A 53,831-nucleotide genomic window follows, 5' to 3' on the forward strand; every position below is an offset into this window, starting at 1 on the left:
GTGTGTGTGATCGTGATGGGAGTGGGCGATGTCTTTACGCGAAGGCGCGAGCGCGGTGGCGCTGCCGGTGCCGGTCACTGAGGCGCTGGCGCGCCTCGCGCAGAAGCAGCGGGGGGCGCAGCGCCACCGCCAGCCGGTGGCCATCATCGGCCCCGGCGACGGCGGTGCGGCCGAATGCGAAGCCGCTTATGCGGTGGCGCACGCGCTGGCCGGCGCGGGCATGGCCGTGGTCTGCGGCGGCCGCGGCGGCGTGATGGCGGCGGCCTCGCGCGGCGCCGCGGAAGCCGGCGGCATCGCCGTGGGCATCCTGCCCGAGGACGACGACCGCAACGCCAACGAATGGCTCAGCGTGGCCATTCCCACCGGCATGGGCGAGATGCGCAACGGCATCGTCGCGCGCAGCGGCGTGTGCCTGGTCGCCATCGGCGGCAACATGGGAACGCTGTCCGAGATGGCACTGGGGCTCAAGTGGGGCAAGCCGGTGTTCGTGATGCATGGCGACGTGGCGCTGCCGGGGGCGGTGCAGGTCTCGGACGTGAGCGAGATGCTGGCGAAGGTGCTGGCCTGCCTCCTGGACGACTGACCCCCAACCCGATCACTGACTGACCGGGCAGCCGCATTGCACAATGCCGGCATGCCCTACATGCCCACATTCGTCGCCCCCGCCCGCTTCACCGACGCCGCCGCAGCGCTCGAACAGGTCAAGTCCATCTACAACGGCGGCCTGGCCCACTTGCGCGAATCGATGCTGCGCTTCGTCGGCGGCGAGGAACTGCCGGGGCGGGTGCGGGCCTGCTACCCCTTCGTGCGGGTCCACACCCACACCGTCTCGCGCCACACGCCGCCGGCCAACGCCGGGCTGAGCTACGGCTTCGTCGCCGGCCCCGGCCGCTACGAGACCACGCTCACGCGCCCCGACCTGTTCGCGCGCTACTACCTCGACCAGTTCCGCCTGCTGCTGGAAAACCACCAGGTCGAGCTCGAGGTGGGCACGAGCACGCAGCCGATCCCGATCCACTTCTCCTTCGCCGAGAACGACCACATCGAAGGCACCATGAGCGCCGAGCGCCGCGCCCTCATGCGCGACGTATTCGACCTGCCCGACCTGGGCGTGATGGACGACGGCATCGCCAACGGCACCTTCGAGGCGCGCGACGGCGAGGCTCAGCCGCTGTCGCTGTTCACCGCGGCGCGGGTGGACTACTCGCTGCACCGCCTGCGCCACTACTCGGGCACGGCGCCGGAGTGGTTCCAGAACTTCGTGCTGTTCACCAACTACCAGTTCTACATCGACGAGTTCGTGCGCCTGGGCCACGAGGCCATGGCCGACGAGAACAGCGAGTACGTCGCCTTCATCGAGCCCGGCAACGTGGTCACGCGCCGACGCGGCCTGCCCGCCGGCTCGAGCGCCACCTACGGCCACCTGCTCGACGGCAGCCAGGGCACCGCGCCGCCGCGCCTGCCGCAGATGCCGGCCTACCACCTGGTGCGCGAGGACTGCAGCGGCACCACCATGGTCAACATCGGCGTCGGCCCGGCCAACGCCAAGACCATCACCGACCACATCGCGGTGCTGCGCCCGCACGCCTGGATGATGCTCGGCCACTGCGCCGGCCTGCGCAACACGCAGCAGCTCGGCGACTACGTGCTGGCCCACGCCTACGTGCGCGAGGACCACGTGCTCGACGAGGAGCTGCCGCTGTGGGTGCCGATTCCGGCGCTGTCGGAGATCCAGCTCGCGCTGGAAAAAGCCGTGGCCGACGTCACGCGCTACGAGGGCCCCGACCTGAAGAAGATCATGCGCACCGGCACGGTGGCCAGCACCGACAACCGCAACTGGGAGCTGCTGCCGGGCAACCAGCCGCAGCGCCGCTTCAGCCAGAGCCGCGCGGTGGCACTCGACATGGAAAGCGCGACCATCGCGGCCAACGGCTTCCGCTTCCGCGTGCCCTACGGCACCCTGCTGTGCGTGAGCGACAAGCCGCTGCACGGCGAGATCAAGCTGCCCGGCATGGCCAACCACTTCTACCGCGAGCGGGTGGAGCAGCATCTGCGCATCGGCATGCGGGCCATCGACATCCTGCGCGAGGAAGGCTCGTCGCGGCTGCACAGCCGCAAGCTGCGCAGCTTCGCCGAAGTGGCGTTCCAGTAATGGCATTCCCCTAAGAAGAATGGCTCCAGCAGGGGCCGGCGAGGGCGCGGGCCTCAGGGTTTGTCCTGCCTGAAGCCGCGCGGGAATGGCGCTTTTCGCGGACATCATCCGGTCTATCCCACGACAACCGGAAAGAAGATGACCCAGTCGCGCTCCGTTTCCTCCATCTCCCGTCGCAGTTTCTCTGCATGGATCGCGGCCTCGGCCGCGGCAGTCGGCGGGGGGCAGGCCGCCCTGTGGCCGCGCGCGGCCCACGCGGCCGATGCGCCGCTGAGCAACAGGCTGCGCATCGTGATTCCCGCCAACGAGGGCGGAGGCTGGGACCAGACCGGCCGTGCGCTGGGTGCCGCCATGCTGGCATCGGGCGCGGTCGGCAGCGTGGTGTATGAAAACGTCGGCGGCAAGGGCGGCACGATCGGGCTTGCGAAGTACGTCGAGAAATACGACGCCGACCCCGACACGCTGCTGATGAGCGGCATGGTCATGGTCGGCGCGGTCGCGCTGCAGAAGCCCACGGTCACCATGGCCAACATGGCGCCGATCGCCCGCCTCACCAGCGACTACGAGGTGATCGCGGTGAAGGCCGATTCCCCCATCAAGACGCCGAAGGACCTGATCGCGCAACTGCACGCGGACGCGGCCAACACCGTCATCGCGGGCGGCTCGGCCGGCGGCGTCGACCACATGTACGCCGGCATGCTGGCGCGCGTGGCAGAGGCCTCGCAGTCGCTGGTCTACCAGGCGCACCCCGGCGGCGCGGAGGTGGTCGAGGCGCTGGAAAGCGGCAAGGCCGCCGCGGGCATCTCCGGCTACAGCGAGTTCGCGGAGAGCCTGGCCAGCGGCAAGCTGCGGGCCATCGGCGTGTCGTCGAAGCGGCCGTTCCAGGGCATCGCCTCGGTGCGCGAGCAGGGCGTGGAAGCCGACCTCGCGAACTGGCGCGGCGTGCTCACCGGCCGCAAGGTGCCGCCGTACCGCAAGGCGGCGCTGTTGACCGTGGTGAAGCGCGCCACCGCCACCGACACGTGGCAGAAAGCCATCAAGCAGAACAACTGGGACCCGTTCTGGCTGGAGGGCAAGGAGTTCGAGAGCTTCCTCGAGACCGACACGGCGATGGCCGGCCCGCTGATCTACCTGCTGAAGCTGAAAGCCTGAGCGTTCCGGGCCCTGGCAGGACCGGGCCGCCTGGTCGTTTGTTCGGGTTTTCCCCGATCAGGCGACACCGGCTTTTGACATGGTTTTCGTCCATCATCCCGTTACTTTTACGGGGAGATTGAAACAAAATGACGCATTCCATGCCAACCGACCTCTCTCGTCGCGGTTTTGCCGCACTCTTTGCATCGGCCGCCGCGGCAGGCGCGGTGCCCGCTTCGCTCTGGCCCGCTGTGTCCCGTGCGGCCGAGCCGCAGCTGATTCCGAAGCTGCGCATCTTCATTCCCGCCAATGAAGGCGGCGGCTGGGACCAGACCGGCCGCGCCCTCGGCGCCGCCATGGTCGCCTCCGGCGCGGTGGGCGACGTGGCCTACGAGAACCTCGGCGGCAAGGGCGGCACCATCGGCCTCGCGAAATACGTCGAGAAGTACGACGCCGACCCCGACACGCTGCTGATGAGCGGCATGGTCATGGTCGGCGCGGTCGCGCTGCAGAAGCCCGCCATCACCCTCGCGCAGGTCGCGCCGGTGGCGCGCCTCACGAGCGACTACGAGGTGGTGGCCGTGAAGGCCGACTCGCCGATCAAGACACCGAAGGACCTGATCGCGCAACTGCGCGCCGATGCCGCGAAGATAGTCATCGCGGGCGGCTCCGCAGGCGGCGTGGACCACATGTACGCCGGCATGCTGGCACGCGTGGCCGGCAACGCCGGCGCGCTGGTCTACCAGCCGCACCCGGGCGGCGCGCAGGTGGTGGAGGCGCTCGAATCGGGCAAGGCCGCCGCCGGCATCTCGGGCTACAGCGAATTCAGCGAACAGCTCGCCAGCGGCAAGCTGCGCGCCATCGGCGTGTCGGCCAAGCGCCCCTTCCAGGGCATTCCGTCGGTGCGCGAACAGGGCGTGGACGCCGACCTCGCCAACTGGCGCGGCGTGCTCACCGGCAAGAAGGTCACGGCCGAGCGCCGCGCCGTGCTGCTCGAGGCGGTGCGCCGTGCCACCACGGCCGAGGTCTGGCAGAAGACCATCAAGCGCAACAACTGGGACTCGTACTGGATGGCGGGGAAGGACTTCGAGAGTTTTCTCGATCTCGATACGGCGATGGCTGGGCCCCTCATTTATCTGCTCAAGCTCAAGGCTTGAACCCGGAGTCCTCATTCAGGAACGCCCCATGGACAGGCCCGAGCTTGATCAGCAAAGCCACCAGCGATTGCAGTTCGTGGCGATGCGGAATATCCGCTTCGGCGAGACCCCGCCATTGGCGACGTACTCATAGGAGGTCGCACCCTTGGCGCCTTCCGCATTGAGCAGGGCCAGGTACTTGTTTTCGTCGCCGCCTGTCGGCTCGTCGACGGCGTAGTAGTAATAGCTCGTCGATGCCCCGTTCACCTTGACGTAGTACGGCGTGGTGCCATAGAGAATCAAGGGTATGGAGCCCTTGAGCCCCATCCCATTGAGTTGATCCAGCCACTCCTGGAGCGAAGCCGAACGCGGCGCCGGAGACTCGTAGGTGCACACGTCGCTTGCGCCCTTCTGCCGCATCATGAGGGTGTCGAACGATCCACTCGCCAGCCGGCAATAGCCCTGGGCGCCCGCCGCGTTGAGGCGGCTCAGCGAGCTGGCAATGTTGCTATCGATATCGACCTTCATGTACTCGTAGGTCGCCGTTTCCGCTGCTGGCTTGCCGAAGAGCGATTTCAGCGTGCCGTCGGTAATAACCATGAACAAGGCCATCGTGACGAAACTGGCGGCAGAGTGCCCACTGGGAGGAGTGATCGTGTCCATCGACCAGATGTAGGCATCCTCGGATGAGGACTTGCCGAAGATGGCGTTGCCCGTCGCCATGTAGAACGAGCCGGTGTAGTAGTAGCCGGAGAATGCGGGACTGTTCAGCTGGTTCAGCACAAGTCCGCGAAAGCGCGGGTCGAAGGGGCTGATGCTGTCTTCGATCTTGCCGAGCTTGTAGGTGCGGGTGACGATCGTCCCGGATTGAGGCCCGGTGATTGGTGACGAATCTGTTCCTGGGGTCGTACCTGGACCGGCGACAGGCCCCGAACCTGGTTGCACGACAGGTTCGGCTTGGGGAGCCCGGCCCCGCGGCGGGATTTGTTCCAGGGTCGGCATTTGCGCCACCTGCCGGGGCCGTCGTGCCTGAGGGCATCGCAAATCCGGTGAGGCCACTGCCCCCTCCGCCGCCTCCCCCGCCACCGCATGCACCAAGAACCACGCAGCACAGCGCTGCCCAAATCTTTGTAGCCACAGACTCGTCCTCCCAATTTTGGAGAGGATCATAAGTGGCTCTCCTTCCTTCAAGATCGGGACATCCCCGGCCCTGGAAAGCGGCTTTTCTATGTACCGTCCCGGGCCTCGAATCAGCTGAAGAGCTCCGGCATCTCCCGCAGCGCCTTCGGCGTCAGCGTGAGCGCGCGCCCGTCCAGCTCCTGCCTCGCCCATCCGCGTTTCAGCGACAACTGCAGCCATGCCGCGCCCAGCGCGCCGCCCAGGTGCGGGCGGCGCTCGCTCCAGTCGAGGCAGGCGCAGGCGAAGCGGCGGCGCGAGCGGCGCACGGCGTCGATTTCCACGCCCAGGCTTTCCAGTGCGATCGCGCCTTCGGGCGTGAGCTCGTACGAGCCGCTGTGCAGCCCGCTGAGCCAGCCTTGCGCATGCAGCCGGTCGTGCAGCGCGACGCCGGCGGTGCCCGCCATGTGGTCGTAGCAGGTGCGCGCGCTGCGCAGGCGGCTGGGCGTGCTGGGCTTGAACTCGGGCGCCGGCGGCGTGCGGGGCGTGCCGGCCACCACCATCAGGCTTTCGAGCGCGGAGGCGACGTCGTCGTTGGCGAGGCGGAAGTAGCGGTGCTTGCCCTGCACCATCACGTCGACCAGCCGTTCCTCCTTCAGGCGCGCCAGATGCGCGCTGGCGGTGGATGCGGCCACCTCGGCGACGGTGGCGAGCTCGGTGGCGGTGCGTGCGTGGCCGTCCATCAGGCAGCTCAGCATGCGGGCGCGCGCCGGCTCGGCGATGGCACCGGCCAGGCGGGCGAGCTGGAAGTCGGCGGAGGAGGAAAGGGTGTCGTCCATGCGCCCATCCTAAGACGGCGGCGCAAGCCACACTTCGTTCGCGGGCGAAGTGTGGCGGCCGCATCGATCGCACACTGGCGCTCATGAACCCAAGCCCCACGCACTACGCCCTGCCTGCCGATCCGGTCGCGGCAGCCACCCACGCCGATCCGTATCCGTACTACGCGACCCTTCGCGACGGACCGCCGCTCGCGTGGAACGAGAAGCTGCGCCTTTGGGTTGCGAGCCGCGCCGACGTCGTCGAGCAGGTGCTGCAGGCCCACGGCGCGCTGCGCGTGAGGCCGGCCGCCGAGCCGGTGACGCGCGCCATCGCGGGGAGCCCCGCCGGCGAGGTGTTCGGCCACCTGGTGCGCATGAACGACGGCACCGCGCATCAGGCGCACCGGCCCGCGCTGCAGCGGGCGCTCGCCGGGCTCGACCTCGACGCTGTTCATGCGGCCGCCCTGCAGGTCGCGCAACGCGTGCCGCGGGAGCAGGCGCTGTCCGATACGCTGTTCTCGATGCCCGTGCAGACCGTCGCGCACCTGCTCGGCTTTGCCGACGAAGCGCTGCCGCAGGTGGACCGGTGGATGCGCAACTTCGTGGCCTGCCTGTCGCCGCTGTCCACGCCCGATCAGCTCCAGCGCGCGAGCACCGCCGCCGCGGAGCTGATGACACGCTTCGAGATCCTGGCAGCCGGCACGCCGCCCCGGCACGGCACGCTGCTCGCCGCCGTGCTGGCGCAGAGCGCGGGCGACGCGCCGCTTTCGCGCTCGCTGCTCGCGAACCTCGCCGGCCTGCTTTCGCAGACCTGCGACGCCACGGCGGGGCTGGTCGGCAACAGCCTGGTCGCGCTGATGCGCGAGCCTTCGCTGCTGCCCTCGACGGGCACGCGCGACGGCCTCCAGGCCATCGTCGAGGAAACCGCGCGGCACGATCCGTCGGTGCACAACACGCGGCGCTTCGCCGCCGAGGCCGTCACCATCGCCGGCACCGAACTGGCTGCGGGCGATGCGGTGCTGGTGCTGCTGGCCTCGGCCAACCGCGACCCGGCCTTCAATCCGGAGCCCGACCGATTCATGCCGGTGCGCGCACGGCGCCGCATGCTCGGCTTCGGCCACGGCATGCACGCATGTCCCGGACAGGCACTGGCCTGCACGCTGGCGGCAGCCAGCCTGCGCACGCTGCTGCATCGCGGCCTCGACCTCGATGCGCAGCGCCTGCGCGGCTGGAGCTACCGGCCGTCGGTCAACGGCCGCATCCCGGTGTTCCACTGACCGGTGCCCGCGAGGTGCGGCGACAGCTGCGCCTCGCCCCAGCGCAGCGGCAGCGCTCCCGGGCGGCGCAGCGCATGCTCGACGTGGAAACGCACCAGCCGCTCGGCCCCCTCGAACGCGTCCACCTCGGGCCCGTTCCAGATGATCTCGGCCGTGGCCGCCACATGCAGCAGGTCGCCGCTGTCGAAGTCGACGAACAGCAGCCCGGCGCGCGGATGCGCCGCCAGGTTGCCCAGCGTGTTGAAGAAGCGGTTGCCGTTGAAGTCCGGCAGCGTGAGCGTGTCGTCGCCATCGATGCGCACGAAGCCCGGCCGGCCGCCGCGATGCGACACGTCGACGCCATGCGAGCTCGCATCGGCCGCGTCGCCTGTCGCCGCCTCGTCGGGATAGGCGGTGGCGATGAACAGCGTGTCGGCGCTGCCGATGAGGCGGTGCGCCGCCAGGTCGAGCCGGTCGAGCCACTGCGCCTGCGGTGCCGCGCCGGCGCGCGGCGGCACGAACACCGGCTCGCGCGCCTGGATGTAGCGCGGGCAGTTGCCGAAGCTCTGCTGCACCGCGACCATGAAGCCCGCATCGTCGAGCGCCTCGACCGTGCCGTTCATGCGGTTGCGCCGCCGCGTGTGCGGCTGGATGCCGAGCAGGCCCAGCGTGGCGCCCTGCTTCAGCTGGCCAACAAGAGGATCATCCGCCGCCGGCAGCGCATCGACGCGCAGGTGCGTGGGGTCGGGCGAGTGCACGAAGCCGACGGGCGCGGCGAGCACGCTGGCCCAGGGCTGCAGGCTTTCGTCGATGCTGCCGGCCACGATGAACGGCAGCAGCTCGAAGAAATCGCGATGCTGGTCGGGCATGTAGTCGCGGATCACGCGGGGCCCGGCGACCTCCATCTGCTCGCGCGAGCCCGCCAGGGCCTGCAGCGCGCGCTCGCCCGCGTGGAAAGGCGCGGCGATCATGAGCCGGCCCCCACCGCGGGGCCGCGGGCGTGCGCACCATCGGCACGAAGCCCGGCAGCGCCTCCACGCGCCCGAGCCATTCGCGCACCTTCGGATAGCCGTCGAGCGAGACGCTGCCTTCGGGCGCGCGTGCCACGTACGCGTAGTTTGCGATGTCGGCCAGCGTGGCGGTCGGGCCCGCGAGGAAGGGCTGCTGCTCCAGGTGCATTTCCATCACCGACAGCAGCGCGTGCGAGCGCTTGACGATCTCCGTCGGGTCGGCCGGATGGCCGAACAGCGCGATGACCCGCGCCGCCGCCGGACCGTACGCCAACGGACCCGCCGCCACCGAGAACCAGCGCTGCACGCGCGCCGCGCCGACCGCATCGCGCGGCATCCAGCGCGAGGGATCGGTCGCATAACGTTCGTTGAGATAGACCAGGATGGCGTTGGAGTCGGCCAGCGTGACCTCGCCGTCCTCGATCACCGGCACCTGGCCGAAGGGATTGCGCGCCAGGAACTCCGGCGTGCGGTTCTCGCGCTTGCGCATGTCGATCTCGACGCTCTCGAAGGGCAGCCCGAGCATCGCGAGGAAGAGCCGCACGCGATGCACGTGGCCCGAGATGGCGGAGCCGTAGAGCTTGATGGGCTGCACAGGTTGAGAGAGGCGGGCGGCGGTCATGGACGATTCCTTTTCTGCGAAGAGTTGGGGCATGGGCTGGATTCTTCTCTCTTGCGTGGATCGAATGAATAGCCATTCCCGTATTTGACTGCTGCGTTTTCCGGTTTAATCGCTCCATGGATCGTTTCAAGGCCATGCAGACCTTCGTGCAGATTGCCGACCAGGGCAGCCTGACTCGCGCCGCCGAGGCGCTGGGCACATCGCTGCCCGCGGTGGTGCGCTCCCTCGCCGCGCTGGAGGCCCACCTGGGCGTGCGCCTCTTTCACCGCACCACGCGCCGCCTCTCGCTCACCGAGGAAGGCCGCAGCTACCTGCCCAGCGCGCGCGAGGTGCTGCTCGCGGCCGACGCAGCCGACCTCGCGCTGAAGGCCGAGGCGCGCGAACCGGCGGGCCAGCTCACCATCACCGCGCCGGTGCTCTTCGGCCACATGTATGTGGCGCCGGCCATCGTGCGCTTCATGAAGCGCTACGAGAAGGTGCGCTGCAGCGTGCGGCTGTACGACCGCACGGTGAACCTGCTCGACGAGGGCATCGACGTAGGCATCCGCATCAGCCCGCTTGAAGACTCCTCGCTCGTCGCCCAGACCATGGGCACCATCCGCCGCGTGCTGGTCGCGAGCCCCGACTACCTGGCGCGGCACGGCACGCCGACGCATCCGCGCGAGCTGAACGGCGCACCCTGCGTGCGCGGCCGCGTCGACGCGCCGGCGCATTGGCAGTTCTACGAGGGCGCAAAGGCGATCAGCGTGATGCCCGACAACTGGCTGGAGTTCAACCACCTCGCGCCGGCCATCGAGTCGTGTGCGGCAGGCATGGGCTTCGGCACCTTCTTCTCGTACCAGGTGATGCCGCACGTCGCGCAGGGGCGGCTGAAGCTGGTGCTCGAAGACTTCGAGCCGCCGCCGCGCCCGGTGAGCGTGATCTATCCGAACGCGCGGCTGCTGCCGGCGCGCACGCGGGCGTTCATCGACTGGATGAAGATGGAGTTTGGCGGGCTCAGGCTTTGAGGAAGATGCGCCGGCTTTGCGAAGCCTCGGGCAGCAGTGCTGCAACCAGACCGTGCAAAGCTTCGTGCACTTGCGCCAGAAACTCCTCGAGCTGGCCGGGCAGTGCATCAACGCGCGACACGCAGACGCTGGCCGGCTCGCCGATATGGACCGAGACCTGCCATTGCCCCATCTTGTTGGCCATGCGTCCGTGGCGCCAGTACTCCCAGGCCTGTGCCATCGTCTTCACGGCGCGCTGGCCGGGAAACTCGGGGGTGCCGCGGCATATCGCCGTTCAACAGGTAGCGCAGCCGCCCGATGTCAGCCTTGTCCTGAGCACACTCGGTACGCAGCGCGCGCCCGACGGCATCGGCATCGACGGCGTTGTGCGGCACCAGCCACATCAGGTCGAGCAGGTCCTTGAAGCGCGGCCGCACCAGGCACTGGTGCAGCTTCCAGGCGATCTGCAGGTCGAGCGCGCAAGTGCTCGGCAAGTGGAACGCCTCGCCGAGACACGGCCGGTAGTGCAACGGCACGGGCGGAGGGTCCAACTTCAGGTTGAAGCTCACGTCCAGCCGGAAGCGATGCAGCGGGGTTTGCGAATCGCCGTCGAGCACGCAGCCGTCAATGTCGGTGCTGACGGTGGGAAAGTCGTCGTCCATGGCGTAGTCGATCATTCGCCAGAACGCGTTGTCGATGAACGGACGGAAGTGCAGGCCGTCGTCGAGGTGCACCGTGGTCACGGACTGCGCCCATGTATTCAGCTGCCGGGCGCTGCGCTCGCGGTCGAAGGGCTCGGTGCACACCCAGTCGATGTCGCGCGACAAGCGTTCGTTGTCCTGCCCCGGCCCGCTCAGGTATTGGCGCGTGACGAGGCTGCCCTTGAGCATGAAAGGGCCACCCACCCATGCCGCGCGGCGCATGAAACCTTCCAGCAGAACGAGCTCGCGCGCCTGCTCGACCGTCGCCCCGGTCCGCCGGGCTTCGTTCTCGATGCCGGCCTGCGTCACCGGCAGGGTCATGCCGAGGCTTCCAGCCATCCCGCGTCCATCGACTCCCGGCTGTCGAGCAGGCAGATCTCCGTCTCCTGCTTGAGCAGCGGCCAGCCCTGGCGCTCCAGCTGCCCGGCCAGTGCCGCGACGCGTGCCCTGAACCCGTCCAGCGGTTCGCGGCTGCGCAGGGTGACGAAGCGCACGTCCGTCTCGCCCTTCAGGCTGTTGCGCGAGAGGCGCGCGCCGTGCGTCTCGCACAGGTGCTGCAACGCGGAGGCGTCGTGCACCCGCAGCTTGCCGTGCCATTCGAAATACTCGCCGGGCCGGCTCAGGCATTCGTGGCCCTGGATGGGAGCCTCCACCTTCACGCGCAGCACGGCCATGCCCGCGCGCGCCAGCCATTGCGCGAGCGCCATCGCCTCGGCCTTCGCCTCGGCCAGGTCGCCGCGCAGCCAGGTGGTGGCCATGGGCTGCTGCTTCTGCTCGCCGTGGGCGAGGTCGATCAGCAGCGGCTTGAGCCCCACCTGCTCGCACACCTCGACGAAGGAGGGAATCCGCGCGGCATCCATCGCACCGCAGGTCAGGTGGAGTTCGAGCCGGCCTTTCAGCAGCGGTGGAATCGTGTTCATGGCGCGGCCACCCGAGCGGGCAGGGGCTTGCCGTCGCACAGCGCGGCCGTGTCGCTGACCATGCCGCGCACCGCCTCTTCCATGCCGAGGTTCAGCACCGACATGAATTCACCGTTGCCGTTGGCCCAGTTGGTGCGCGTGCCCATGCCGTGGTACTGGCGCACGACGGCTTCGGTGCCGGGCATGCGGTAGGTGGCCTGCAGCACGACGTGCGAGACCAGGTTCAGGCCGGCCGACCACGAATGCGCCAGGCGCAACGCCACGTCGGCCGTCACCTGCCGCGCATTGCCGGACGCGGGCAGCGCGGCCGTCGCGACCCGCAGGCCGTAGCGGCTTGCCGACTGCAGCGCGCCGCGTGTCCAGGCACTCGCGTCGCCGCCGCCCTGGATGGACTGCACCGCCAAGGGCGTGGCGTGCAGCGTAGGCATCATGACGGTCAGGTTGCCGACGCTGGCCTTGTGAGGGCGCACGTCGTCGATCTTCGGCAGGTACAGGGTGCAGCCGCTCGCCACGCGCAGCGGTGCGACCGGTGTGCTGTTGGGCCGCTCCGCAGGTTCCGGCGCCGGCTCGTACACCATGGGAAGCGGCTCGGTCTCGGTCAGCGCATGCGACGCGACGGGTGCGGCAAGAAGCACGGAGAAGGCACCGAGCGCGGCGGCGGCCCTCGATGCGTGGCGTGGCGTCATGGGGCTGCGCTCCTGACCGAGTAGAGGGCACCGTCCTGGTCGCGGAACAGCACGCGTCCCGGCCGCTCGTCGAAGCTCGGGCCGGCTAGCGTCACCCAGGAGCCGTTGACGTTGAAGCGTGCGGTCTTCACCGCACCGGAACGCACGCCTGCGACATCGAGCGCCACCGCTTGCAAGGTCTGGGCCATCGACTCGCGCATCACGCCGCGCAGCACCTGCCCGTCGTCGGCGGTGAGGCGGCGTATGACGGCGGCACGCGCGACGCCGCCCACCGGCGTCTGGAAGATGACGGCCGCGCGGTACGAGGGCTCGCTCCTGCCGTCCTGCCAGAGAAGGGCCGAGGTGCGCGTGGTGAATGCGCCCAGCCCGGGCTCCAGCGCGTATTGCAGCAACAGCACCATGTAGGCGGGGCCGTTCTTCGTGGCGGCGATGCGGGCCTCGTGCTCTGCCTTGACCGGCATGGCGGGAAGCAGCTCCGAGGAGCGGATCTTCAGCGGAAACGAACTCGGCTCGGCCAGCTGCGCCTCGAGCGCCCGGGCGGCCTCGGTACGGTAGTCGTAGTCGAGCAGCGGGCCGACGATGGCCTGCACCTCGGCGCTCATCTCCTTCTGGCGCGACTGCTGCACCGAAGAGTCGATGAGCGCGCCGACGAGCCCGCCGCCGGTGGCGGCACTCACGCCCGGCGGCTGGGCAGAGAACATGAAGCTCTCCTGCGCGACGACGACGCGCAGGTCGACCTCCTGGACCTTGTTGCGGTCCGCGGCCGCCAGGGGCCTGTGAAACGGCGCGCAGGCGCCGAGCAGCAGCAACGCCGTCAGCGCCAGCCAGAAACGCAGCATCCTAGGCTCTCCCCCGTGTCAAATGCCATTGGCTCATTCATCCCTCTGTCGATGGGTGCGGCGATTTTGCCGCTGCCGGGAGCGTGGTCCGCCCCGGGTTATCGAGGGCCCATGGTGCCGGTCGTCTTCAGGCGGCTGTCGAGAATCCAACCCATAGTGTCCTCGCCCGTTTTCGGGTGGATGAACAGCACCTGAACCCACTCCTTGTATGGCGTGTAGACGGTGACGCGGTCCTTGGGGATCAGGAAGCGGCCGCTGTCGCAGGCGGCGTCGGGCGCCGTGTACAGGCGGGCCCGGCCGGTGCCGACGACGACAGCGCCGTAGCGCGGAACGAAGCCAGGGCTCGCATTCGCAACCGCATGAAGCTCCCCGCACTTGCGGCTGTCGGCCGGTGCCGCCGCCACGGCCTGGACTGCCAGCGCGGCAAGGCCCGCCACGCACCAGGATGAAATTGCTCTGGACATCGGCGGATTGTCCATCGATTGAAGCGATGGGACGCCCGCCGCGCGGCTGCGTCAGAATGGCCGCGTGCCGCCTACACATTTCTCCACACCGCCTCCCCTTTTCCACGCAAGCCACCTGCACAAGCGCTATGGAGACGCGACGGTCGTGGACGACCTCTCGTTCGAGATCGCACCCGGCGAATGCCTGGGCGTGATCGGCCCGAACGGCGCGGGCAAGACCACCACCATCCGCATGTGTCTGGGCCTCACCGCCCCCGACGGCGGCGAGATCTCCGCGCTCGGGCTGCAGATGCCGCGCGATGCGCTGGCGATCAAGGCGCAGCTCGGCGTGGTGTCGCAGTTCGACACGCTCGACCCCGACTTCAGCTGCGCCGAGAACCTCGTGGTGTACGGCCGTTACTTCGGCTTCGGCAAGGCGCAGGTCCGCGCGCGCGTACCGCAGCTTCTGGAATTCGCGGCGCTGTCGCACAAGGCAGATGCGAAGCCGGGCGAGCTCTCGGGCGGCATGCGGCGGCGGCTGTCGCTGGCGCGCGCATTGGTCAACGACCCGAAGCTGCTGCTGCTCGACGAGCCGACCACCGGCCTCGACCCGCAGGCGCGGCACCTGATGTGGGAGCGGCTGCAGGTGCTGCTGCAGCAGGGCAAGTCGATCCTGCTGACCACGCACTTCATGGACGAGGCCGAGCGCCTGTGCTCGCGCCTGCTGGTACTGGACCACGGCCGCAAGATCGCCGAGGGCCGCCCGCGCGACCTCATCGCCGAGCACCTGGAGCCCGACGTGGTCGAGGTGTACGGCAACGGCGCGCTGTCGCTGGCCGAATCGGCCGAGCTGAAGGCGATGGCGGCGCGCGTGGAGGTCAGCGGCGAGACGGTGTTCTTCTACACGCAGGACGCGCGGCGGCTTCTCGACGCGCTGACCCGCCACGGCGGATTGCGCACATTCCATCGGCCCGCGAATCTCGAAGACCTTTTCCTCAAGCTCACGGGTCGCCAGATCCGCGAGGACGGCTGAACAATGAACACGACGACAGCAACAACAAGCGCTCCCTCTTCGCCCTCACCATGGCGCCCGCCCGAGCTTTCGCCGCGCTGGTGGCCCGTGTTCCTGCGCAACCTGCTGGTGTGGCGCAAGCTCGCCATTCCGAGCCTGATCGGCAACATCGCCGAGCCGCTGATCTGGCTCGTGGCCTTCGGCTACGGTATGGGCGCGCTGGTGGGGCAGGTGTCGGTCGACGGCACGAAGGTGCCGTACATCCTGTTCCTCGCGAGCGGTTCGATCTGCATGAGCGCGATGAACGCGGCGAGCTTCGAGGCGCTGTACTCGGCCTTCTCGCGCATGCACGTGCAGAAGACCTGGGACGGCATCATGAACGCGCCCGTAGGTCTCGACGACATCGTGCTGGCGGAGATGCTGTGGGCGGCGTTCAAGTCGATCTTCACGGTGACGGCGATCCTGTTCGTGATGCTCGGGCTGGGCATCAGCCACAGCCCGAAGCTCGTGGTCGCGTGGATGGTGCTGATCGGCGCGGGCATCACCTTCTCGTCGATCGCGCTGATCTTCAACGCGCTGGCCAAGGGCTACGACTTCTTCACTTATTACTTCACGCTGTTCATGACGCCGATGATGTTCCTGAGCGGCGTGTTCTTTCCGCTGGAGCAACTGCCCACCGCCGTGCAGGCCGTGGCCGCGTGGCTGCCGCTGACGAACGCTGTGGCGCTGGTGCGGCCTCTCTTCATGGACCAGTGGCCGGCCGGCTGGTGGGTGCACGCGGTGGTGCTGGCGGTGTATGCGGTGGCGTCGTTCTGGATCGCGCTGTCGCTGACGCGCAAGCGGTTCAGGGCATAGCGGGCTCGAGGCCGCCGGGCGGCCGCCACGCGATGACTCCCGCCGTTCGGGCGCGGACCTCGGGCGAAGCCAGGCAGGTGGCAACGGATTCGTAGCCCGGCGCACCGGGATGCGGCGCTACCTGCATCGGCGGGCTGTGGTTGGCCGGGCAGAGGATGATGGTTTCGTCAGGGCCCACGGCGGACAGGTCGAGGATCGCGCAGGAGCGGGTGAGCATGAAGACGGGCCGCGCGGCCGAGCCTCTTCTGCGCAGCCATGCGATCAGTGCCTCCTGTGTCGGCCGGTCGAGGCCTTGCTCGATCATGTCGACGATCAGGGTGGTGGAGCCTTCGGCTTCGAGCGCGGCGAGCAGTATCAGCAGGGCGTCCGATGGCGCGGCACCGTCTTCGATGAGCCAGGCTATGGCCTCGTCTACTTTCGGCTTCAACCAGCAGTCGGCGCGCAGCCTTGTTTTCGCTTCCGCCATCCCGGCTTCCTCGAGCCTCTGCAGCCCCACAAAGACAGCGTCGGGCAGCGCCTGCGCGAGGCTGTGCGCGAACCGGGTCTTGCCGCTGCCCAGCGGGCCGATGATGTAGTTCAGCGAGCGGATGTCACGCAACTCGAAGAGCTCTCCGCCCCAGGGCCACGGGAGTTCGAATGCGACGCGGACTTCGCGCGCCGGCGCCCGCAGGCTCATCAACTCGTCGATGGTCGGCGCACGGCCTTGCATCAGGTCGCTTCGCAGGCCGCGGACCTTGTCGACCGTGTCGGCAAGCTGGCGCAGCTGCGATTCCAGCGCTGCCTGGTGCGCCGCGAGCGTCGGCTCCAGGCCGCTGGAATTGCCGCCCAGCACGCGTTCCACCTGCGCGAGGCTGAAGCCGAGAGCGCGCAGCGCGACGACCTTCGCGGCACGGTCGAGCTCCTCGCGGCCGTAGGTACGCCATCCCGCGTCGGTCCGGCCGGGCGCCACGAGTCCGCGCTGCTCGTAGAGCCGCAAGGCCTTGGCCGAAACGCCGAGCCGCTTGGCGGCTTCCGATGGGCTGAGAAAGCGGGTGGTGGATGGCATGAAGAGAACCTTTTTCGACAGTCTCTCTTTTTAAGACCTGCCCCTGGGGCCGGGTCAACAGGTGGAACCGAAAGATTTGGCCCATGAGCCTCGCGGGTTCAGAATGCCCCGTTCCCGGGCGACTGTAGCCTCTGCCGAAACCGATGCTTGCAAATTAGGTTGCACACAATTTAATTGCTCGCTACAATTCAGCCCATGCGTTCCACCCAAGTCTCCGCCGACGAAATGCTCAAGCTGGACAACCAGCTGTGCTTTGCCGTGTATTCGGCCTCGCTGGCCATGACCCGGCTGTACAAGCCGGTGCTGGAAAAGCTTCAGCTCACCTACCCCCAATACCTGGTAATGCTCGCCCTCTGGGAGCAGGACGGCCTCATGGTCTCCGAGCTCGGCGAGCGCCTCTCGCTCGACTCGGGCACGCTCACGCCGCTGCTCAAGCGCCTGGAGGCCAACGGCTACGTGGCCCGCGTGCGCGACGTGGCCGACGAGCGCCGTGTGCACATCACGCTGACCGCCGCGGGCCGCAGGCTCAAGAGCCGCGCATCGAACGTGCCGGCCTGCCTGATGGCCGCCGCCGAGTGCTCGGTGCCCGAGCTGATCTCGCTCACCCAGCAGATCCAGACGCTGCGCGACCGCATCAAGAAGGCGGCCTGACGCAACGCGACATGTTTCTCCCGCTCCGGTCGGCCTCCGCAAGGAAAAAGAACGAAGCCTTTTCACCACCCTCCCTTCAACTTCATCACCACCAAAGGAATCACCATGACCACCAAGCTCGACAAAGTGCTCTACACCGCAGAAGCCCACACGGTCGGCGGCCGTGACGGCGCAGGCAAGTCCAGCGACGGCGCCATCGACGTCAAGCTGAGCTCGCCCGGTTCCGGCAAGCCCGGTACCAACCCCGAGCAGCTGTTCGCGGTCGGCTATGCCGCCTGCTTCATCGGCGCGATGAAGGCCGTCGGCCCGAAGATCGGCGTGAAGGTGCCTGAAGACGTCGCCATCGACTCCAGCGTTTCCCTCGGCCCGACGAACGGCGGCGCCGCCTACGGCATCGCCGTGAAGCTGGCGATCACGCTGCCGGGCCTGGATGCCGACGCCAAGCAGAAGCTGGTCGACACGGCTCACCAGGTCTGCCCGTACTCGAACGCGACCCGCGGCAACATCGACGTCGAACTGACGATTGCCTGAGCCCACGGCGCACATGAAGAAAGAAGCGGTCCGGCCACAAGCCGGGCCGCTTTTTTCATGCCCGCCGATGTCTCACGGGTGACGCCGGAAGCCGCCGCGCGATGGCGCCTTTCATCAAGCTTGGCTAACGTTGGCGAACCTTACAACCGCCAGGAGCCACGCTCATGAGCACCACCAGCCTCCTCATCCGCAAAGACCAGCTTTCCACCACGCGCCTTCACACCGCCACCGACGAAGCGCTCGCCGACGGGCAGGTGCGCGTGCGCATCGACAGCTTCGCGCTCACTTCCAACAACATCACGTATGCCGCATTCGGCGACGCGATGAGCTACTGGCAGTTCTTCCCGAGCGGCGAGGAAGGCTGGGGCAGCATCCCCGTGTGGGGCTTCGCGAGCGTGGTGCAGTCGCTGCACCCGGGCGTGCCGGTGGGCGAGCGGCTGTACGGCTACTGGCCGATGGCCTCGGGCGCGGTGCTGAGCCCCGGGCGGCTCTCGCCCGAGCGCTTCACCGACATGGCACCGCACCGCGTCGAACTGCCCGCCGTCTACAACCAGTACTTCCGTTGCGCGAGCGACCCGCTCTACACGGCCGGCACCGAGGACATCCAGGCGCTGCTGCGCCCGCTGTTCATCACCTCGTGGCTGATCGACGACTTCATGGCCGACAACGATTTCTTCGGCGCCGACACCATGCTGCTGTCGAGCGCATCGAGCAAGACGGCCTATGGCACCGCCTTCCAGCTGCACAAGCGCGAGGGCATCGAGGTGATCGGGCTGACCTCGCCCGCCAACGTGGCCTTCTGCGAGAGCCTGGGCTGCTACGACCGCGTGGTGGCCTACGACGCGCTCGATTCCATCGCGGCCGACACGCCCTGCGTGTACGTCGACTTCGCGGGCAACGGCGATTTGCGCAGCGCCGTCCACGAGCACTTCGCCAACCTGAAGTACAGCAGCTCCATCGGCGGCACGCACGTCGAGCAGCTCGCGAGCAAGGGTGCAGGCAAGAGCCTCCCGGGCCCGCGCGCCACGCTGTTCTTCGCGCCGGCGCAGATCAAGAAGCGCACCGCCGAATGGGGCCCGGAGGAATTCGGCCGACGCATGGTCGCGGCCTGGCACGACTTCATGGGCACCGTCACCGACACGAAGGCGCCCTGGCTTCGCGCCGAGCATCACGACGGCGCCGAGGCCGTGCAGGCGGCCTACGCGCAGGTGCTGGCGGGCAAGGGCGATCCGCGCACCGGCCACGTCCTTTCCCTTTCCAGGCAGGCCGTCAGGTCCTGAAGCGGGCCGGGGCCCGGCGGCGACGACAATCGCCGCATGACCCGAATCTTCCGCGGCGCCCGCGAACACACATCCCTATGAGAGCCTCACGCCAGACGTGGTGCTCGACGCGCTCGCGACGCTCGGCCTTTACGGCGACGGCCGGCTCACCGGCCTGAATTCCTACGAGAACCGGGTCTACCAGGTTCACCTGGAAGACCGCAGCGTGGTGGTGGTCAAGTTCTATCGCCCCGGCCGCTGGAGCGAGGCCGAGATACTCGAGGAGCACGGCTTCTCGCTCGAGCTGGCCGCCGCCGAGGTGCCGGCCGTGCCGCCCCTGGCCTTCGACGGCAGGACGCTTCACCACCACGCCGGCTTCGCCTTCAGCGTGAGCCCCTACCGCGGCGGCCGCGCACCCGAGCTCGACGACTTCGAGGTGCTCGAATGGGTGGGCCGCTTCCTGGCGCGCATCCACACGGTGGGCAGCGCGAAGCCTTTCGAGGCCCGGCCCGCGCTCGACCTGCAGAGCTTCGGCATCGCATCGCGCGACTGGCTGCTCGCCAACGACAAGATCCCGCTCGACGTACAGCGCGATTGGGAGAAGGCCTGCAACGAGGCGCTGGACATGATCGGCGCCACGGCGCTGGCGGCCAGCCCGCCTTCGGCCGACTTCCAGCCGCGCAAGCTGCGCCTGCACGGCGACGTGCATCCCGGCAACATCCTCTGGACGCCCACCGACCGCCCCGGCGGCGGCCCGCACTTCGTCGACCTTGACGACGCGCGCACCGGCTTCGCGGTGCAGGACCTGTGGATGCTGCTGTCGGGCGACCGCGCGCAGCGCACCGCGCAGCTGTCGGGCCTGCTCGACGGCTACGAGCAGTTCCGCGAATTCGACCGCCGCGAGCTGGCGCTGATCGAGCCGCTGCGCACGCTGCGGCTCATCCACTACAGCGCCTGGCTGGCGCGGCGCTGGGAAGACCCGATCTTCCCAATCAACTTCCCGTGGTTCGGCTCCAGCGACTACTGGAAGGGGCAGATCCTCATGCTCGAGGAGCAGTGCGAGCAGATGGCGGAAGAGCCGCTGTACGCATGATCACGCCTGACTACGCCTGATCTTCCCGCGCGGCGGCAAGGAGGCTGTCCGCCACGCCCTCCAGCAGCCGCTCGACCAGCACGTTGGCCGGCCCGTTGCGCCAGATGCCGTAGGCCTCCGACTGCGCCACCGCCCTGTCGAGCGGCCTGAACACCGCACCGCGCAGGGCCGAATGCCGCATCGCCTGCGGCACCAGCGCCACGCCCAGTCCCTGCGACACCCATGAGACCACCGCCAGCCAGTGGCGCACCTCGTGCCTCACCTCGGGCAGGAAGCCCGCGTCGGCGCAGATGCTCAGGATGCGCTCGTGGTAGTCGGGCGAGACCTCGCGCGAGAACAGCACGAAGGGCTGCTCGCGCAGGTCGGCCGGCGTCAGCACCCGCTTGCGCGCCAGCGCATGGCCTGCGGGCAGGCAGGCCACGAAGGGTTCGGACAGCAGCAGCCGGTGCTGCAGCTCGGGCGGCACGCGGTGCGTGTGGGCGAAGCCCAGGTCGAGCCGGTCGTTCATCAGCTCGGCGATCTGCATGCCCGAATTGAGTTCGCTCAGCGTGATGCGCACCGCCGGATGCTTCGCCTGGAAGGCGCGCAGCGCCTGCGGCAGCCCGCGGTACAGCATCGCGCCGACGAAGCCGATGCGCAGCCGCCCGGCCGACCCCAGCGCCACATCGCGCGCCTCGATGGCGGCCTCTTCGGCCTGCAGGAGCAGCCGGCGCGCCGAAACCCGCAGCGCCTCGCCAGCAGGCGTGAGCCGCACCTCCTTGCTGTTGCGCTCGAAGAGGCGCGCACCCACGTTGTCCTCGAGCTGGCGTATCGCCACCGACAGCGGCGGCTGCGAGATCGACAGCCGCCGCGCCGCGCGCCCGAAGTGCAGCTCCTCGGCGAGCACTGAAAAGTAGCGCAGGTGCCGCAGTTCCATGGATAGTCAGATCGAATCGAACAAGACCAAATCGATATTAGACACGGATCGTCGCGGCTCCAACAATGCGCCAAACAAGGAACCCCAGGAGACAACGCGCATGTCCGCAGAGCACGCCCATCCGATCCCCGATCGCCACGGCCAGAACCTGTTCACCACCGACGCCGAGCTGCACGCCCTGCTCGCGCTCTACCTGCCCGAAGACCTGCGCCGCCACATGCAGCCGCACTTCGAGCGCCTGGGCGGCCTTGCGGGCTGCCTGATCGACGAGCTGGCCGGCACCGCCGACCGCAACCCGCCCGTGCTGAAGCAGCGCACGCGCACCGGCCTCGACGAGCAGACGATCGTCAAGCACCCCGCCTACGTGGAGATGGAGCGCCTCGCGCTCGCCGAGTTCGGCCTGGCCGCCATCTCGCACCGCGACGACACGCTGGGCTGGAAGGGCAGGATGCCGCCGCTGGTCAAGTACGTGCTGACCTACCTGTTCGTGCAGGCGGAGTTCGGCCTGTGCTGCCCGGTGTCGATGACCGACTCGCTCACGCGCACGCTGAAGAAGTTCGGCAGCCCGGAGCTGGTCGCCAAATACCTGCCGCGCCTCACCTCGCTGGACTTCGACGAACTCGCCCAGGGCGCGATGTTCATGACCGAACAAGCCGCCGGCTCCGACATCGCCGCCACCGCCACGCGGGCCCGCCGCGAATCGGACGGCAGCTGGCGCCTCACGGGCGACAAGTGGTTCTGTTCGAACCCCGACGCCGACTTCGCGATGGTGCTCGCACGCGCCGACGACGGCCCGCAGGGCATGAAGGGCGTGTCGCTCTTCCTGCTGCCGCGCCGGCTCGACGACGGCAGCCTCAACAGCTACCGCATCATCCGGCTGAAGGACAAGCTCGGCACGCGCTCGATGGCCAGCGGCGAAATCCGCCTCGAAGGCGCCACCGCCTGGCTGGTGGGCGAGGAAGGCCGCGGCTTCGTGCAGATGGCCGACATGGTCAACAACTCCCGCCTGTCGAACGGCGTGCGCGCCGCCGGCCTGATGCGCCGCGCGGTGGCCGAGGCCGAGTTCATCGCATCCGAGCGCCGCGCCTTCGGCCGCACGCTGGAGCAGATGCCGCTGATGCAGCGCCAGCTCGACAAGCTGCGCCTGCCCTCCGAACAGGCCCGCACCATGGTGTGCCAGACGGCGCTGGCGCTCGCGCGCTCCGACGCGGGCGAGCCCGATGCGTACGCGCTGCTGCGCATCCTCACACCGCTCATCAAGTTCCGCGCCTGCCGCGATGCGCGTAAGGTCACGGGCGATGCGATGGAAGTGCGCGGCGGCTGCGGCTACATCGAGGAATGGAGCGACGCGCGCCTCGTGCGCGACGCGCACCTGGGCTCGATCTGGGAAGGCACGAGCAACATCGTGGCGCTGGACGTGATCCGCGCGGTGAAGCGCGAAGGCTCGCTGCCGGTGCTGCGCGCGCATTGCGCGAAGCTGCTCGATGACGCAGCGCTCGCCCCCGGCTTCGAAAAGTCGTTGCGCAATGCACTCGACCGCGCTGCCGCGCTCACCGAAACGGCCGCGCGCGAAGGCGGCGACGTGCTCGCGCGCCAGGCCGCCTCCGCCCTCTACCACTGCTCAAGCGCCATCGCGATGGCCTGGGAGGCCTCGCGCGGCGGCTCGGCGGCGCGCATGCGCTGGGCGCAACTGGTGCTGCTGCACCGTGTGCTGCCGCGCGATCCGCTCTCGCCCGACGCGATGCCGGCGGACTGGAACGCGACAGCCGTTTCGCCCACGGCCGTGCTCGTCTGAGCTTTCTCTTTCATTCGAAGAATCGGAGACATCCCTTGAAACGCTTCACCTTCCTGCTGGCCGCCTGCGCCACGCTGATGACGGCCATGCCCGCCGCGCAAGCGGCCGACGCCTTTCCCTCCAAGCCCCTGATGCTGGTCGTGCCCTTCCCGCCCGGCGGCCCCACCGACGCCATGGCGCGCACCCTCGCCGCCGAGATGAAGGACCGCCTCGGCCAGCCCATGATCGTGGAGAACCGCGCGGGCGCCGGCGGCAACATCGGCGCCGAGTACGTGGCGCGCGCCGAGGCCGACGGCCACACGCTGCTGTTCGGCACCTCGGGCCCGCTGGCCATCAATTCGAGCCTGTACCGCAAGATCAACTACGACCCGGTGAAGAGCTTCGCGCCGGTGATCCAGGTCGGCTACCTGCCCAACATCCTGGTGGTGAACCCGTCGCTGCCGGTGAAGAACGTGCAGGAGCTGGTGGCCTACGCCAAGGCCAACCCGGGCAAGCTCAGCTATGCCTCGTCGGGTAACGGCGCCTCGTCGCACCTCGCGGGCGTGCTCTTCAATTCGGTGGCGGGCACCGACCTGCAGCACATCCCCTACAAGGGCACCGGCCCCGCGCTCAACGACCTGCTGGGCAACCAGGTCAGCATGACCTTCACCGACATCCTCACCGCGCTGCCCTACGTCAAGACCGGCAAGCTGCGCGCGCTGGGCGTGGCCACCGTCGCGCGCTCGCAGGCGCTGCCCGACGTGCCGACGATTTCCGAGCAGGGCTACAAGGGCTACGACGTGAGCGTGTTCTTCGGCATCGTCGCGCCGGCCGGCACGCCAGCGGATCGCGTGAACAAGCTCAACCATGCGTTCACGGAGGTGCTGAATTCGCCCAAGGTGAAGCAGATGTTCGCGGCCCAGGGTCTCGAAGTGCCTGCCGACACTTCGCCGCAGAAGCTCGGGCAGTTCATCGCGGGTGAGTCGGTGAAGTGGAAGGACGTCGTGAAGAAGTCGGGGGCGCAGCTCGATTGATGCTTCAGTCGTTCGGGGCGTGATCACGCCGACGGGGTACCTTGCTCCGCGAATGTCCCCCGGCCTTCGGCCTCCTCCTTTATTTCGCTGCGCAAGGCACCCCATCGTCGTGATCGATGGACGCAGCGCTCATGCGCCCCGCGCGAGCAGAGAGCCCATCGTGCACAGGGCGTCGGGTACTCCCCGCAGCGAAATAAAGGAGGAGGCCGAAGGCCGGGGGACATTCGCGGAGGGGAGTACCCGGCGGCCTGTGCACGCGCCCTGAAAAGCAAAACACAGGAACAAGAAATGACACAAGCCCAAGGCGCCCTCGCAGGCATCCGCGTCCTCGACATCTCCCGCATCCTCGGCGGCCCCTACTGCGGCCAGATCCTCGGCGACCACGGTGCCGACGTGCTCAAGGTCGAGCCGCCGCAGGGCGACGACACGCGCACCTGGGGCCCTCCCTTCAGGGAAGGTGTGGCTTCTTACTACCACGGACTCAACCGCAACAAGCGCGTACAGCACCTGGACTTCTCGACGGAAGAAGGCCGCGAGGCGCTGCTCGCGCTGGTGGCCGAAGCCGACGTGCTGATCGAGAACTTCAAGACCGGCACCATGGAGCGCTGGGGCATCGGCTACGAGGAACTGTCGAAGCGCTTCCCGCGCCTGGTGTGGTGCCGCGTGTCGGGCTTCGGCGCCGACGGCCCGCTGGGTGGGCTGCCGGGCTACGACGCCGCCGTGCAGGCCATGACCGGCATCATGAGCATCAACGGCAAGGCCGACGGCGGCCCGCTGCGCGTCGGCTTGCCGGTGGTCGACATGGTGACCGGCCTCAACGCGGTGATCGGCGTGCTGCTCGCGCTGCAGGAACGCAACCGCAGCGGCCGCGGCCAGTTCGTGGAGGCGGCGCTCTACGACAGCGGCCTCTCGCTGCTGCATCCGCACGCCGCCAACTGGTTCATGGACGGCACCGAGCCGCGCCGCACCGGCAACGCGCATCCGAACATCTATCCCTACGACGCGCTCGCTACCGGCACCGACCCGGTGTTCGTCGCCGTGGGCAACGACCGGCAGTTCGCGAGCATGTGCCGCTGCATCGGCCTGCCCGAACTCGCGGACGATCCGCTCTTCCGCACGGCCGGCGCGCGCTCGGTGAATCGCGCGCAGCTCAAGCAGCGGCTCGAGGCGGCGATGGCGGCATTCGACGGCCGCGCGCTGGTCGATCAATTGATGGCCGCCGGCGTACCCGCCGCGCCCGTGCTGCCGGTGGACGCCGCCCTGCAGCATCCGCACACGCTGCACCGCGAGATGGTGGTGGAGATGCCCGGTGGCTACCGCGGCATCGGCGCGCCGGTGAAGCTCAGCCGCACGCCGGCGAGCTACCGGCACGCGCCGCTCACGCCGGGGGGATGCGTTCCTGCCCCCGGAAGATTCAACGCAGCAATGACGACCGCCCCCGGCCGATGCCGTAGTACGCGATGCCGGCCGACTCGGCTTTCGCGTCGTCGTAGAGATTGCGCCCGTCGAAAATGACGGGCGGCACGTTCAGCTCCTTCGCGATGAGCGCGAAGCCCGGCTGGCGGAACTCCGCCCACTCGGTGACCACGGCCAGCGCATCGGCACCGCGCAGCGCTTCCTGAGCGGTGCTGCACCAGTGCACGTCGTCGCGTTCGCCGACGAGGCTGCGCGCATTCGACATCGCCGCCGGGTCGTAGGCCCGCACGCGCGCCCCGGCGGCCCACAGGCGTTCCAGCAACACGAGGCTGGGCGCGTCGCGCATGTCGTCGGTGTCGGCCTTGAAGGCCAGGCCCCACACGGCGATGGTCCGGCCCGCCAGCGTGCCGCCGAAATGCCGCGACATCAGCTCGAACAGCCGGCCCTTCTGCTCGTGGTTGGTGACGGCCACCGCCGGGAGGATGCGCAGCGCATGGCCGTTGCGTTCGGCGGCATGCACCAGCGCCCGCACATCCTTCGCGAGGCAGGAGCCGCCATAGCCCGCGCCGGCCTGCAGGAAGTCGGGGCCGATGCGCCTGTCGGCACCTATGCCGCGACGCACCGCCTCGATGTCGGCGCCCGCCTGCTCGGCCACGCGGGCCATCTCGTTCATGAAGCTGATGCGGGTGGCGAGCATCGCGTTGGCTGCGTACTTGGTGAGCTCGGCCGAGCGGCGGTCCATCACGAGCAGCTGCTGCTGCGGGTCCTGGATGAAAGGCGCGTAGAGCCGGGTCAGCAAGTCGATGGCCCACGGGTCCTCGCTGCCGATCACCACGCGGTCGGGCTGGCGGCAATCGCGCACGGCCGAGCCTTCGCGCAGGAACTCGGGGTTCACCGCCACGGCAATGCGGTGCCGCGTGCCGCGCTGCGCGAGCTCGCCGCCCAGCACGGCTTCGACCTGCGCGGCCGTGCCCACGGGAGCGGTCGACTTGCAGACCACCAGCGCGTCGCGGCCGCGATGCCGTCCGATGGCGGCGGCCACCGCGATCACGTGCCGCAGGTCGACCCGCCCCTGCGCATCGGCCGGCGTGTTCACCACGATGAAGAGCAGATCGCCGTACTCGCAGGCCGCGCGCTCATCGGCCGTGAATTGCAGGCTGCCGGCGGCGATGCCCGAGGCCACCAGCGCCTCCAGCCCCGGCTCGTGCAGCGGCATCCGACCGCGCTGCAGCCCCTCGATGCGCGCCATGTCGGCGTCCGCGCACAGCACCTCGTGGCCGGCCTCGGCCAGGCAGGCGGCGAAGCTCAGGCCCACGTAGCCCGCGCCGAAGATGGTCACTTTCATGGGCGGCCCCATGGCGTGCGGCACTGGTGGCGGGCGCGGTTGTGCGATAAAAGCAGGATGCAAGCCTTCAAAACGATGTCCGGACAGGAAAATTCGATGATGCCCGATCAAGTTGCCTCGCATTGCGCGCTGGTCCTGGAGACCAACAACCTGCGCGGCGGCGCCGATGCCGAGGCCAGGGCGGGTGCCAGCCTGCAGCGCCTGGTCGCGCTGCTGGCCAGGCAGAAGCTGCCGCTCGCCGCGCTCGCGCAGGTGGTCATCACGCACGACGGATTGAGCCCTGCCACCTGCGAGGCCGTGAGCGCGCTCGCGGGCCGCCCGGTCGACTTCGTGCGCATCGACGCGAGCACCGGCTACTACGACGCCAAGAACGCCGGCTTCGCGGCCACCGACGCGCAGCGCTGCACGCACGTGGTGTTCGCCGACGCCGACTGCCTGCCCGACGACGACTGGCTGCTGCAGATGCTCCTGCCCTTCACCAGGGGAGCCGACGCGCCCGCCGTGGTGGCCGGGCGCACCAGCTACGCGGCCAACGTGGTGGGCACCGCGCTCACCACCATCGACTTCATGTACTTCCCCAATGCCGACCACGCCGGCGCCACGAGCAACTTCTACGCGAACAACGTGGCCTTCCGCCGCGAGGTGTTCGAGCAGCACAGCTACCAGGCGCTCGACGGCGTCTACCGCGCGCACTGCCAGGTGCTCGGCATGCGGCTGAAGGCGGCGGGCGTGCCCATCCACTACGCGGCCGCGGCCCACACTGAGCACCGCCTGCCCGACACGCGCGCCGAGGCGCTCAAGCTGCGCTGGATGCGCGGGCAGGACACCTACTCGCTCACGCCGCACCTGCTGCGCAGCTACGTGTCGCCGCGCTGGCAGTGGCTCGCGAAGAGCGGCCCGATCGGGCCGCTGGCGGTGCTGTTCACGCGGCTGGGCTTCAGCATGAAGGCGCTGAACCATCAAGACCTCCCGCCGCTGCGCGGGCTGCGCTGGCTCGCAGGCGTGGCGTTGATCCTGGGCTTTTCGGCCGTCGACATGCTGGGCGCGTTCGCGCGCGGCATCGGCTGGCACACCACGGGCCACACCAACGCCGATGCGCAGGCGCTGTCGTACCACCGCCCCTGAACGGCGCTTCACCTCATCTCCAGAACAACAAAAAAGACAGGAACCATGTCCCTCCCCTCTTCGTTTTCCGCCCGCCGGCTGGCGCTCGGCATCGCGCTCGCGGGCGCCTTCACGCTGGCCGGCGCGGCAGACTTCGCCGGCCGCGGCGTCTTCAACTTCAGGTCCGACGCCGGCTGCCCGTTCGCCGCGCTCGCGGGCAAGGGCAACGACTGCAACCGCCTCGCGCTCGACGACCCGGACACCCGCGCCGCGCTCGACATCGGCGCGTACACCATCCGCTTCGTCAACACCCGCAGCTACGCCGGGAAGACCATCGTCGGCGACGTGCTGCTGCAGGGCTCCGGACAGGCGCGCGGCGGCCAGCGCGTGCCGCTGACCTTCCACGCGCTGCTGAGCCGCTCGGGCAACGAATGGTCGGTCAGCAGCCATGCGCACACGCCCATCGGCGGCGAGTTCAGCGACATCCGCATCGACCCCTACCAGATCGTGGTGGTGAGCGAGTCGACCACCGACCACGTGCTGCTCACCGCCGACCAGATCGTCGACGCGCTGGCCCGACCCTCGCTGACGGCGCGCCTGGCCAACGTGTTCGTGCAGGTGGAAGACAACCGCGCCGATGGCGCGAAGGACGCCGACATCACCATCGGCCTGGGCCTGAGCGGCGCCTCGAAGTCGGTGGCGCGCGCGCGTTTCCGCGCGCCCGGCGCCAAGGGCCGCGACCTGGCCGAGGCCATGCAGCAGGGCAACTGGACGCTGGAGCTGCAGGCGCTGAGCGGCCAGATCCCGCGCCAGGTGGTGCAGCGCGACCTGTTCCTGTACGGGCTCGAATCGCAGTCGCTGCTGCAGCCGCTGTTGCAGCGCGGCTTCCGCAAGAACGAGAAGCTGGTGCTCGGCGCCGCGAGCGGCAAGGGCTACGTGCGCTACGACGGCCAGCAGCGCGAGTTCGCGGGCGCCGACGCGTCCGCGCGCGCCTTCCTGCAGGACAGCTTCATCGGCCTGGTGCTGGGCTGGCAGCAGCAGCACTCGCCGGTGAAGACCAAGACGGATGCCCGCTGACTCGCCAGCCGGCGCTTCGGCCGGCTTCGACTGCCTCTCGCCGCCGCGTCTGCGCGGCTGGCCCGCGCTGCAGGCCTGGCTGGTGCACCACGTCAAGCGCGCCGCGCTGCGCCAGCTGCATGCGAGCAATGCGGGCGAGATGCTGCTGCTGCGCTTCTACCTCGTGGGCGAGGAATCGTCGGAGCAGGCGCTGCAGCGCGAGCTGCGCATCGCGCCGCCCGAGTGGCTCGCGCGCCAGCTCGACCAGCACCTGGCCGACGAGCAGCTGCATGCGCGCCTCTTCGCGCAGGCCATCGTCGAGCGCGGCGGCAGCGCGCAGGCGGCCGCATCGCCGGAGGAGGCTCCCCGGCCCGACTGGTTCAGCCGCCGCAAGCTCGCGCGCTGGCAGGCGCTGATCCGCCGCCACGCGCCGCACTTCGCGCACGGCGGGCTGGTGCCGGCCTACGCCATCGGCCTCGCGGCCGAGCAGATGGCCTCGCGCATCCTGCAGCGCCACTGCGCGCTGATCGGCCCGCAGCACGCGCTGCATCCGCTGCTGTCGCGCGTGATGGCCGACGAGGACCGCCACATCCGCCTGTGCACCCGCACGCTGCAGCGCTGCGTGGCGCCGCATGAAGAGGCGCGGCTGGCGCAGCTGATGCGCGAGGTGCGCGACACCGAGCGCGGCTTCGGCGTGACCGGCGCGCTCGGCATGTGGCTGGCCGGCATGGCGCTGCGCCTGCGGCCCGGCTCGGCACCGCCGGTGCGGCACCACGCCTGAGCGATGCCGCCGCGCATCCTCTACCTCGCGACCGCGGACGCGCGCGGCCACCTGATGCGCGCGCAACTGCTCACGCATGCGCTGCGCGAGGCCGGCGCGCAGGTGCGCGTGCTCACCACCTCCGACGAAGGCGCGCGCTTCCTCGCCGGCTTCGGCATCGAGGCGCCGGTGCTCTCGCGCCACTACGCGGTGCAGTTCGACGCGCAGCAGAACATGCTGCGCCGCGAGACCGACCGCAACGTGGCGCAGTACATGTTCAGGCCCGAACGCATGCTGCGCGACGTGTGGAAGCTGCGCGCGCACTTGCGCGACGCCGACCTGGCGGTGAACGACTCCTTCCACCCCGCGCTGCTGCTGATGGGCTGGCTGCCGTTCTGGCGGCGCAAGGTGGTGCACGTGTACGGCGCGAGCCTGCGGCATGCGCTGGAGACCAACTTCAGCGGGCGCATGCCGGGCTTCGTCGCCCGGGTGTTCGGCCGCATCGTGGCCTGGCAGATCGACCGCAGCCTCGCGCGCATCGAGCACGACTTCGCCTACGGCGAGCCGCAACACGACGGACGCGGCCGCCATCGGTTGGCCACGCCGGTGGCGGTGGTGGACGCGGCAGGGCACGGCGATGAGGCGCGGCAGATGGCGGCCGTGTATCTCAATCCGCATTTCCAGGAGCCGGCGCTGGCCGACGGGCTGGAACAGGGCCTTGCCGACGCCGGCGTGCCCGCGCACCTGGTCGGCGAAGGCTACGCGCACCGGGCGCACTGGCATGCGCGGGACGAACACTGGATCGAGGCGGCGGCGCGCAGCGCCTTCATCGTCTCGGCGCCAGGCATGGCGGCGCTGTCGATCGCGGCGGTCTACCGCAAGCCGATCCTGCTGCTGCTCACCGACCAGCCCGAGCAGGCGATCAACGCAGGCCGCGCGGCGCAGCTCGGGCTGGCGCACCGCGTGGTGGTGTGGCGCGGCGACGCGCCGAAGTTCGCACGGGCCGTGGCCGCCGCGGCGGGCGATCTGCTCGACCTGCCGGATGGCGAGGCGAATGCGTCCGAAGGGCGGCAGGCCGCCATGGAGCGGCTTCGGCACTGGACCGTATTGCTGTCGGGGCTGGCGGAGGCCGCGCGCGGCCCGTAACGCGCCGCTGCCTCAGTGACTGCCGGCCGAGCCGCGCGCCGAATCGATCACCGCGCGGAAGAGCCGCGCCATCGCGCGCACCGGTGAAATCTCCGACCACCGCGCCGGTGCGGCGGCCTTCGGCGGCGCTGAGATCAGGCCCCGGCCCATGCGCAGCGACACCTGCAGCTTCCTGAGCGTGAAGCCCGGCCGCGCCGCCTTGCGGCGCTTGCCGGGTCCGCGCGCGGTGTCGGCCACGACGAACTGGAGCACCAGGCACTTGCGCCCGGCGGCCGGCTCCACCTCGAACACGAGGCTGCGCCGCCGCGCGCCGGTGACGCGCTGGCCGGGCAGCACCGCGCCGTCGAGCATCACGTGCACGCTGGTGGCCTTGGCATTGCTGCGGTAGTCGATGCGCACCTCGACGCGATGCGGCTGCATCTGCGACAGCGGCAGCGATCGCGCCGACAGCGCCGGCAGCGGCACCACGAGGCAGGCCAGCTCGCCCACGCTGCGCGCGCCCTCGCCGTCGAAGCCAGCCCAGCCGTGGCTCAGCCAGCTCATCGCGGGGCTGCCGGGGTGGAAGAGGTAGGGGCGCTCCAGTTGCAGTTCGGCCATTTCGGCCAGGCCCCGGGTCTGGTCGTCGAGGCCCCAGCGCGTGAGGAAGGCGCGGTCGATCGCGGCAGCGGGCCAGGCCGGGAAGCTGCGAGCCGCCCCGCCGCTTCGCTCATCAGCCAGGCCGCAGGCCTCGGCCATGAAATCCATCGAGCCCAGCTCGGCACCGACCGGTATCCAGCCCGAACAGGTCCTGGGCAATTGCTCCGGCGCGTTGCGGTCGGCGCGGATCAGCGCGTGCGCGGGCTTGCGGAAGTAGCGCGCCTCGGTGAGCACGCTCGACGACAGGCTGGCGGCGAAGTGCACGTTGGCCGCCGACAGCAGCGCATAGCTGTTCTCGCTGGTCCACGCCACGTTGGGAATGGCGCGCGCAATGGGCGCGAGGTCGTGCAGCGCGCTTTCGTAAGGGTGCGGCTTGACGACCAGCAGGTCGACGCCCTGCGCCAGCTCGCGCAGCGGCGCGATCACGCTGGCCGGATGCATGGTGCGGCCGCCGCTGACGAGCGACAGGTCGACCAGGCTCTGGCCGAAGAAGAGGCCCACGCGCAGCCTCGGGTCGAACAGCGAGGCCGCGCCGTGGCGCGCGAAGCGGCCCTTGAGCGCGCTCGCGTGGTTCCAGAAGAGCTCTTCGTCCACGCGGCGCGCGAGCAGCGCGACCTCGACGGCGGGGTCGTTGGTGCGCGCGCAGAAATGCAGGTGCTCCGTGAAGCGGCGCGGGTCGATCTCGATGTCGAGGTAGCTGGCGCCCGAGCGGTCGATGCAGTGCTGCTGCGCCGGCGTGAGGCCCCAGCCGATCACCAGGCACCCGGGGCCGAAGGCCGGCATGCCGTCGCGCCCGGCGAACGCGTGCAGGTCGGCGATGCAGGCGCGCGCCCAGCCCGCGGGCGTGCAGGGCAACTCCAGCCGGTCCATGAGCCGTGCGACGTCGATGCGTCCGCCTTCGGACAGCGGCGAGGCCTCGCTCGACGGTAGCCCCAGCCGGCCCAGGGCGGAGTCGAAGAAGCCGCGCAGGAAGCGCCGGTTGGCGACGTGGTACTGGAGCCCGTTGGCGGGCGAGCGGAAGAAGTCGTCGGCGAAGACGACATTGTGGAACCGGCGAGTCATGGTGGCCTCGGGAGGCGGCTCTCTCCTGCGCTGCCGCGAGCCGCCCCGCCGACCTTTCTTGTGCGTGCGATGCGCCAATCTAGGCAGCCACTCTTAGCCCGGCGTGAGCAAGGGCCCCGGCTTTCGCAAAGTTGCCGTAAAGCGCGCGGCTCCCCGCCGGCCTTCAGTCCAGCGAAAGATTCAGATCACGGATCAGCGGATGCCACCGCGCCGATTCGCCCCGCAGCAGCGCCGCGAACTGCGCGGGCGCGTCGCCCCCGGGCTCCACGCCGTACTCGGCGAGCCGGCGCAGCACGGCCGGGTTGTGGATGGCGCTGGCCACCGACTGCTGCAGCCGCGAGACGATCTCGCCCGGCGTGTTGGCGGGCACCACCAGGCCCATGAGCGCGGCGGCCTCGACGCGCGGCAGGCCGATCTCGGCGAAGGTGGGAACGCGCGGCAGCTGCGCGAGGCGCGAGGGGTTCGCCACCGCCAGCGGCCGCAGCCTGCCGCTCTGGATGAAGCGGCGCGAGGCGGCCAGGTCGCACATCATCACCGGCACCTGTCCGCCGGCCACGTCGGCCACCGCGGGCGCGGCGCTGCGGTAGGGCACGTGGACCATCTCGAGGCGGGCCTCGCGTTCGAGCAGTTCCATCGCCAGGTGCTGCGGGCTGCCCGTGCCGGCCGAGGCGTAGCTGACCTTGCCGGGGAAGGCGCGCGCGTCGTCGATGAAGGCCCGCGCGTCCTTCACGCCGCTGGCCGGGCCGACCAGCAGCACCATCGGCAGCCGGCCGAGCAGGGTGACGGGCGCGAAGTCGCGCGAGGGGTCGTAGCTGAGGTTGCGGTAGAGCGCCGGGTTGAACACCAGCGTGCCGCTGTCGGCCGACAGCACCGTGTAGCCGTCGGCCGGGGCGCGCGCGGCTTCCATGGCGCCGAGCGCGGTGTTGCCGCCGGCGCGGTTCTCGATGACGACGGACTGCCCCGCGTCGATGGCGAGCTGGGCGGAGATGGTGCGCGCGACGATGTCCGCCCCGGCTCCCGCCGCGTACGGCACGATCCAGCGGATGGCCTTGGCGGGGTATGCCACCTGCGCCTTCGCCGCGCGATGGACTCCCCCGGCCGCGAGGGCGGCCATGGCGGCGAGTTTCAGCAGGAGCGATCGGCGGGTCATCACGGGCGACTGTCTCCGGGGGAGATACCGGCCGCCATGTTAGGCCGGGCCGCGTGTCCGCGTGAGGGGCACGCCTATGGGCGCATCAGGGACGCACCAGGGGCCGCATCAGGAGCCGCGTCACGGCGCGACGGGATTGCCCGGCGTGCCGGTGTCACGGGCCGAAAGCGCGGCGGCGGCCGTCGCGGCCGCGGCGGGCGGGCGGTAGGTGACGTTCACCGCGGGAGCAGCGGGCGCCGTGGGCTCGGGCGGCGGCCGGGTGATCTTGACCAGGGGCGCCCGCCTGACGGTCGCCGCCGGCGCTGCGCTGGCGGATGCCGCGGCCACCGGAGCGGGCGGGGGAACGGGGCCCACGGGCGTGAAAGGGGCTGCGGGCGTCGAGTAGTACTGCACCGGAGCCGGCGCGGCGGCCGTCCCGGGGGAAGCCGCAGGCGCGGCAGAAGCCACCGCGCCGCCTGCGGCGGGCGCTACGGCTGCCGTAGCCGGTGCCGCTGGAGCCGCGGGCGCGGCGTTGGGGTCGTAGAGCACGGCCCCCTTGCTCACGCCCGTGCGCACCGGCCCCACGCCGACACCCACGCCGGCCGAGCCCGACACCTGCCCGCCGTTGTTCACGGCCACGCCCGCGCCGAGCGGGCCGAAGCCGGTGTTCAGGCCCACGGAGAAGTTGCCGTCCTTGGTGGCGCCGAGCCCCAGCGAGAGCCCGGGCACCAGCGGAATGCCGACGTGGTAGTGGGAACAGCCGCCCGCCAGGAGCAACAGCGCCGCCGCCGGAACGACGGCCGCTGCCCGTATGACGCGCGGCCGGCCTTTCACACCAGCAGCGCGTTGACGCGCCTCACGTAGGCCGCCGGGTCCGCCGGCAGGCCGCCTTCGGCCAGCAGCGCCTGGTCGAACAGGATGTTGGCCAGGTCGTCGAAGTGCGAGGAGCCCTCGAGCTTCTTCACCAGCGGATGCTCGGCGTTCACTTCGAGCACCGGCTTCAGGTCGGGCGCGGGCTGGCCGGCCTGCTTGAGCATGCGCGCGAGCTGCGTGCTCATGCCGCCGTCCTGCACCACGAGGCAGGCGGGCGAGTCGACCAGGCGCGTGGTCACGCGCACGTCCTCGGCCTTGTCCTTGAGGGCCGTCTTGAGCTTCTCGAGCATGGGTTTGAACGACTCGGCGGCCTCTTCGGCGGCCTTCTTCTCGGCCTCGTCCTGCAGCTTGCCGAGGTCGACCGCGCCCTTGGCCACGCTCTGCAGCGGCGTGCCGTCGAACTCGTTGAGGTAGTTCAGCGCCCACTCGTCGACGCGGTCGGTCATGAGCAGCACCTCGATGCCCTTCTTCTTGAAGACTTCGAGCTGCGGGCTGTTCTTGGCGGCGGCGAGCGTGTCGGCCGTGATGTAGTAGATGGCGTCCTGGCCTTCCTTCATGCGGGCCTTGTAGTCCGCGAAGCTCACGCTCACCGAGTCGGTGGTGGTGGAGGCGTAGCGCAGCAGCTTGGCGATGCGGTCGCGGTTGCCGAAGTCCTCGCCCAGGCCTTCCTTGAGCACCGCGCCGAACTCGGCGTAGAACTTGGCGTACTTGCCCGATTCGTCGGCGGCGGCAGCGGCGGTTTCCGCAGCGGTGGGCGCGTTCTTGTCGACCACGTCCGTCACGCCTTCGGTCGGCTCGGGGGCCGGCACCGATTCGCCCGAACCCACGTCGATCCTGCCCTCGCCGCTTTCCGGCGCGGTCTTCTGCTTCTTCGCCAGGTCTTCCAGCATGCCGAGCACGCGCTTGGTGCTGCCTTCGCGGATCGCCTTCACGTCGCGGCTTTCCTGCAGCAGCTCGCGGCTCACGTTCAGCGGCAGGTCGGCCGAGTCGATCACGCCCTTGACGAAGCGCAGGTAGCTGGGCATCAGCGCGTCGGCGTCGTCCATGATGAAGACGCGCTTGACGTAGAGCTTCACACCCGCGCTCTTGTCGCGGTTCCACAGGTCGAAGGGCGCCTTGGCCGGGATGTACAGCAGCTGCGTGTACTCGGTGCTGCCTTCCACGCGGTTGTGGCTCCAGGCGAGCGGGGCCTCGTAGTCGTGGCTGATGCTCTTGTAGAACTCCTCGTACTGCTCGGGGGTGATGTCCTTCTTGGGGCGGCTCCACAGGGCGTTGGCCTTGTTGACGGTTTCCCATTCGCCGGTCTTCACCATGTCGCCGGGCTGGTCGTTCTCGCCGTCCTTCCACTCTTCCTTCTCCATGAGGATGGGCAGGGAGATGTGGTCGGAGTACTTGCCGACGATCTGCTTGAGCTTCCAGGCGTTGAGGTATTCGTCGGCATCCTCACGCAGGTGCAGCGTGATGCTGGTGCCGCGCTCGGGGCGGGTGATGTCGGCCACCTCGAAGTCGCCGGCGCCGCCGCTGGTCCAGCGCACGCCCTGGTCGGCCGGCAGGCCCGCGCGGCGCGACTCGACGGTGATCTTGTCGGCCACGATGAAGCCCGAGTAGAAGCCCACGCCGAACTGGCCGATGAGCTGAGCGTCGGCCTTCTGGTCGCCGCTCAACTTGCTCATGAAGTCCTTGGTGCCGCTCTTGGCGATGGTGCCGAGGTTGTCGATCGCCTCCTGGCGCGACAGGCCGATGCCCTTGTCGGTGATGGTGATGGTGCGCGCGGCCTTGTCGAAGCTCAGGCGCACGTCGAGGTCGGACTGGCCTTCGTAGAGCTCGGGATGGTCGAGGGCCTCGAAGCGCAGCTTGTCGCAGGCGTCCGATGCATTCGAGATCAGCTCGCGCAGGAAGATTTCCTTGTTGGAGTACAGCGCATGCGTGACGAGATGCAGCAGTTGCGCGACTTCAGCCTGGAACGGGAGTTTGGTTTTGGAGGAATCAGCCATGGATAGAGAAATGTCGAAAGCCGAAAAATTCTAAGTCGGGCGCGGCGCCGGAAAGCGCCCGCGCACCAACATCCTCAATTGGGTTGTCTTTTGTCTTCATCAAGGGCAAATGAAGCTCAACGTTCCATTTTTGGCATTCCTGAAGACCCGGCGCCCATGCGCTTCGCTGGGGAAAACCCTCCGAGCCCGGAAAAATTGACTCTTGTTAACAGTTCTGAAATATCCTGACGACTGCCAAGAAGTGACAGAGAACAGGGGTCCAGCCCCGGGGAACGAGACAGGGATGACGTCTGATGACTTGCACGTCGCCACGGGCCGTTTCCGGCCCCCCCGGAGCCGCAAGGCGCCCGGTGGCCGCCCTTGCATGGCTCGAGTGCACGACGGCCCTCGCATGGCTGTCCTGCGCGCCGGCCCAGGCGCAGCCCCAGCAGAAACCGCAGGCGACGGCCCCGGCCGCCCACGTCGTGGCTGACGCGCGCATCGAAACCCTCGACCGCGCGCAGGCCGAGCAGGCGCGGCTGAAGGCGCTCGCCGATTCCGCGCCCAAGGCCTACGAAGACCGCTTCATGACGTCCGACACGGACACCCCCGCGGCCGACGCGACGCCCGAGTCCGAGCAGCCGCAGGGCTACCGGGCCTGGCTGGTGGAAAGCCGCATCGGCTTCGGCGACGCCACCACCACCGGCTACGGCCGCCAGCGCGCGACCGAGTTCGGCCAGCGTTTCGAATACCGCCGCGAAACCCTCAACTACGGCGAATTCGTGCTGCAGGCCGACGGCCGCCACCTGGGCGGCGACAACAGCGCTAGCGGCCTGGGCATCGGCTCGCTGGGCTATGCGCGCGAAGCCACCAGCGGCCGCTTCACGCTGCGCAACCTCGGCTTTCCGCTGACCACGCAGACCTTCGCCGACACCGCCGTGGGCGACATCCAGAGCGAGCTCACCGGCGGCCTGGCGCGCAACTACAGGCTCTCGCTGGGCTCGACCACGGTGCGCGGCGCGTCCATGCGCGTCTACGGCAACGACTTCGACCTGCGCGGCGGCTTCGGCCAGCGCGGCAACCTGACCGGCGGACCGTACCCCGGCTTCGAGAAGAGCCAGGGCACGCTCGGCTGGCTCGGCGCCACGCTGCGCCTGGGCGACCCGTGGTTCGCGTCGTTCCAGTTCGACCGGGCGCGCAACGTGCCCGCCTACTACTACGACCCGCTCACGGCCCGGGGCTACGGCAGCAAGGACGTCGCCAGCTGGGCGGGCTCGGTGGGCTGGGGCCGCGAGGTGGTGCGCGACGGCGACTTCAAGGCCCGCGCCACGCTGGTGGGCAGCCGCGTGAGCTCGTCCACGCCCGGCGTGCCCACCGGCGATTCGCGGGGCCTGTTCATCGAAGCGAGCGCGCGCACGGGCCTGTACCGCCACGAGTTCGGTGCCTACACCGCGCGGCCCAACCTGTATTTCGGCGACTACGCGCTGGCGACCGGCACGCGCGGCGCGTACTGGCGGGTGGACCGCAACACCAGCCGCCTGAGCTGGGGCGTCGGCCTGGACTACGAGCGCTCCCGGCGGGACGTGAACTTCAACCTCGCGGGCTACCGCCGCTTCGGCGCGAGCGGCAACTTCCAGTACCTGTTCGACCGCGACAACTCCGTGGGCGGCAGCCTGAGCGTCTACCGCACGCGCTACGACGGGCTCCCCGACGGGAGCATCGCGGGCGGCAGCGGCGACGGCCGCAGCCTCTACGGCAGCGCCTTCTGGCAGACCCGCTTGTTCGACTGGCCGCGCAGCCGCTTCTCGCTGACGGTGCGCCGCAACGAACTGATCGTGCTCGGCGACTCCGCGGCCACCGGCCAGGAGCTGCAGTGGGAGCAGGACTGGATCGGCGGGCGCCGCGAGACCATGCGCCCCGAGCTCACCACCACCGTCGGCTACGCGCGCGACCGCAGCGGCGGCACCTCCCGCAGCTACCCGACGGCGGGCCTGCAGTTGCGCTACTGGATCGACGATGGCTTCCACGTCGGCGGCAACCTGCGCTACACCTCGCAAAGCGGCGGCCTCTACACCAGCCGCGGCCTGTCGGGCTCGCTCACGGCCGAGAAGGAGCTGGGCATGGGCTGGCGCGTGGGCTTCATGGCCAACTTCAACCAGGCGCGCGCGTCGCTGCTGCCGACCTCGTATTCGTCTCCCAACCTCTATCGCAGCAACGAGAAGGCCGCCTACGTCTACCTGCGATGGGAAGGCAGCGCCGGCACCGCTTTCCGCCCGGCGGGCGCGCGCGGCGAAGGCGCGGGCGGCGGCAGCGTGTCGGGCCGGGTGTTCTACGACGCCAACCGCGACGGCGAGCAGCAGTCGGGCGAAGGCGGCGTGGCCGGCGTCGAGGTGCTGCTCGACGGCCGCTACCGCGCCACCACCGACCGCGACGGCCGCTTCGAATTCCCGCTGGTGACCACCGGCCGCCACCAGCTGACGCTCACGCTCGAAAGCGTGCCGCTGCCCTGGGGCGCGGCCGGCGAGACCGGGGTGAGCGTGAACGTTCCGCTGCGTGGCCGGGCCAGCGCGGAGATACCCGTCGTCAAGGTGGGCGAATGAGCCGCACCGACCTTCCTTTTTTCCACCCCGCCGCATCCAACCAGAAGGAGTTCCCATGATCCGAACACCCCTCGTGCGCAGCATGCAGATGCTTTCGCTGGCAGTCCTCGCGCTGGCCGGCGGGCAGGCCCCGGCCGAAAGCCAGTACGGCTCCGGCACGGGCACCATCACCGCCCAGGCCAAGGTGAACCTGAGTGTGACGGTGCCCAAGCTGATCCTGCTGCGCGTGGGCTCGACCAACACCACCATCGACACCGTGACCTGGGCCTCCACCCTCAGCATTCCGCCCGTGCCCACCACGCCGGTCACGGGCAACAACACCAACGTGGACTGGAACGGCGCGGCTCCCACCGTCACGCCCGCCTCGACCACGAACACGCTCAACGTGTACGCCTGGACCAACGCGGGCGCCGGCACCATCAACTGCGCCATGGGCACCTGGGCGCCCGCCGCCGGCGGGCCGGCGAACGCGGACTTCACCGTCGCGACCACGGGCACGCTGCCGCACCCCGGGGCCAACCTCGGCGCCTGCGCCTCGACCTCGTTCCCCTCGAACGCGGTCGCCTCGGGCACCTGGGCCTACACGCTCGGCGGCACGCCCGCGGGCTGGGTGGCGGGCACCTACACGAACACCATCACGTACACGGCCCAGGGCATCTGATGCCTGGGCGTGCGGCGACGGCGATGGCGCTCGCGGCGGCCCTGCTCGCCGCCACGTCCGCGCGCGCCGTCATCACCACGGTCACCGACACCGGCAGCACCTACAGCCTGACGCTTCGCGTCGGCTCGGCCGGCGCGACCGTCGACACGGTGGCTTTCAGCGTCACCGGCGCCAACGCGGGGCTGACCCCCACGGCCGTGGCCGGCACGCCGGCCATCGACGTGTGGGTGATGCCGGTGCGCCCGGTGGCCAACACCACCGTGGCGCGGCCGGTGACGCTGCGCGTGGATTCGTCCGTTGCGCTGACCTGCCAGTCGGGCGGCTGCGGCACCACGGCCATTCCCTTCAGCAAGATCAGCTGGGTGGCCACGAACAACAGCAGCGCGGCCTCGGGCGACATCCAGAACGGCCGCTTCGACACCACCGCCAACCAGTCGATCGCGAGCTACGACGCGAACGCCACCTTCTGCGTCGGTCCGCTCGGCCTGCCCTGCGTGCTGGGCGTCGGCACCTGGACCTACCTGTCGCGCAACGTGACGGCCACGCGGCTGCAGTTCAGCTACGACAACGACGTCGTCTACCCGGGCGGCAACTACAAGGGCACCGTGCGATTCACGGCGTCGATGGAATGAAGCCGCCGCGCCTTCGCCGAGCGACCGCCGCCGCCGCGCTGCTGTGCGGCGCGGTGCTGGCGGCTCCCGCATGGGCGATGGTCGCCCGGCTCGACGACTCGGCCTCGCCGCGCGCGCACCTGCGCAGCGATTTCAGCAATGCGCAGGCGATGGACGGCCACGTGGTCGTGCTCCCCCTCGGGCGCATCGAGTACCGCCTGGCCATGACGCCCCACATGGGCCGGCGCGCGCGCATCTTCTACGTGATTCCCGCCAGCGTCGCGGGCCTGCGCTCCCCGGCGGGAATGCTGGTGCAGTGGCGCGGCAGCGGCGCATTCGCGAGCGGCAGCGGCCGGCCCGGCGACCGTGTGCAGGTGTGGAACGGCGTGGTCCAGGCTCCGTGGATGAACGAGACTTTCGAGCTCACGCTGCGCATCGATCCGCGCGAGCTGCGCATGCCCGCAGGCTCGGCGTTGAGCTTCGAGTCGTTCTTCGAGATCGAGACATTGCCATGAGACACCCCCTGAGTCGCTTCGCGCCTTCCCCCTCTCCTTCGGGAGGGGACGCACCCTGTGGCCCGGCGAAGCCGGTTCCACGGGTGCCCTCGCGTCCTTCTGCCTTGCGCTGCTCGCGGCCGCCGGCATGGCAAGGGCCGCGCCCTTCGAGCTGGCCGTCACGCCGTCGCGCTTCGAGCTCTCGGGCAAGCCCGGCGCGCGCCTGGGGCAGTCGCTCGACATCCACAACCTGGCATCGACCGCCACCGAGGTCTCGATGCGCACCATCGACTGGAGCTACTCGGCCGAGGGCAACATCGGCTACCACGACGAGCTGCTGCCCGGCAGCTGCAGGCCGTGGGTGGTGCTGGAGCGGCGCAGCCTCTCGGTGCCGGCGCGCAGCAAGCGCTCGTTCCGCTTCCAGGTGGAGCCGCCGGCCGACGCGCCGCGCGGCGAGTGCCGCTTCATGATCGCCATCGAGGGCACGGAGCCGGCGCAGCAGACCGTCATCCGCAACGGCGGCGCCAGCCTGAGCCTGCCGGTCACGGGCCGCATCGCGGTGGCCGTGTACGTCATGCTCGACGGCGCCGAGCCCAGGCTCGAGATCAGGCAGATCGCCAGCGGAGAAGCCGGCGCGCGCGCGCCGCGCGGTCGTGACCGTGGCCAACACCGGCGACGCGCACGGCCGGCTCGAAGGCAGCCTGGACGCCACCGACAGCAAGGGCCGCGCGTTCGAGCTGGTGCCCGAGGGCACGCCGATCCTGCCGGGCCAGACGCGCACGCTGGCGCTGGTGCCCAAGGCCGAGAACGGCCAGCCGGCGCCGCAGCCCGTCTATCCGGTCAAGGCCAGCGGCAGGCTCGACTGGGACAAGGGCAGCTTCAAGGTGGACGTGGAGCTGAAATGAAACTCCCCATGGCCTCGCACGCTTCGTGCAGCTTCGCACTTGCTGGCGCACTTACCGGCGCAGTCGCCGGCGTGCTGGGCACGGGCATCGCCCAGGCTGCGTCCAGCACCGCCGGCCCCAGCGCCTCGGTGCCGCTGAGCACCGGCGTCAACCTGGACTTCACGATCGCCATCGACAAGTTCATCTTCTTCCGCATCGGCGACGGCGCCTGGCCCACGCCCGGCGGCACCACGAGCACGGTGAGCTTCGTGCTGACGCCGTCGATCCCGGGCGGCCCGACCACGCCGGTCGCCGGCAACAACACGCCGGTGAACTGGAGCGGCGCGGCGCCGGGCTTCAGCGTCACGCCCAGCAACAACGCGCTGCCCGTCGAGGTGCGCAGCAACGGAGGGCAGATCACGCTGCGGGCGACGGCCACGACGCCGCTGGCGAGCGGCGCCAACACGATCCCGCTGTCGGAGATCACCATCGCCAGCAGCGACGCCAACCTGCCCGCGCCGCAGATCCCGAACACGGGCACCGGCACGGCGGTGAACGTCGCGGGCACGGCCTTCGCCAACCTCGTCACCCAGCGCACCGCGACCTGGACCTTCTCCTACGCCAACCTGGCCAGCCGCACCGCGGGCACCTACACCGGCCAGGTCACCTTCACCGCCAGTTCGCCCTGAAGCGGCGCGTTTCGGAAAATCGTTCACGGTGCTCGGGCGAGCCCTATCTAGGTAACGACTCCACCTCGCGCGTCCAGCGGTCGATGATCCGCTTGCGTTCGGCCGCCTTGCCGTACTTCTCGAAGTCGTACTTGATCAGCTTCACTTCGGCCATCGACGGGATGCGCGGGTCGGGCTTGAAGGTCTTGTTGGCCGGCGACTGCAGGCTGCCCGCCTTGCCGCCGATGGCCTGGCCCGCGGGGCTCATCAGCCAGTCGTAGTAGCGCTTCGCGTTCTCCTTGTTGCGCGCGCCCTTCACCAGCGCGATGCCGCCGATCTCGTAGCCCGTGCCCTCGCAGGGCGCGGCGGTCTTCACGGGAAATTTGTCGTAGCGCCAGCGCTCGAAGCCGAAGATGAAGCTCACGCCGATGGCCACTTCGCCCTTGGCGACGTTGGGCGCCTGCGCCTGGCCGCTGCGCGTGTAGCTGGTGACGTTGCGGTGCAGCTTCTTCAGGTATTCGAAGGCCGCGTCCTCGCCCATCTGCTGCACCAGGCCCGCGATGATGGTGTAGGCCGTGCCGCTGGTGGCCGGGTGCGAGATCTCGATCTCGCCCTTGTACTCGGGCTTGATCAGGTCGGCCCAGCACTTCGGCTCGTGCAGCTTCTTCTTTTTCAGCACGTCGGTGTTGAAGCCGAAGCCGATGGCGCTGGTGTAGAAGCCGCCCACCATGTTCTGCGAGAGCGCGTACTGGCGCACCGCCCAGTCGTGCAGGTCGTTGATGTAGGCCGGGCGGTAGGGCTCCAGCAGCCCCTGCTCGGCCGCCTGCAGGAACGGGTCGCCGGTGCCGCCCCACCAGATGTCGGTCTTGGGGTTGGCAGCCTCGGCGCGCAGCTGGGCGCCGATCTCGCCGGTGCCCTTGTGCGCCTGCTGCACCTTGATGCCGGTCTCGCGCGTGAAGGCCGCGGCCGCTGCCTCGCACCAGCCGGCGTCGGTGCTGCACAGCGCGTTGACGGTGCCCTGCGCCAGAGCGTTCGGCGCCGCCAGAAGGAATGCGGCGGCAATGCCTGCCGCGGCGGCGATGTGTCGGATGGCGAATGGGCGCATGCGCGGGTCTCCTCGTCGTGGTTCTCGAAGGCCGCAGGATAGCGCCGGCGCTCAGCGCGCGGCCAGCAGCGGCGGCAGGTGCTCGGCCAGCCAGTCGGTCACCACGCGCGTCTTCAGCGGCAGGTAGCGGCTGCGCGAGCGGATCACGTTGAGCTCGAAACCGAAGGGCCGGGGCTCGTCGAACACGCGCACCAGCGTGCCCGCGGCGAGCGCGTCGGCCGCGAGCCATGCCGGCAGGCGTGCAAGGCCCATGCCGCCATTGGCCGCCTCGAGCAGCACCTCGGCGCTGTCGCAGCGCAGCCGCGACGGCGGCGTCACCTCGACGAGGCGGCCTTCGGCGTCATGGAAGCGCCAGGACGACACCTGCCCGTCGCGCGCGTAGAGCACCGCTCCGTGCTCCTTCAGTTCGTCGACGCCACCCGGATGCCCGTGCGCGGCAAGGTAGCCGGGCGAGGCGCACAGCACCATCCACTGCATGCCGACCGGCCGCGCGACCAGCTCGGCGCTGTCGGCAAGTTCGCCGCTGCGGATGGCGAGATCGAGCCCCTCCTCGACGAGATCGACGCGCCGGTCGTTGAACGAGAGCTCCAGCGACAACTGCGGATGGTGCCGCGCCAGCGCCAGCAGCAGCGGCCCGACCTTCAGCCGCCCCAGCATCGCCGGCATGCTCAGGCGCACGAGGCCCGAGGCGGTGCTGCGCGCCACGTCGGCCACGGCCTCGGCCGCTTCGAGCTCGGCGAGCGCGCGGCGGCAGCGCTCGTAGTAGCCGTGGCCCTCTTCCGTGAGGCTCTGGCTGCGCGTGGTGCGCAGGAAGAGCCGGGTGTCGAGCCGCGATTCGAGCCGCGCGATGCTCTTGGCGACCGCCGAGCGCGTCACGTGCAGGCGCTGCGCGGCCAGCGCGAAGCTGCCTGCCTCCACGGCGGCGACGAATTCCTCGATTCCTTGCAGGCGTTGACCCATTGGATACTTTCAGGCGCCATTAAAAGGAAAATTATCCTCCACCGGATAGCTTCACTCGTCAATAGCATGAAGGCTTCCTGTCTTCCCCTTGGAGCTCATTCATGCAAGAACCCCGAACGCTGCGCCGCTGGCAGCTTCCCGAATTCGGCCGCGTCCATCTCGAACAGGCCGAGGCCCCATTGCCCGAGCCGGGGCCGAACCAGATCCTCGTGAAGGTCGGTGCTGTGTCGCTCAACTACCGCGACCTGCTGATGACGCGCGATGGCATGGGCATGGCGCTCGAACTGCCCTTCGTGCCCGGCTCCGACATGGTCGGCACCGTGGTGGCCGCGGGCCCGGGCGTGACGCGCTTCGCCGTGGGCGATCGCGTCATCGACACCTTCTGGGGCGGCTGGATCGACAGCCACTGGCACGCCGACACCACGCTGCTCGGCGGCCCCGGGCCCGGGATGCTGGCCTCGCACGTGCTGATCGACGCCGCCTGGGCCGTGGCCGCGCCCGAGACGCTGAGCCTCGCCGAAGCCAGCACGCTGCCGTGCGCGGGCCTCACCGCGTGGTTCGCCCTGGCTGAAACGGGTGCGCTCCGCGCGGGCGAGACGGTGCTGATCCACGGCACGGGCGGCGTCGCCCTGTTCGGCCTGCAGATCGCCCGGCTGCACGGCGCGCGCGCCATCGTGGTGACGGGCGGCGACGAGGCCAAGCGCGCGCAGGCCCTTGCGCTCGGCGCCACGCACGTGCTCGCGCGCGGCGCTGACTGGCCCGCTGAAGTACGGCGCCTCACGCGGGGACGCGGTGTCGACCACGTGCTCGAACTCGCGAGCGGACCCAACCTCGACCGCTCGCTGCAGGCCGTGAAGCAGGGCGGACGCGTGTCGATCATCGGCATGCTCGAAGGCGAGACGCTGAGCGCGTCGTTCTACGTGATGGTGCTGGGCCGCGTGACGGTGCAGGGCATCGGCGTGGGCCACCGGCGCGCGCTCGAAGACCTGGTGCGCGCCGTCGACGCGAACGCGCTCAAGCCGGTGATCGCCGCGCAATACGGCTTCGACGAACTGCCCGCCGCACTCGATCACCTGGAGCGCGGCGCGTTCGGAAAGATCGTCGTGACGATGTAAAAGATCACGAAATGCGTTGGTGCCGCAGATGCAACGCAGTTGCGGCAATGCACGAAAGCAGCGCCATCCGTGAACAGGTTCCGTTAGTGCCAACGACTTGCTCGACGCCCTCTATTTGCGTTCCTAGAATCCGCCCGCGCATCGCCTCGCGGGCTGCGCGCCTTCTCAACTTCAGGATGGAGCGTTATGGAACACAGTACCTATAAAAAGTGGTCTGCCGAGTTCATTGGTACTTTCTGGCTCACGCTCGGAGGCTGCGGAAGCGCGGTCCTGGCGGCGGCCTTTCCGAATGTCGGCATCGGCCTGCTCGGCGTTTCGCTGGCCTTTGGCCTCACGGTGGTGACGGGGGCGTACGCACTGGGTCCGGTCTCGGGCGGGCACTTCAATCCGGCGGTATCCATCGGCCTCGCGGCCGCGGGCCGCTTCAAGGCTTCGCAGCTCGCGGGCTACATCGTGGCGCAGGTGTTGGGCGCCATCGCGGCGGCGGGCATTCTCTATCTCATCGCCACCGGCAAGCCGGGCGCCGACATCGGCGGCTTCGCCACCAACGGCTATGGCGAGCACTCGCCCGGCAAGTACGGCCTCACGGCCGCATTGCTGTGCGAAGTGGTGATGACGGCCGTGTTCCTTATCGTGATCCTCGGCGCCACCGCGAAGCGCGCGGCCGGCGGCTTCGCGGGGCTGGCCATCGGCCTGTGCCTCACGCTGATCCACCTGATCTCGATTCCCGTCACCAACACGTCGGTCAACCCGGCGCGCAGCACGGGCCCAGCCCTCTTCGGGCCGTCCCATGCGGTGTCTGAACTGTGGCTCTTCTGGGTAGCGCCCATCGCGGGCGCCATCATCGGCGCGGTGATCTACCGCGCGCTGCTGAGCAACGGCAGCGACGACTGAGCCTCGCCGCCGCCGTCGCATTCATCGACGGCAGGGGAACCGGCCTCGGCCGACTCGGCGGCCTCAGCTGCCGCTGGCCGACTTCACCAGCGGCAGCGAAGTCGATTGCCCGATCGCCTCGGTGCCGCTCGCGTGCGAGGCCGCATACGCACCGGCCTGGATGTCGGAAACCGGCGTCGTCGAACTCATCGCGGGCGCGCTGGTCGACTGGCCGACGGGCTCGGTGCCGCTCGGACGCGCAGCGGCCATCGCGCCGGCCTGCACTTCGGGGTTTTCTGGCGAGTTCATCTGCAGCGGATGGAAGTCCGATCCATCGGTGGTTTCGGCCGATGCGGTGACGGCGCCCATGGCTGCCAGCGCAGCGAAGGAACCGACGGCGAGAAGCTTGAAGGAAGTGCGCATGGTGTGTGTTCTCCTGATTGATTGAAGCAGGCTGTCTCCGGTCACATGCCATCGCGCGAACTGCGCGTGGCAGGACCTGAACGCACTCTAGGCACGCAGACTGAGTTGGATGTGAGCGAAGAGTTAGGCGCGAGTGAGCGGCGCGCCTTTTGCTGGAACTTTGGGCCGCACCTGCCTCGTTCGCCGGCGTGCGGCCCCGGCTAGGCCGCGGGCGGCGCAGGCAGATGCACCCGTGCCATCAGCCCGGGCCCGTCGGTGCGATTGCGCAGCTCGATGCGCAGCCCGTGCCGCTCCGCCGCCGTGCGCGCAATCGCAAGCCCCAGTCCGCTGCCGCCCGCCGCGGCGCCGGGCACGCGGAAGAAGCGGTCGAACACGCGGTCGATGGCCTCCTTCGGAATGCCGGGGCCGTTGTCGAGCACGTCGACCACCGCGTGGCCATCGACCTCGTGCAGCCTCACGTCGACCACGCCGCCCTCGGGCGCATAGCGCAGCGCGTTGTCGATCAGGTTGTCGAACACGCTGCGCAGCTCCGCCGCCGGTGCGAACACCACGGCGGCGATGCCGCCTTCGAAGCCGACGTCCACGCGCCGCGCATCGGCCAGCACCATCAGCTGGCTCACGCTGTCGCGCAGCAGCACCTCGATGTCGACGCGCTCGCTCGCGTGACCCGCATGACCCGCACGCGGCGCGTCCTGCCGCGACAGGTGCAGCAGCTGCTCGATCAGGTGCTGCGCGCGCGTGACGCCCGCCTCGAGCTGGTTGAAGCGCTCGGTGGCTTCGCCGGCCGGCACGTGCGCGCGCAGGTTCTCGATCTGCAGGCCGATGGCGGCCATCGGCGTGCGCAGCTCGTGGGCCGCGTCCTGCACGAAGCGCCGCTGCGTGGCGAAGGCGCTGCGCACGCGCGACAGCAGATTGTTGAAGGCGCCCACCAGCGGCGCGATCTCGTCGGGCACGCGCGCGAGCGACAGCTCGGTGGGGCTTCGCTCGTCCTGCGAGGCCACGTCGCGCGCCACCGCGCGCAGCGAGCGCGAGGCCGCCGACACGATGATCCACAGGATCAGCAGCGCCAGCGGCAGCAGCAGCGTGATCGGCAGGCCTTCGAGCAATGCGCGGCGCAGCGCGCGGCGGCGGCGGTAGTCCTCGTTCTGCAGCACCTGCACGCGCGGCTGGTCGGCGCGCGAACCGGGCTCGGCGGTGAACACGCGCCAGGCCGAGCCCGGATGCGCGCCGGTGTTCACGTCGCTGAAGCCGGGCCGGGCCTGCAGCGGCACCGTGAGCACCGGCCATGAAGTGGCGCGCAGCGTGCCACCGTCGGGGCTCCATCTGCACGATGAAGGCGCCGCGCGAGAAGGCGGCCTCGCCGTCCATCGGGCGCGGCAGCTTCTGCGGATCGCTGCCCGCGTACGACTCGGCCACCAGGCGCATCTGGTCGTCCAGCGCGTTGTGCACCAGGTTGCCGTAGGCCACGAAGGAGAACCACGCCGTGAGCACGGCCGCGCCGAGGTGCAGCGTGATGAGCCAGAACAGCAGCTGCGTGCGCAGCGAGCGCGGCCGCCACCAGCGGCCCGGGCCGCGCGAAACTCCGTTCATTGGCAAGGCAACCCGTCTGCCTGTTCGCGGAACACCGTGGAACCGGCGACACGAAGTGCGCGAAGCCTGGGGGCGAGCATCATCATGCGGCTACGCGCCAGCCCAGTCCGCGCACATTGCGGATCGCATCGGCGCCGAGCTTGCGGCGCATGCCGTGGATCAGCACGTCGATCGCGTTGCTGGTGACTTCCTCGCCCCAGCCGTAGATGCGGTTCTCGAGCTGCTCGCGCGAGAGGATGGCGCCGGGGCGCTCCAGCAGTGCGTGCAGCAGCGCGAACTCGCGCGCGGTGAGCGCTTCGCGCGCGCCGTTGACCACCACCTCGCGCGTCGTGAGGTCGAGCTGCAGCGCGCCGCTGCCCACCAGCGAGTGCGCGGCGCCGTCGCGGCGGCGCACCACGGCACGCATGCGCGCGAGCAGTTCGCGGAATTCGAAGGGCTTGAGCAGGTAGTCGTCGGCGCCGAGGTCGAGGCTGTGGATGCGGTCGTCGAGGCCGTCGCGCGCGGTGAGCACCAGCACCGGCGTGGCATCGCCGCGTTCGCGGGCACGGCGCAGCACCTCGGTGCCGTCCTGCCTGGGCAGGCCCAGGTCGAGCAGCACGCAGGTGTAGCCGCCGTCGCCCAGCGCGCTCTGCGCCAGCTCGCCGTCGCGCACCCAGTCCGCAGACCAGCCCGCGCCCTCGAGCGCCTGCTTCAGGCTGCGCCCGATCATTTCATCGTCTTCCACCAACAGCACGCGCATCGCGGCGACTCCTTCGGCCGCAAGGTAGCACGCGACCGGGATGATCGGAAGAGCCTGCGCCGCGGCGCAGAGTAGGTGTGAATACTTAGGGCACGCTTAGGCGGCGGGCGCGATACGGGGTTACTGTCCGGGTCAGGCCAGGCGCACGGCGTGGCGTTCGCCCTCGTCGTCCGAAGTGAAGGCCAGCAGGTCGAGGGCCTCCTGCTCCACGCCGGCGCGGTCCGCCTTCGACCAGCGGCCGAAGGGCTCCAGCAGCACGTTGGCGACGTTCCTGCCCTTGTTCTTGCCACGCTCGATCTTCCACACGCCCGCGACGAAGCCATCGAGCAGCACCGTGCCGCGCACGATGCCGTTGACGGTGAACACGCGTGCGCGATGCGCCTCGCTGAGGATGCGGCTGCGGTCGGCGTGCGAAAGCAGCAGGTTGTCCCACTCGGCCACGAGGCGCGGCGGCGCGGGCGTGTCGGGGTCGGGCCGCGGCGCGCGGGGCAGGTCGAACAGCTCCTGCCCGTCTTCGCCTGCGAACACACGCAACTGCGGACGCAGGCGTTCGGCGACCGCCTTCCATCCCGTGAGGCCCGACCATGCGCCGGCATCGGCCAGCGTGGCCGGGCCGAAGGCGGCGAGGTAGCGCAGCAGCATGTCGTCCTGCGTGGCGGGAGGGGCTTCCACAGCCTCCCCGAGCCAATCGCCCAATGGCTGCAGCACCGCGCTCTGGTGCGAGTTCCAGGTGCCGCCCGGCGGCAGGTGCACGAGCGGCAGGTTGTTGCGGATCAGCGCGGCGAGCGATGCGGCCTCGCGGCCTGTCCACCGCAGGCCCAGCGCCTGACCGAGCTCGGCGCCGGTACGCGGCCGTTCGCCGAGCAGTACGCGCCCCGCCGCGATCACCGCCGCGCGATCGAGCCCTTCGAGTTCCTTCTTGTGCGTGCTGCCCAGCAGCCCCCGCTGATGCACGGGCTCCAGCAGCGGGCGCCATGCCAGCGCGTCCTGCGCGGTCATCAGGTGCAGCGTCGCGCGCAGGGTCGACATGCGCACGATGCGGCGCCTGCGCAAGGCCTCGGTGAGCTGTTCGCGACGGAAGCCCTCGATGCGGCTCCAGAGGCCGATGTAGGGCGGATTGGGTGCCTGCGCCTGCAGCCCGGCCAGCCGCTCGACGGCCTGTGTCGCGCTCAGTTTGCGCCGCTCAAGCAGCATCTGCCGCGCCAGCGTGGCGCGGTTCAGCGCGCGCAGGCTCAGAACTTCTCGTGCGGCGCGAGGTATCGCCATTGCCCCAGCGGCAGGTTGCCGAGCATCACCCGGCCGATGCGCACGCGCTTCAGGCCGACCACCTTCAGGCCCACCAGCTCGCACATGCGGCGGATCTGCCGCTTCTTGCCCTCGGTGAGCACGAAGCGCAGCTGCTCGGGGTTCTGCCAGTCGACGCGCGCGGGCTTCAGCGCCTGGCCGTCCAGGCTCAGGCCGTGGCGCAGCTTCGCGAGCATGGCCTTCGGAAAGACCGCCTGCACGTTGGTGGTGACGGGGTCGTCGTCGTCCAGCCGCACCAGCTGGCCGGTGGGCGCGGGCTGGCCCAGGCCGTGATAGGCCACGCGCACGAGGTACTCCTTCTCCATCGTCGAGTCCTCGCCGATGAGCTGGCGTGCGATGCGGCCGTCCTGCGTCATCACCAGCAGCCCGGTCGAATCGATGTCGAGCCGGCCGCAGGGCGCGAGGCCGCGCAACTGCTTCGGGCTGAAGAAGAAGCGTGCGTTGTCGTCGGCCCAGCGGTTCTGCGGCGTGAAGAGCTTGACCGCCGGGTCGTGCCCGTCCTCGGCCTGCCCGCTCACGTAGCCGATGGGCTTGTTGATGAGGATGGTGACCTGGCTGGCCTGCTGGCCCTTGGCAGCCTTGTCGACCTCGATGCGGTCGGCCGGCGTGACCTTCACGCCCATCTCGGCCGGCCTGCCGTTGACCTTCACCCAGCCGTTGGCGATCCATTCGTCGGCTTCGCGGCGCGAGCACAGCTTGAGGTCGGCCATGCGCTTGTTGAGGCGCACGGCATCGGCAGGAGAAGTGGAAGGCTCGGTCATCGCAGGCTTGATCAATGGGCGGCACCGATGCTATCCTGAACCCAGACGCGAGTTGATCGCGTTATTTTTGGGGGATTCCCAAGTGAGCACACGCAAGTACCAGTACGCCATCGTCATCGGGCGTTTCCAGCCCGTCCATTTCGGACATCAACGACTCATCGAGGAAGGCCTTCGCGCCGCCGAGCGGGTCATCGTGGTGGTCGGCTCCGACCGGCAGCCGCGCAGCGTCAAGAACCCCTTCACCTTCGACGAACGCGAGCGCATGGTGCGCGCCTGCCTTCGCGGCACCGAGCAGATGCGCGTGAGCGTGGTCGGCGTGGGCGACTCACCCTACAACGACCAGATCTGGATCGCGTCGATCCAGTCGGCGGTCGAGCGGCTCATCGCACAGGACGGCCATGCGCCCGCCAAGGCCAAGGTGGCGCTTGTGGGGCACCTGAAGGACGCGTCGAGCTACTACCTCAAGCTCTTCCCGCACTGGGAGTTCGTCGGCCAGAACAGCGTGGAGAGCCTCAACGCCACCGACGTGCGCAGCCTCTACTTCGACCCCGAGAACCGCGGCCAGCTCGCGCGCGCCGACCTGCCCGACGGCACCGCGGCCTTTCTCGAACAGTTCACCCGCACGGCCGACTACGCCGAGCTCTGCGAGGAGCGCGCCTTCCTCGCCGACTACCGCGACAAGTACCGCTATGCGGGCAGCGAATTCCCGCCGATCTACACCACGGTCGATGCGGTGGTGGTCGAAGCCGGCCACATCCTGCTGGTGCAGCGCAAGTTCCATCCCGGCAAGGGCACCTGGGCGCTGCCCGGCGGCTTCGTCGGCCAGCACGAGCGGCTGCAGGACGCGGCCATCCGCGAGCTGAAGGAAGAAACCCGCCTGAAGGTGCCGGTGCCCGTGCTCAACGGCAGCATGAAGGCCAGCCACGTGTTCGACGCGCCCGACCGCTCGCAGCGCGGCCGCACCATCACGCACGGCTTCTTCTTCGAGCTGGCGCACAACCAGTGGACGGGCCTGTCGGAGGTGCGCGCCGACGACGATGCGGCCGAGGTGCGCTGGGTGCCCATTGCCGAGTTCCTCGACATGCAGGAGCGCATCTACGAAGACCACTTCTTCATCGCGAATCATTTTTTGGGTGGCCTGGGCAAGAACTGAACGCCCGGCCTTGTCAGCAAGAACGGCACCCGGTTGACGGGTGCCACAGTGAAAGGAGCTTTCACATGAACCGCAATCTCACCTCCACGCCCCTGGGCAACAACCTGCTGCTTCGCACCGACTCGTACAAGGTCTCGCACTGGATGCAGTACCCGCCCGGCACGCAGACGGTGTACAGCTACATCGAGTCTCGCGGCGGCATCTTCAGCCACTCGCTCTTCTTTGGCCTTCAGGCCTACCTGCGCGAATACCTGCAGACGCCGGTGACGCGCGACGACGTGGAGGAAGCAGCCGCGCTCATGGCCGTGCACGGCGAGCCCTTCAACCGCGAGGGCTGGCTGCGGCTGATCGAGAAGCACGGCGGACTGATGCCGGTGCGCATCCGTGCCGTGCCCGAGGGCAGCGTGACGCCGGTGCACAACGTGCTCGCGACCATCGAGAACACCGACCCCGAGTTCTTCTGGGTCACGAGCTTCCTCGAAACCGAACTGCTGCGCGCCATCTGGTACCCGACCACGGTGGCCACGCTCTCGGCCGCAGCGCGCACCACGCTGCTGCGCTACCTGGAAGCGACCTGCGACGACCCGCAGGGCCAGATCGCCTTCAGGCTGCACGACTTCGGCGCGCGGGGCGTGTCGAGCCTCGAATCGGCCGCGCTCGGCGGCATGGCGCACCTGGTGAACTTCATGGGCACCGACACGCTGGCCGCGCTGGTGGCGGCGCGCCGCTACTACGACTGCGACGTGGCGGGCTTCTCCATTCCCGCCGCCGAGCACAGCACCATCACGGGCTGGGGCCGCGACCATGAATCGGACGCGTACAGCAACATGGTCGACCAGTTCGGCAAGCCCGGCGCCACGTTTGCGGTGGTGAGCGACAGCTATGACATCTTCAACGCCTGCGCGCGCATCTGGGGCGACGAGTTGAAGGCGAAGGTGATGGCCTCGGGCGCCACGCTGGTGGTGCGGCCCGACTCGGGCGACCCGGCCGAAACCACGCTGAAGGTGGCGCGCATCCTGGCCGACCGGTTCGGCACGACGACCAATGCCAAGGGCTTCCGCGTGCTGAACAACGTGCGCATCATCCAGGGCGATGGCGTGAACCTCGATTCGCTGCGGCTGTGCCTGTCGAACTTCTATCACAACGGTTTCTCCACCGAGAACATCTCCTTCGGCATGGGCGGCGGGCTGCTGCAGCAGGTCAACCGCGACACCATGCAGTGGGCGATGAAGTGCTCGGCCATGCAGGTGAACGGCGAGTGGCGCGACGTGTACAAGTCGCCCGTTGGCGATGTGGGCAAGGCTTCGAAGAAGGGGCGTCTTGCATTGGTGCGCGATGCGAACGGCATCGAGAGCACCGTGCGTGAAGAAGCGCTGGCGGCAGGCCAGGCCGATCTGCTGCAG

54 protein-coding genes and 1 pseudogene (2 of these 55 running past the window's edge) are annotated in these 53,831 nt (G+C 69.6%); 31 read left to right on the forward strand and 24 right to left on the reverse strand.

All coding sequences use genetic code 11. The features are described 5' to 3' along the window. The 5 genes from ACHMXA_RS01110 to ACHMXA_RS01130 form a co-directional block, all read left to right on the forward strand. A protein-coding gene (locus ACHMXA_RS01110; protein WP_395317777.1) for an ABC transporter permease crosses the window boundary here: on the forward strand, positions 1-81 show its end. It extends 744 nt beyond the left edge of the window; 81 of the gene's 825 nt are visible here — the last part of the coding sequence; the start codon falls outside the window, past its left edge; the stop codon is at positions 79-81. Next, positions 29-583, forward strand: a complete 555-nt coding sequence (locus ACHMXA_RS01115) for a TIGR00725 family protein (RefSeq protein WP_395317779.1) — start codon at positions 29-31, stop codon at positions 581-583. The genes ACHMXA_RS01110 and ACHMXA_RS01115 overlap by 53 nt, the downstream gene beginning before the upstream one ends. Positions 584-634: 51 nt before the next feature. After that, positions 635-2,152, forward strand: coding sequence for an AMP nucleosidase (locus tag ACHMXA_RS01120; RefSeq protein WP_395317781.1), 1,518 nt, complete (start codon positions 635-637; stop codon positions 2,150-2,152). A 138-nt stretch (positions 2,153-2,290) separates the two neighbouring features. Next, the gene (locus tag ACHMXA_RS01125; protein WP_395317783.1) at positions 2,291-3,304 is read left to right on the forward strand and encodes a Bug family tripartite tricarboxylate transporter substrate binding protein; all 1,014 of its coding nucleotides are present in this window, start codon (positions 2,291-2,293) and stop codon (positions 3,302-3,304) included. A 140-nt stretch (positions 3,305-3,444) separates the two neighbouring features. Continuing rightward, complete coding sequence (locus ACHMXA_RS01130; protein ID WP_395317785.1) at positions 3,445-4,440, forward strand: Bug family tripartite tricarboxylate transporter substrate binding protein; 996 nt, start codon at positions 3,445-3,447, stop codon at positions 4,438-4,440. Positions 4,441-4,488: 48 nt separating this feature from the next. Here the strand turns inward: ACHMXA_RS01130 and ACHMXA_RS01135 are convergent, their stop codons facing one another. Both ACHMXA_RS01135 and ACHMXA_RS01140 read right to left on the reverse strand, forming a co-directional pair. Continuing rightward, entirely contained in the window at positions 4,489-5,421 is a 933-nt protein-coding gene (locus tag ACHMXA_RS01135; RefSeq protein WP_395317787.1) for a hypothetical protein, read from the reverse strand. A gap of 248 nt (positions 5,422-5,669) precedes the next feature. Then, positions 5,670-6,374: an ArsR/SmtB family transcription factor gene (locus tag ACHMXA_RS01140; protein ID WP_395317789.1), complete on the reverse strand. Its 705-nt coding sequence runs from the start codon at positions 6,372-6,374 to the stop codon at positions 5,670-5,672. An 83-nt stretch (positions 6,375-6,457) separates the two neighbouring features. Between ACHMXA_RS01140 and ACHMXA_RS01145 the strand changes: the two genes are divergently transcribed. Next, complete coding sequence (locus ACHMXA_RS01145; RefSeq protein WP_395317791.1) at positions 6,458-7,630, forward strand: cytochrome P450; 1,173 nt, start codon at positions 6,458-6,460, stop codon at positions 7,628-7,630. Here the strand turns inward: ACHMXA_RS01145 and ACHMXA_RS01150 are convergent. Next, positions 7,588-8,580, reverse strand: a complete 993-nt coding sequence (locus ACHMXA_RS01150; RefSeq protein ID WP_395317793.1) for a pyridoxamine 5'-phosphate oxidase family protein — start codon at positions 8,578-8,580, stop codon at positions 7,588-7,590. The genes ACHMXA_RS01145 and ACHMXA_RS01150 overlap by 43 nt on opposite strands. A 7-nt stretch (positions 8,581-8,587) precedes the next feature. Next, positions 8,588-9,241, reverse strand: a pseudogene (locus ACHMXA_RS01155) (glutathione S-transferase family protein); the annotation flags it as partial. A gap of 116 nt (positions 9,242-9,357) precedes the next feature. Here ACHMXA_RS01155 and ACHMXA_RS01160 point away from each other — a divergent pair. Further along, positions 9,358-10,248, forward strand: coding sequence for a LysR family transcriptional regulator (locus ACHMXA_RS01160; RefSeq protein WP_395317795.1), 891 nt, complete (start codon positions 9,358-9,360; stop codon positions 10,246-10,248). A gap of 107 nt (positions 10,249-10,355) precedes the next feature. Here ACHMXA_RS01160 and ACHMXA_RS01165 read toward each other — a convergent pair whose 3' ends face one another. The 5 genes from ACHMXA_RS01165 to ACHMXA_RS01185 all read right to left on the reverse strand — a co-directional run bounded on the left by ACHMXA_RS01165 (position 10,356) and on the right by ACHMXA_RS01185 (position 13,837). Continuing rightward, the gene (locus ACHMXA_RS01165; protein WP_395317797.1) at positions 10,356-11,249 is read right to left on the reverse strand and encodes a nucleotidyl transferase AbiEii/AbiGii toxin family protein; all 894 of its coding nucleotides are present in this window, start codon (positions 11,247-11,249) and stop codon (positions 10,356-10,358) included. Then, on the reverse strand, positions 11,246-11,848 hold the full coding sequence (locus ACHMXA_RS01170) for a hypothetical protein (RefSeq protein WP_395317799.1): 603 nt from the start codon (positions 11,846-11,848) through the stop codon (positions 11,246-11,248). The genes ACHMXA_RS01165 and ACHMXA_RS01170 overlap by 4 nt, the downstream gene beginning before the upstream one ends. Continuing rightward, a complete protein-coding gene (locus ACHMXA_RS01175; RefSeq protein ID WP_395317801.1) occupies positions 11,845-12,534 on the reverse strand; it encodes a hypothetical protein in 690 nt (229 codons plus the stop codon). The genes ACHMXA_RS01170 and ACHMXA_RS01175 overlap by 4 nt, the downstream gene beginning before the upstream one ends. Next, entirely contained in the window at positions 12,531-13,373 is an 843-nt protein-coding gene (locus ACHMXA_RS01180) for a hypothetical protein (RefSeq protein WP_395317803.1), read from the reverse strand. The genes ACHMXA_RS01175 and ACHMXA_RS01180 overlap by 4 nt, the downstream gene beginning before the upstream one ends. 98 nt (positions 13,374-13,471) lie before the next feature. Next, positions 13,472-13,837, reverse strand: coding sequence for a hypothetical protein (locus ACHMXA_RS01185; RefSeq protein WP_395317805.1), 366 nt, complete (start codon positions 13,835-13,837; stop codon positions 13,472-13,474). 64 nt (positions 13,838-13,901) lie between these two features. Here ACHMXA_RS01185 and ACHMXA_RS01190 point away from each other — a divergent pair, with 64 nt between their 5' ends. Both ACHMXA_RS01190 and ACHMXA_RS01195 read left to right on the forward strand, forming a co-directional pair. Beyond that, positions 13,902-14,849 carry an ATP-binding cassette domain-containing protein gene (locus ACHMXA_RS01190; protein WP_395317807.1) on the forward strand — a complete coding sequence of 316 codons (948 nt, stop codon included), beginning with the start codon at positions 13,902-13,904 and terminating at the stop codon, positions 14,847-14,849. A gap of 3 nt (positions 14,850-14,852) precedes the next feature. Further along, entirely contained in the window at positions 14,853-15,683 is an 831-nt protein-coding gene (locus ACHMXA_RS01195; protein WP_395317809.1) for an ABC transporter permease, read from the forward strand. On the opposite strand, the gene ACHMXA_RS01200 is transcribed toward ACHMXA_RS01195, so the two are convergent. Further along, a complete protein-coding gene (locus ACHMXA_RS01200; protein WP_395317811.1) occupies positions 15,673-16,728 on the reverse strand; it encodes a MerR family transcriptional regulator in 1,056 nt (351 codons plus the stop codon). The genes ACHMXA_RS01195 and ACHMXA_RS01200 overlap by 11 nt on opposite strands. A 195-nt stretch (positions 16,729-16,923) precedes the next feature. Between ACHMXA_RS01200 and ACHMXA_RS01205 the strand changes: the two genes are divergently transcribed. The 4 genes from ACHMXA_RS01205 to ACHMXA_RS01220 all read left to right on the forward strand — a co-directional run bounded on the left by ACHMXA_RS01205 (position 16,924) and on the right by ACHMXA_RS01220 (position 20,262). After that, complete coding sequence (locus tag ACHMXA_RS01205; protein ID WP_176665054.1) at positions 16,924-17,379, forward strand: MarR family winged helix-turn-helix transcriptional regulator; 456 nt, start codon at positions 16,924-16,926, stop codon at positions 17,377-17,379. 105 nt (positions 17,380-17,484) lie between these two features. Further along, positions 17,485-17,910, forward strand: coding sequence for an organic hydroperoxide resistance protein (locus ACHMXA_RS01210; protein WP_093058675.1), 426 nt, complete (start codon positions 17,485-17,487; stop codon positions 17,908-17,910). Between the two features lie 164 nt (positions 17,911-18,074). Beyond that, complete coding sequence (locus tag ACHMXA_RS01215) at positions 18,075-19,190, forward strand: DUF2855 family protein (protein WP_395317814.1); 1,116 nt, start codon at positions 18,075-18,077, stop codon at positions 19,188-19,190. Positions 19,191-19,290: 100 nt separating this feature from the next. Then, entirely contained in the window at positions 19,291-20,262 is a 972-nt protein-coding gene (locus tag ACHMXA_RS01220; RefSeq protein ID WP_395317816.1) for a serine/threonine protein kinase, read from the forward strand. Positions 20,263-20,272: 10 nt separating this feature from the next. Here ACHMXA_RS01220 and ACHMXA_RS01225 read toward each other — a convergent pair whose 3' ends face one another. After that, positions 20,273-21,178 carry a LysR family transcriptional regulator gene (locus ACHMXA_RS01225; RefSeq protein ID WP_395317818.1) on the reverse strand — a complete coding sequence of 302 codons (906 nt, stop codon included), beginning with the start codon at positions 21,176-21,178 and terminating at the stop codon, positions 20,273-20,275. Positions 21,179-21,278: 100 nt separating this feature from the next. Here ACHMXA_RS01225 and ACHMXA_RS01230 point away from each other — a divergent pair, with 100 nt between their 5' ends. From ACHMXA_RS01230 to ACHMXA_RS01240, 3 genes are all read left to right on the forward strand, one after another. After that, positions 21,279-22,973, forward strand: a complete 1,695-nt coding sequence (locus ACHMXA_RS01230; protein WP_395317820.1) for an acyl-CoA dehydrogenase family protein — start codon at positions 21,279-21,281, stop codon at positions 22,971-22,973. Between the two features lie 35 nt (positions 22,974-23,008). Next, complete coding sequence (locus ACHMXA_RS01235) at positions 23,009-23,986, forward strand: Bug family tripartite tricarboxylate transporter substrate binding protein (protein ID WP_395317822.1); 978 nt, start codon at positions 23,009-23,011, stop codon at positions 23,984-23,986. A 288-nt stretch (positions 23,987-24,274) separates the two neighbouring features. After that, positions 24,275-25,501, forward strand: coding sequence for a CaiB/BaiF CoA transferase family protein (locus tag ACHMXA_RS01240; protein WP_395317824.1), 1,227 nt, complete (start codon positions 24,275-24,277; stop codon positions 25,499-25,501). Here ACHMXA_RS01240 and ACHMXA_RS01245 read toward each other — a convergent pair. Then, positions 25,401-26,747 carry a UDP-glucose dehydrogenase family protein gene (locus tag ACHMXA_RS01245; protein WP_395317826.1) on the reverse strand — a complete coding sequence of 449 codons (1,347 nt, stop codon included), beginning with the start codon at positions 26,745-26,747 and terminating at the stop codon, positions 25,401-25,403. The genes ACHMXA_RS01240 and ACHMXA_RS01245 overlap by 101 nt on opposite strands. Before the next feature lie 96 nt (positions 26,748-26,843). Here ACHMXA_RS01245 and ACHMXA_RS01250 point away from each other — a divergent pair, with 96 nt between their 5' ends. From ACHMXA_RS01250 to ACHMXA_RS01265, 4 genes are read left to right on the forward strand one after another with little or no spacing between them, the layout of a single operon-like run. Further along, complete coding sequence (locus ACHMXA_RS01250; protein ID WP_395317828.1) at positions 26,844-27,872, forward strand: glycosyltransferase; 1,029 nt, start codon at positions 26,844-26,846, stop codon at positions 27,870-27,872. 45 nt (positions 27,873-27,917) lie between these two features. Next, positions 27,918-28,928 carry a hypothetical protein gene (locus tag ACHMXA_RS01255; RefSeq protein ID WP_395317830.1) on the forward strand — a complete coding sequence of 337 codons (1,011 nt, stop codon included), beginning with the start codon at positions 27,918-27,920 and terminating at the stop codon, positions 28,926-28,928. Further along, positions 28,918-29,688 (forward strand): hypothetical protein, encoded by a 771-nt coding sequence (locus tag ACHMXA_RS01260; RefSeq protein WP_395317832.1) that lies wholly within the window; start codon positions 28,918-28,920, stop codon positions 29,686-29,688. The genes ACHMXA_RS01255 and ACHMXA_RS01260 overlap by 11 nt, the downstream gene beginning before the upstream one ends. A gap of 3 nt (positions 29,689-29,691) precedes the next feature. Beyond that, entirely contained in the window at positions 29,692-30,813 is a 1,122-nt protein-coding gene (locus ACHMXA_RS01265; RefSeq protein WP_395317834.1) for a hypothetical protein, read from the forward strand. 12 nt (positions 30,814-30,825) lie between these two features. On the opposite strand, the gene ACHMXA_RS01270 is transcribed toward ACHMXA_RS01265, so the two are convergent. The 4 genes from ACHMXA_RS01270 to htpG form a co-directional block, all read right to left on the reverse strand. Then, positions 30,826-32,511, reverse strand: a complete 1,686-nt coding sequence (locus ACHMXA_RS01270; RefSeq protein ID WP_395317836.1) for a hypothetical protein — start codon at positions 32,509-32,511, stop codon at positions 30,826-30,828. Positions 32,512-32,674: 163 nt separating this feature from the next. After that, complete coding sequence (locus ACHMXA_RS01275) at positions 32,675-33,661, reverse strand: Bug family tripartite tricarboxylate transporter substrate binding protein (protein WP_395317838.1); 987 nt, start codon at positions 33,659-33,661, stop codon at positions 32,675-32,677. Positions 33,662-33,781: 120 nt separating this feature from the next. Beyond that, positions 33,782-34,474, reverse strand: a complete 693-nt coding sequence (locus ACHMXA_RS01280; RefSeq protein ID WP_395317840.1) for a hypothetical protein — start codon at positions 34,472-34,474, stop codon at positions 33,782-33,784. Then, complete coding sequence (gene htpG, locus ACHMXA_RS01285; RefSeq protein WP_395317841.1) at positions 34,471-36,507, reverse strand: molecular chaperone HtpG; 2,037 nt, start codon at positions 36,505-36,507, stop codon at positions 34,471-34,473. Before htpG ends, ACHMXA_RS01280 begins: the two co-directional genes overlap by 4 nt. A 350-nt stretch (positions 36,508-36,857) precedes the next feature. On the opposite strand from htpG, the gene ACHMXA_RS01290 reads away from it, so the two are divergent. Genes ACHMXA_RS01290 through ACHMXA_RS01305 form a run of 4 tightly spaced genes read left to right on the forward strand, consistent with a single transcriptional unit; the run spans position 36,858 to position 40,873 of the window. Next, the gene (locus ACHMXA_RS01290) at positions 36,858-39,086 is read left to right on the forward strand and encodes an SdrD B-like domain-containing protein (RefSeq protein WP_395317843.1); all 2,229 of its coding nucleotides are present in this window, start codon (positions 36,858-36,860) and stop codon (positions 39,084-39,086) included. A gap of 55 nt (positions 39,087-39,141) precedes the next feature. Beyond that, a complete protein-coding gene (locus ACHMXA_RS01295) occupies positions 39,142-39,747 on the forward strand; it encodes a hypothetical protein (protein WP_256098990.1) in 606 nt (201 codons plus the stop codon). Then, entirely contained in the window at positions 39,747-40,379 is a 633-nt protein-coding gene (locus ACHMXA_RS01300) for a hypothetical protein (RefSeq protein WP_176665071.1), read from the forward strand. The genes ACHMXA_RS01295 and ACHMXA_RS01300 overlap by 1 nt, the downstream gene beginning before the upstream one ends. Then, positions 40,376-40,873 (forward strand): hypothetical protein, encoded by a 498-nt coding sequence (locus tag ACHMXA_RS01305; RefSeq protein ID WP_395317845.1) that lies wholly within the window; start codon positions 40,376-40,378, stop codon positions 40,871-40,873. The genes ACHMXA_RS01300 and ACHMXA_RS01305 overlap by 4 nt, the downstream gene beginning before the upstream one ends. A 300-nt stretch (positions 40,874-41,173) precedes the next feature. Here ACHMXA_RS01305 and ACHMXA_RS01310 read toward each other — a convergent pair whose 3' ends face one another. Beyond that, on the reverse strand, positions 41,174-41,428 hold the full coding sequence (locus ACHMXA_RS01310) for a hypothetical protein (protein WP_395317847.1): 255 nt from the start codon (positions 41,426-41,428) through the stop codon (positions 41,174-41,176). 77 nt (positions 41,429-41,505) lie between these two features. On the opposite strand from ACHMXA_RS01310, the gene ACHMXA_RS01315 reads away from it, so the two are divergent. Next, on the forward strand, positions 41,506-41,757 hold the full coding sequence (locus tag ACHMXA_RS01315) for a hypothetical protein (protein WP_395317849.1): 252 nt from the start codon (positions 41,506-41,508) through the stop codon (positions 41,755-41,757). Continuing rightward, positions 41,754-42,425, forward strand: a complete 672-nt coding sequence (locus ACHMXA_RS01320) for a hypothetical protein (RefSeq protein WP_395317851.1) — start codon at positions 41,754-41,756, stop codon at positions 42,423-42,425. Before ACHMXA_RS01315 ends, ACHMXA_RS01320 begins: the two co-directional genes overlap by 4 nt. 43 nt (positions 42,426-42,468) lie before the next feature. Here the strand turns inward: ACHMXA_RS01320 and ACHMXA_RS01325 are convergent, their stop codons facing one another. Next, positions 42,469-43,509 carry an ABC transporter substrate-binding protein gene (locus ACHMXA_RS01325; RefSeq protein ID WP_395317853.1) on the reverse strand — a complete coding sequence of 347 codons (1,041 nt, stop codon included), beginning with the start codon at positions 43,507-43,509 and terminating at the stop codon, positions 42,469-42,471. Between the two features lie 51 nt (positions 43,510-43,560). Continuing rightward, positions 43,561-44,469, reverse strand: a complete 909-nt coding sequence (locus ACHMXA_RS01330) for a LysR family transcriptional regulator (protein ID WP_395317855.1) — start codon at positions 44,467-44,469, stop codon at positions 43,561-43,563. 101 nt (positions 44,470-44,570) lie between these two features. Here ACHMXA_RS01330 and ACHMXA_RS01335 point away from each other — a divergent pair, with 101 nt between their 5' ends. Next, complete coding sequence (locus ACHMXA_RS01335) at positions 44,571-45,584, forward strand: NAD(P)-dependent alcohol dehydrogenase (protein WP_395317857.1); 1,014 nt, start codon at positions 44,571-44,573, stop codon at positions 45,582-45,584. A gap of 186 nt (positions 45,585-45,770) precedes the next feature. Continuing rightward, a complete protein-coding gene (aqpZ, locus tag ACHMXA_RS01340) occupies positions 45,771-46,478 on the forward strand; it encodes an aquaporin Z (RefSeq protein ID WP_395317859.1) in 708 nt (235 codons plus the stop codon). A 63-nt stretch (positions 46,479-46,541) separates the two neighbouring features. Here the strand turns inward: aqpZ and ACHMXA_RS01345 are convergent, their stop codons facing one another. Beyond that, entirely contained in the window at positions 46,542-46,880 is a 339-nt protein-coding gene (locus tag ACHMXA_RS01345) for a hypothetical protein (protein ID WP_395317861.1), read from the reverse strand. 200 nt (positions 46,881-47,080) lie between these two features. Further along, positions 47,081-48,160, reverse strand: coding sequence for a sensor histidine kinase (locus ACHMXA_RS01350; protein WP_395317863.1), 1,080 nt, complete (start codon positions 48,158-48,160; stop codon positions 47,081-47,083). Positions 48,161-48,165: 5 nt separating this feature from the next. Here ACHMXA_RS01350 and ACHMXA_RS01355 point away from each other — a divergent pair, with 5 nt between their 5' ends. Beyond that, a complete protein-coding gene (locus ACHMXA_RS01355) occupies positions 48,166-48,342 on the forward strand; it encodes a hypothetical protein (RefSeq protein WP_395317865.1) in 177 nt (58 codons plus the stop codon). 210 nt (positions 48,343-48,552) lie between these two features. Here ACHMXA_RS01355 and ACHMXA_RS01360 read toward each other — a convergent pair whose 3' ends face one another. The 3 genes from ACHMXA_RS01360 to ACHMXA_RS01370 form a co-directional block, all read right to left on the reverse strand. Then, positions 48,553-49,209, reverse strand: coding sequence for a response regulator transcription factor (locus ACHMXA_RS01360; RefSeq protein WP_176665079.1), 657 nt, complete (start codon positions 49,207-49,209; stop codon positions 48,553-48,555). Between the two features lie 132 nt (positions 49,210-49,341). After that, complete coding sequence (locus ACHMXA_RS01365) at positions 49,342-50,475, reverse strand: winged helix DNA-binding domain-containing protein (RefSeq protein WP_395317867.1); 1,134 nt, start codon at positions 50,473-50,475, stop codon at positions 49,342-49,344. Continuing rightward, complete coding sequence (locus tag ACHMXA_RS01370) at positions 50,442-51,275, reverse strand: pseudouridine synthase (protein WP_395317869.1); 834 nt, start codon at positions 51,273-51,275, stop codon at positions 50,442-50,444. The genes ACHMXA_RS01365 and ACHMXA_RS01370 overlap by 34 nt, the downstream gene beginning before the upstream one ends. A gap of 82 nt (positions 51,276-51,357) precedes the next feature. Between ACHMXA_RS01370 and ACHMXA_RS01375 the strand changes: the two genes are divergently transcribed. After that, positions 51,358-52,428: a bifunctional nicotinamide-nucleotide adenylyltransferase/Nudix hydroxylase gene (locus ACHMXA_RS01375; RefSeq protein WP_369660495.1), complete on the forward strand. Its 1,071-nt coding sequence runs from the start codon at positions 51,358-51,360 to the stop codon at positions 52,426-52,428. A 65-nt stretch (positions 52,429-52,493) separates the two neighbouring features. Further along, positions 52,494-53,831, forward strand: the 5' portion of a protein-coding gene (locus ACHMXA_RS01380; RefSeq protein WP_395317871.1) for a nicotinate phosphoribosyltransferase. It continues 108 nt past the right edge of the window; the window shows 1,338 of its 1,446 coding nt (coding positions 1-1,338); its start codon is at positions 52,494-52,496; its stop codon lies beyond the right edge, outside the window.

Source organism: Variovorax sp. UC74_104, assembly GCF_044055375.1.
GTDB lineage: Bacteria > Pseudomonadota > Gammaproteobacteria > Burkholderiales > Burkholderiaceae_C > Variovorax.

Excerpts from the sequence above, each read along its gene's own strand:
- ACHMXA_RS01225 (WP_395317818.1), bottom strand. The coding sequence starts at position 21,178 with ATGGAACTGCGGCACCTGCGCTACTTTTCAGTGCTCGCCGAGGAGCTG.
- ACHMXA_RS01300 (WP_176665071.1), top strand. The coding sequence starts at position 39,747 with ATGCCTGGGCGTGCGGCGACGGCGATGGCGCTCGCGGCGGCCCTGCTC.
- ACHMXA_RS01360 (WP_176665079.1), bottom strand. The coding sequence starts at position 49,209 with ATGCGCGTGCTGTTGGTGGAAGACGATGAAATGATCGGGCGCAGCCTG.
- ACHMXA_RS01195 (WP_395317809.1), top strand. The coding sequence starts at position 14,853 with ATGAACACGACGACAGCAACAACAAGCGCTCCCTCTTCGCCCTCACCA.
- ACHMXA_RS01365 (WP_395317867.1), bottom strand. The coding sequence starts at position 50,475 with ATGGCGATACCTCGCGCCGCACGAGAAGTTCTGAGCCTGCGCGCGCTG.
- ACHMXA_RS01260 (WP_395317832.1), top strand. The coding sequence starts at position 28,918 with ATGCCCGCTGACTCGCCAGCCGGCGCTTCGGCCGGCTTCGACTGCCTC.
- ACHMXA_RS01150 (WP_395317793.1), bottom strand. The coding sequence starts at position 8,580 with ATGATCGCCGCGCCTTTCCACGCGGGCGAGCGCGCGCTGCAGGCCCTG.
- ACHMXA_RS01180 (WP_395317803.1), bottom strand. The coding sequence starts at position 13,373 with ATGCTGCGTTTCTGGCTGGCGCTGACGGCGTTGCTGCTGCTCGGCGCC.
- ACHMXA_RS01165 (WP_395317797.1), bottom strand. The coding sequence starts at position 11,249 with ATGACCCTGCCGGTGACGCAGGCCGGCATCGAGAACGAAGCCCGGCGG.
- ACHMXA_RS01325 (WP_395317853.1), bottom strand. The coding sequence starts at position 43,509 with ATGCGCCCATTCGCCATCCGACACATCGCCGCCGCGGCAGGCATTGCC.
- ACHMXA_RS01135 (WP_395317787.1), bottom strand. The coding sequence starts at position 5,421 with ATGCCGACCCTGGAACAAATCCCGCCGCGGGGCCGGGCTCCCCAAGCC.
- ACHMXA_RS01240 (WP_395317824.1), top strand. The coding sequence starts at position 24,275 with ATGACACAAGCCCAAGGCGCCCTCGCAGGCATCCGCGTCCTCGACATC.
- ACHMXA_RS01345 (WP_395317861.1), bottom strand. The coding sequence starts at position 46,880 with ATGCGCACTTCCTTCAAGCTTCTCGCCGTCGGTTCCTTCGCTGCGCTG.
- ACHMXA_RS01355 (WP_395317865.1), top strand. The coding sequence starts at position 48,166 with ATGAAGTGGCGCGCAGCGTGCCACCGTCGGGGCTCCATCTGCACGATG.
- ACHMXA_RS01160 (WP_395317795.1), top strand. The coding sequence starts at position 9,358 with ATGGATCGTTTCAAGGCCATGCAGACCTTCGTGCAGATTGCCGACCAG.
- ACHMXA_RS01205 (WP_176665054.1), top strand. The coding sequence starts at position 16,924 with ATGCGTTCCACCCAAGTCTCCGCCGACGAAATGCTCAAGCTGGACAAC.
- ACHMXA_RS01270 (WP_395317836.1), bottom strand. The coding sequence starts at position 32,511 with ATGACTCGCCGGTTCCACAATGTCGTCTTCGCCGACGACTTCTTCCGC.
- ACHMXA_RS01245 (WP_395317826.1), bottom strand. The coding sequence starts at position 26,747 with ATGAAAGTGACCATCTTCGGCGCGGGCTACGTGGGCCTGAGCTTCGCC.
- ACHMXA_RS01310 (WP_395317847.1), bottom strand. The coding sequence starts at position 41,428 with ATGACGTACACGGCCACCGCGATGCGGCCCGTGACCGGCAGGCTCAGG.
- ACHMXA_RS01335 (WP_395317857.1), top strand. The coding sequence starts at position 44,571 with ATGCAAGAACCCCGAACGCTGCGCCGCTGGCAGCTTCCCGAATTCGGC.
- ACHMXA_RS01330 (WP_395317855.1), bottom strand. The coding sequence starts at position 44,469 with ATGGGTCAACGCCTGCAAGGAATCGAGGAATTCGTCGCCGCCGTGGAG.
- ACHMXA_RS01200 (WP_395317811.1), bottom strand. The coding sequence starts at position 16,728 with ATGCCATCCACCACCCGCTTTCTCAGCCCATCGGAAGCCGCCAAGCGG.
- ACHMXA_RS01320 (WP_395317851.1), top strand. The coding sequence starts at position 41,754 with ATGAAACTCCCCATGGCCTCGCACGCTTCGTGCAGCTTCGCACTTGCT.
- ACHMXA_RS01170 (WP_395317799.1), bottom strand. The coding sequence starts at position 11,848 with ATGAACACGATTCCACCGCTGCTGAAAGGCCGGCTCGAACTCCACCTG.
- ACHMXA_RS01175 (WP_395317801.1), bottom strand. The coding sequence starts at position 12,534 with ATGACGCCACGCCACGCATCGAGGGCCGCCGCCGCGCTCGGTGCCTTC.
- ACHMXA_RS01250 (WP_395317828.1), top strand. The coding sequence starts at position 26,844 with ATGATGCCCGATCAAGTTGCCTCGCATTGCGCGCTGGTCCTGGAGACC.
- ACHMXA_RS01130 (WP_395317785.1), top strand. The coding sequence starts at position 3,445 with ATGCCAACCGACCTCTCTCGTCGCGGTTTTGCCGCACTCTTTGCATCG.
- ACHMXA_RS01275 (WP_395317838.1), bottom strand. The coding sequence starts at position 33,661 with ATGACCCGCCGATCGCTCCTGCTGAAACTCGCCGCCATGGCCGCCCTC.
- ACHMXA_RS01125 (WP_395317783.1), top strand. The coding sequence starts at position 2,291 with ATGACCCAGTCGCGCTCCGTTTCCTCCATCTCCCGTCGCAGTTTCTCT.
- ACHMXA_RS01265 (WP_395317834.1), top strand. The coding sequence starts at position 29,692 with ATGCCGCCGCGCATCCTCTACCTCGCGACCGCGGACGCGCGCGGCCAC.
- ACHMXA_RS01215 (WP_395317814.1), top strand. The coding sequence starts at position 18,075 with ATGAGCACCACCAGCCTCCTCATCCGCAAAGACCAGCTTTCCACCACG.
- ACHMXA_RS01295 (WP_256098990.1), top strand. The coding sequence starts at position 39,142 with ATGATCCGAACACCCCTCGTGCGCAGCATGCAGATGCTTTCGCTGGCA.
- ACHMXA_RS01370 (WP_395317869.1), bottom strand. The coding sequence starts at position 51,275 with ATGACCGAGCCTTCCACTTCTCCTGCCGATGCCGTGCGCCTCAACAAG.
- ACHMXA_RS01115 (WP_395317779.1), top strand. The coding sequence starts at position 29 with ATGTCTTTACGCGAAGGCGCGAGCGCGGTGGCGCTGCCGGTGCCGGTC.
- ACHMXA_RS01120 (WP_395317781.1), top strand. The coding sequence starts at position 635 with ATGCCCTACATGCCCACATTCGTCGCCCCCGCCCGCTTCACCGACGCC.
- ACHMXA_RS01255 (WP_395317830.1), top strand. The coding sequence starts at position 27,918 with ATGTCCCTCCCCTCTTCGTTTTCCGCCCGCCGGCTGGCGCTCGGCATC.
- ACHMXA_RS01145 (WP_395317791.1), top strand. The coding sequence starts at position 6,458 with ATGAACCCAAGCCCCACGCACTACGCCCTGCCTGCCGATCCGGTCGCG.
- ACHMXA_RS01210 (WP_093058675.1), top strand. The coding sequence starts at position 17,485 with ATGACCACCAAGCTCGACAAAGTGCTCTACACCGCAGAAGCCCACACG.
- htpG (WP_395317841.1), bottom strand. The coding sequence starts at position 36,507 with ATGGCTGATTCCTCCAAAACCAAACTCCCGTTCCAGGCTGAAGTCGCG.
- ACHMXA_RS01230 (WP_395317820.1), top strand. The coding sequence starts at position 21,279 with ATGTCCGCAGAGCACGCCCATCCGATCCCCGATCGCCACGGCCAGAAC.
- aqpZ (WP_395317859.1), top strand. The coding sequence starts at position 45,771 with ATGGAACACAGTACCTATAAAAAGTGGTCTGCCGAGTTCATTGGTACT.
- ACHMXA_RS01305 (WP_395317845.1), top strand. The coding sequence starts at position 40,376 with ATGAAGCCGCCGCGCCTTCGCCGAGCGACCGCCGCCGCCGCGCTGCTG.
- ACHMXA_RS01185 (WP_395317805.1), bottom strand. The coding sequence starts at position 13,837 with ATGTCCAGAGCAATTTCATCCTGGTGCGTGGCGGGCCTTGCCGCGCTG.
- ACHMXA_RS01140 (WP_395317789.1), bottom strand. The coding sequence starts at position 6,374 with ATGGACGACACCCTTTCCTCCTCCGCCGACTTCCAGCTCGCCCGCCTG.